The sequence below is a fragment of the Enterococcus thailandicus genome, assembly GCF_001886265.1.
GTDB classification, from domain to species: Bacteria; Bacillota; Bacilli; order Lactobacillales; family Enterococcaceae; genus Enterococcus_B; species Enterococcus_B thailandicus.
The window spans coordinates 57,672-115,342 of the sequence record NZ_JXLE01000002.1; the positions used below are offsets into that span (position 1 = coordinate 57,672).

Below are 57,671 nucleotides of genomic sequence, written 5' to 3' on the forward strand. Positions count from 1 at the left end.
TGATACTAAAACAGAAGAATTACTACAAGAAGGTCTGCAGCAGTTATTGAAAGGGCGCACTTCCTTTATTATTGCTCACCGATTATCGACAATTAAAAATAGTTCTCAAATTTTTTATGTCGCAGGTGGGAAAATTGCAGAAGCAGGGACACACGAAGAATTGATGGAGAAACAAGGTCTTTATCATCATTTGTATCAATCACAATATGATTTACTTCAAACAAATTGATAACGAAAAAACAGCAAGGAGCGTACGAGGCAGTTCGTATCTTCTTGCTGTTTTTCTTGTAAAATGAACGATAGCCCTCTCTGTTAAGAGAAGGCTATCTAACTAATCAATATTTATTATTCTAAAGTTGGTGGTGACTATTACTAACAATTAATTTTTCTCATTTAAACGATGTATTCCCTAACCTCTAATACATCCTTGTAACTCCAAGGTTACGCCAGTGTTGATTAAATTTCATCAAACAAATTAACAATTCGCGATAAAAATATTTTTCGTGTTAAGAACAATAATAGCAGGGAATATCCTTAATAGCAAGAAATCTAATTACAAATTAAAGAAAACTGAAGAAATAGCAGAACCAAAAAAGCACCTACTGTATTCATCCAGTAGGTGCTTTTAATGACTAGAACTGCAATCATTCATATGAGATATCTCTCCTATAGGGATTTTTTCAATTCTTGTACAGCTTGTTCAATCGTGACACCTGTAGCTACGTGGTTTGCATTGTCTTTATCAAAAACGATAAATAGATTCAAATCAGTATTTAAAGTAACACGATATTGTAAGTTTTTGTTATAGAATGTCATAATTCATTCTCCTTTCTTAAATCTTAACGAAAGGCAACTACTACGTTGATAACGAAATTCCACAATTAATATAACATAAAAGAGAAAAAACAGCTAGTAAAGAGTTTCTTAAGATTAATCCGTGAGTATTCTTTTTTCAATCTTTCTTGTGTCAAGGAACCAATAATCATGATAATCGCCAATTAAAGCAGAGAAAGGAATAGGTGTTTTTCCTTGCTCAATTAATTTTTCGATTAAATAATTTTTTAGAATCCAAGGTTCTTCGATTGTAGCTGGTTGTAGTAGCAAAATGGCTTCTATTTTCTCCGGAGAAATTCTTAATTCATCAGCAATTTCTTGAGTCGATGAACCTAGTAAAGCAAAGTTTTCTTGAAATTCATTTAGTGTATTTATTTGTTGCTGTTTTGTTAAAGACATCAGACCATCTCCTTGATTTAATAGTAGAAATAATAGTCCTAATAAATGAAAAATACAAGTAAAACCTGTGATTAAACGTGATTCACTATTGGAAAGCTTAACAATATGCAGTAAAGTAAAATTAGCAAGGAAACGAGGAAGACAAGAACAAAAAAATTAAGAGGTGAAAAATGAAATTAGTATTGGAAAACATAACGAAAAATTTTGATGAAAAAGTGATTTTTGATGATGCTAGCTTTACCTTTGAAAAGGGAAAAATCTACGGTTTGCTTGGACGAAATGGTTCTGGGAAAACAACCTTGTTCAATTGTATTTCAAAAAATCTATTACTTGATAATGGAACGATTGGCCTTGAAAAAAATGGCATTCTCAACACAGACTATGACAATACTGAAATCGGTTTTGTTTATACGATGCCACATTTACCAGCATTTATGACAGCATATGAGTTTGTGAAGTTTTTTATTGATATCAATCAAGATCGGATTGAAGAAATCAAACGGCCAGAAAATTATCTAGATTCAGTAGGGATCGAACGTCAAGACCAACACCGTTTGTTAAAAGATTTTTCTCACGGAATGCAAAACAAAGTACAGCTTTTGGTTTCACTTATGGTCCAACCACCTGTTTTATTATTAGATGAACCATTAACGTCTTTTGATGTTGTTGCCGCCCACGAGATGAAAGAGTTGATTTTAAAGATGAAAACGAACTCGGTTATTATTTTTTCGACTCATATTTTACAATTAGCACAAGATCTTTGTGACGAAATCGTGTTACTACACCACAAAAAATTGATTGGTATTGCATCAGATAAGATTCATGACCAAGATTTCGAAGAGGAAATCATTGATCTGTTGTCTGATAGAGAAGAACGGCCTACTTTTACAAAGGAAGAGGCGTAGTCTATGAATCGGATGTTTGATTATTTGCGCGACTATTGGCAATTAGAACAAGTTTCAGTCACTAAAAAGGTCAATGGACTTGTTTTTTATTCACGAAAAATACCTGTTATTGGAAAATTCATACCTACTCGTTTCTATCAAAGTTATGAATTGAAACAAATTTTAACCGTCATTGGTTTGATAATTGAAAATATCCGCAGTATTCTCGCCAAAGGTTTATGGTTGGCTCTTTACTATGGACTCGCGATACTATTGAGCGGAGCAGATTTATTTTCCGGTAAAGCATTTACTCACCACACTGGCAATCTTGGTTTATTTTTGTGGTTCATGGTAGTGGTTGTTTTGTTTAATTTTTATGATGGGTTCGTTATCTCAGGAGAGAAGAGAATTGTTGACTTTATTGAACATTTCCAACGTCCTAAGCAGAGGATCATCCGTGGATATAAACTAACTGACAGCTTTATACATGGCCTAAGATATCTTCCTGCTGCCATCATTTATGGTTTTGCTATCGGTGAACCGATTAAAGTAACTTGTTTTATTTTTTTAACGTATGTTGGTTCTCGCTGTTTTTATCTTTATTTAGGTAGAATTATTTTCACTTGGCACTTATCAAAGCGCCAACGGGTGATTTTTGGTAGTGTAGTGACTATTGTTGTTATTAGTAGCACGGTGATTCTTGTCTGGGTAAAATTAGCAGTAGCTGTGTTAACATTTTTCCTTTCTTGGGTTGGAATCACGCTATCCATCGTTTTTCTCATCTTCAGTTGGTATGCTTTACTCCACTTTAAAAGGGAACTGGACTATGTCTTTTATTGGAGTGAGATGACTACTTTGTCGAATGTTGCCAGTCAAGAACTTGCTTCTGGTAAAAGTTATCTTAGTGATGGATTAGCCATGCAGAAAAAATTAGTGATGAACCAGGAGGAACGATTCGCTCATTTAGATGGTAACCAATATCTGAATGCTTTATTATTTAGTCGGTATCGTAAAATACTGAACCGTGCTTTTCGATTACGTGTGTATACGATAGTTGCTGCATTAATTGTTGTTGTTATTCTTAGTTTCTTTGATGTTAGAGAAGCTTTGACTGAAAAAGAGATGACAAGAACCTTAAGTCTGCTATTTTTTATCATGTATGTCATGAGTTTTGGAAAGAAAGTCGTTCAAATGGTCTTTGTTAACTGTGATGTAGCGATGCTCTATTATCCATTTTATCGTGAAGCAGGAACAATCATTCATGGATTCAATTACCGTTTCAAGCAGACTTTTTTCTACAATGGTTTATTATCAATCGGAATTTTTAGTGTCTATCTTCTTTTATCGGTGCTTAATGGGTTCTTTTTATCTTGGACATTTTTTGGTGTTTTAGCCTTATTATTACTGGCATTATCTGCCTTATTTTCATTTCATGAATTATTTATCTATTACTTGATTCAACCATTCACTAGTGAGATGGAAGTGGTCAGTCCGCTGTATAAAATCATTGCCATACTTTTTTATTGGATAGCGTATGGGAATCTACAATTAAAAGTATCAGGATTCTTTTATGCAATCATCGTGTCGGTGGCTTGCTTACTCTATGTCGGGATTGGTTTCGTGATTATTTATAAAAAAGCACCTAAAACATTTAGAATCAAAGATTAATTCCAAAGAAAAATAAACTTATTAGCAAAAAGGTTGCTTTCAGCCAGTGCCCATGGTATAGTAAACAAGTAATTTATTTTGAAACGTAATTTGAGCTGTATGGCACATTATACAAAACTCCTTTTGCTTATCAACAATTAATTGCAACAAAAAGCGTACTTGATACGTAATTAGGAGGAACTATAATATGAATAACGGTACAGTAAAATGGTTTAACGCAGACAAAGGTTTTGGATTTATCACTGGTGAAGATGGAAATGACTTATTTGCACATTTCTCAGCTATCCAAGGTGAAGGTTTCAAAACTTTAGAAGAAGGTCAATCTGTGACTTTTGATATCGAAGAAGGTCAACGTGGACCTCAAGCAACTAACATTGTAAAAGCTTAATTATTACATTGACTGTTAACCGTCTCGTCTGAGGCGGTTTTTTTGTGTCTTTATTTGGGTCGAATATTTTTCTATATCTACTAAAAAAAGCAAGACATTACAGTGTATTATTTATGTAATATTTACATTTCTGAACGATCCATAATTAATTGTGCTTTTTTTATAATAACTTGCGTTTTTTTGATATAATAGATATGGCTCAAAATAGTTAGCTATAATCAAAAGAAATGTAAACAAAACGGTTGTAGTTAGGGAAATAGGGGGAGAATATTTTGGGAATACCTAGTTTCATCATTTTGGCTATGATCGTTGGACAGTTAGCAAGTATGTTATTTGTCCTAGGCTATTTCAACGATGAATTAACAAATAAAAAATATCTATTGTTTTGTGTTGGGATCATGATAGTCTATGTGCTAACGTATATGAAATTAGATGTGGTTTCAACCGGAATGTTATGGCTCTACATGTGTGGTATTCTATTGTACTTTCGACGTGGTTATTACTGGTCTTTCTTTTCGTCATCCTTGTCGATTTTATTGTATATCTTTGCTGATAATTTATTCGCTACTGGTTTGTACATGGCGGGACTTGATTATGATAATCAAGTAAATCAAGTTCTTCGTTTAGCAATTAACACACTTATCTACTTTTTGTTCGCTTGGATATTCAAAAAAATTATTATCAAAAAATATTTCGGTAATGACTTAATCTTGAAAGTTAGTACAACCATCGTCACATTGACATTTATGATGTACTTTGCTCTAATCGTAATTGATCGCTATCCCTCACTAAATGAATATTTTGGACACGCAAATGCATTTTTTATTGTTCTATACGGAATGTTATCTGCCTTGATTTGTTTTTCAATCATCTTCGTCAAACAGGCGGAATACGAAGCAAAAGAGCAAAGAAACCGAATGAATTATTTGATTGATTACAGTGAACAAATCGAGAAAAACTATTCAGAACTCAGAAAATTTAAACATGATTATAAAAACATTCTGATTTCTTTAGAAGATTACATCGAAAATGATGATGTAACTGGTCTGAAAAACTATTTTTACTCCAGTATCAAAGGAACTGGGACAATCTTTGATCAAGAAATCTTAAAAATGGCATCCGTTAGTCATTTAGAAATTAGAGAAATCAAAAGTATTATCATCAGTAAACTGTATAGTGCATATGAACAAGGAATTCGCGTTAATATCCATGTGCCAAAAACAATTGACAAAATTTCAGTTCCATCGCTGATTCTAGTTCGGATGCTGGGGATTATTTTAGATAATGCGATTGAAGAATCACAAAATGTTGACAATCCCGAAATCGAATTAACCGTAACCATTCATAATCAGGCGTGTTTGTTTATCATTAGTAATCGCTGTCGGGAGAAAATTCCTAAACTACATGTTTTAAAACAAGCGAATTTTTCAACTAAATCTCAGAATCGTGGAATTGGTTTAACAAACTTAGACGAATTGGTCCAAGCCCAACCAAATGTGTATTTAGAAACAAAAATTGACAACAATCAATTTATTCAAATCATTACGATTTTTGACAAATTGAATTAAGCGAATCAAAAGTGCGCACTTTTTCTTAAAAAAGGCGCACTTTTGATTGTTTAAGGTCTATATCACTTTTCTTATTATAATTTTTATAGAGTAGTAGCAAAACACGCTATTATTTTACTATTGAATTAGGGGTGGAGAAGACATGAAAAAATTTTCAAATGTTAAGATTCAAATGTTAAGCATGGTATCAGCTGTTGCGTTGGTTGCCTATGAACTAGTTTCTACAACTAGTATTTGTTTATTAGCTACTTACGAACCAAAAATGCCAGAAGCGTTAAAAAATGAAATGGAAAAATAATTACCTTTAAGAGCTTTTGCCAATAAGGTGAATGCTTTTAATCGTAGTTGTTTTATCGACATAGCATTGTCAGCCGACAGTGTTATGTCTTTTTTTATGAGCTTTTGATTGGTATTCGGTAAGCCTTTTTTTGTGATGGGTTGCCTTTTTCAGAATAGCGTTTACTATGAAGATAGACCTATTGAATTACTTGAGAAGTATTTCACAAAATAAAACAAAACTATGATACAATAATTTACCCAAGCGCTAAAAGTTTGGGCGTTTCGCTTAATAATAAAGCGGTAAAAATGAGAGATGAAGTGGGGCGATAGCTGTGTTGAAAATCTTTGTTTGTGATGATGAAACAGTTCATAGAAATCGAATTACCAAAATTGTAAAAAACTATCTAATGATGATGGATTATGATATAGAATTTGCCATGGAGACTCCTGATCCTAATGATGTTTTGAACTTTATTCGTAAGGAACGAACAGAAGGACTCTATTTTTTAGACATTGACCTCAATGCCGAAATGAATGGAATCATGTTAGGTGCAAAAATCCGCGAGTATGATCCGACTGCTAAAATTGTCTTTATAACTTCTTATAGTGATATGTCTTATTTAACTTTTGTTTACAAAGTAGAAGCTATGGATTACTTAGTAAAAGACGACTTTGAAGAATTACAGAAAAAAGTGATTAGCTGCATTGACACTGCGATGCAACGTTATATGAACACAGAGCTTCCTAGTCGTGAACAGATTCGAATCAAAAGTGGTGTGCTGGACATTAAATTATTCGTAGACGAGATTTTATTTTTCGAATCGAGCCAAACACCGCATAAGCTGATTATTCATTTGGATAACAGAATGGTCGAATATACTGGAAAAATCAAGGATGTGGAGAAATTCAGTCAGTCGTTTTATCGCTGTCACCAATCTTATGTAGTGAATGTCAACAATATCAGTCGGATTGACAAAAAGGAACGCGTAATCACAATGGTCAATGACGAGGAGTGTCTAGTGTCTACTCGTCACTTGAAAAAACTAGTGGATCGTTTTAATCAAAAATAAACTTAACACTTTTGCTGAAATAACTAACACTTATGAGTTTGCTTTCTCTCACTTTCAACTCCTTATATAATCAAATTTAGGGGAGATGAAAATATGACAAATGAATATGTTTCACTAGAGGAGAAAATAGCAAAGAACTTAAGTCAAAAGCTTGGCTCAAATTTAAACCTTTCTGAACTTGAAACTGCAAAAATCGAGTATGGTCTTTCGACATTACTTGTTGAATTAATTAAACTTGTCTTTATTTATGCTGTTGCAGCATTCTTACAAATTGTTCCAGCTGTGATTGTTACCCACGTGACGTTTTTCGCCATTCGCCGAAATTCTTATGGCTATCACGCTAGCAAGAGTTGGTTATGTACAATCCAAAGTATTTTTTTATTAGTGATTGTGCCATTTGGTGCCATCTTTTTTGATATTACCATTGGTAGACTTGCTTTTTTAGGCGCTGCAGCACTTTTGACAGTGATTATCGGATTCAAAGGACCAGCAATCGATCCTAAGCGTTTAAAAGCAGGAGTTGAGAAAACACGAATGAAAGCAATCGTTGTCAGTATAGTAATTTTATTCATTGGCGTAGCGATTCCTAGTGATTTTTATCGAATGTGCATCCTGTTAGGAATGACAAGTGCAACAATTCTTTTATTCATCAAAGTTAAAGAGTAGTAAGTTAAAAAGTTACCTTTCACAATGGGAGGTAGCTTTTTTCTTTTCTAAAATTCTAGTTGTGTTTAACTTTAAGACAAATAAATTGCAATTTAAATTCATTCCGGCTATTATTATCTCGAATTGGAGATATTTATTTTTAAGTAGATGGAGGTGGGAAAATGGAACAAACAACTCAGGCTTTAAATGTATTCATTGGCTTATTGCGCGTAAGTGGAAAACTGGAAGCTGTGGTGAAAAAAGACGTTAAAAATTATGGTTTGAATATCACCGAATTTTCTGTACTTGAGTTTCTTTACCATAAAGGCAAGCAAACACCTCAAACCATCCAAGAGAGAATTTTGATTGCTAGTAGCAGTACCACCTACGTGATTGATAAGCTGGTAGCAAAAGGTTTAGCCGAGCGCAAAACGAATCAGGCGGATCGTCGTGAAACGTATGTTGCGATTACCGATCCGGGTTGTCAACTAATGGCTGAAATTTTTCCGCAACACGCAGCAACAATTGGTCGATGTTTCGCTGATTTTGAATTAGATGAACTATTGCAACTAGAAAAACTATTAAAAAAAGTAAAAGATAACTGACAATAAATATAACTATGAAGAAACGAGGAAATTGAAATGAATATACAAGATAAACCCTTAGGAATTCACCACGTAACTGCCATGACAAGTGACATTAAGAAAAATTATCAGTTCTTTACAGATATTTTGGGTATGCGTCTGGTGAAAAAAACAGTAAACCAAGATGATATCCAAACATACCACACGTATTATGCTGATGATTATGGTACACCCGGAACAACCATGACATTTTTCGACTTCCCTAATAATCCAAAAGGTGAAAAGGGCACCAATTCAATTTCAAGAATTGGTTTTCGTGTTCCCACTGATGCAGCACTAGAATATTATCTGCGCCGTTTTGATGAATTTGCTGTGAAACATGAAGAAATTTCTGAACTTTTCGGTAAGAAGATTTTACGTTTTTGGGATGAAGATGAGCAAGCTTACCAATTGATTTCCGATGAAACGAACGTAGGTGTTCGTCCAGGTACACCTTGGAAAAATGGACCAGTTCCAACTGAGTTTGCTATTTACGGTTTAGGTCCTGTGGAAATCACAATTTCTTACTTTGATGATTTTCGTGCACTTTTCGAAAATGTTTTAACCTTTAAAGAAATCGCTGTTGACGGTAACCGTCATTTGTTGGAAATCGGTGAAGGTGGAAATGGGGCACAAGTTATTTTAGTAGAAGATACAACTAGTCCTCAGGGGCAACAGGGCTTTGGTGAAGTTCATCATGTTGCATTCCGTTTAGCTGATCGTAGTTCTTTAGAAGTTTGGCAAAAGATTTTTGACGATCTTGGATTACCAAATTCAGGTTATGTCAACCGCTACTATTTTGAATCACTTTATGTTCGATTGGGACATATTTTAGTTGAATTTGCAACGGACGAACCAGGATTTATGGAGGACGAACCTTACGAAACGTTAGGCGAAATCTTATCATTACCACCATTTTTAGAAAATCAACGTGCATCAATCGAAAGCGCGATTAAACCTTTTGATACAAAACGTTAACAAAGGAGAATAGTATGCGTCCATTAAATAAAATTCATCATTTTTCTGCAACCGTTGCTGATTTAGATCAAACACTTCATTTTTATCGTGACATTTTAGGGTTACGCTTAGTGAAACAAACTGTTAATTTTGATGATCCAGATAGTTATCATCTTTATTTTGGGAATCATGATGCAGAGGTCGGTACCATCATCACTTTCTTTTCTTGGAAATATGAAACGAAAGGCAGAGTTGGAAGTGGGCAAGTTGGAACGATGGCTTTTCAAATACCGTTAGGAAGTACGCGTTATTGGCTTAGTCGTTTAGAAGAATTTTCAATTACTACGCAACAAACGGATTTATTTGGAAAACCAACAATTGAATTCGCTGATCCAGATGGATTGACGATTGCTTTAGTTGAAAATCAGAAAACTTCGGAGACCCCGGCGATTCTTAGTTTATTTGGCGGCGTATTACTTTCTGCAGATCCCCAAGCAACGGTTCAGCTATTAACGGAAGGATTGGGTATGACTTTGGTACGTAACTCAGCTTTCGGCTACCATCTTTTTTTCGGTGAGGAAGAGGAGCAACAATTGATTGTTCCTAAAGAAACTTTAACTCCTGGTAGATTCGGGCCAGGAACAGTTCACCATGTCGCATTCTTGGTTGAAGATGATTCGTTACCAGATTGGAAAGCGAGATTACAAGAAGACAAATACGTTGTGACAAAAATCAAAAATCGTAAATATTTCCAATCCATCTATTTGCAAGAACATGGGAATGTTTGGTTGGAATTAGCAACGGGGACGCCTGGATTTACTGTTGACGAACCTTTAGAAACACTTGGTGAGGAATTTATGTTACCAGATAAATTTTTACCACAAAAGTCAGCAATTTTAAAAAGACTTCCCAAATTGAATACGTTATAGAAGGAGAAAAAAATGATCCAAAAATCACCTTCAGATTTAACTGAAAGAGAAAATTATAAATTATTGATTGGCTCAATCGTTCCCAGACCAGTAGCGTTAGTAACTACTCGTTCTGAAAATGGAATTGTGAATATTGCGCCGTTCAGCTATTTTTCGATTGTTAGCTCGAACCCGCCAATCATTTCGCTAGCAATTCAACGTAAAATGCACGAATTGAAAGATACAGCTGCCAATCTTTTAACCACAAAAGAAGCTGTTATCCATATTTTAGATGAAGATAACGTTGCTGATGGAAACCAAACTGCGGCAACATTGCCAAGAGAAGAGAGCGAATTAACACGAACGACTTTTTCGACGGAGGACGCTCAGATAGTTAAAGTACCTGTTCTCAGAGAATCGAAAATTCGTTTTGAAACAGAACTCTACCAACACATTGAAATCAAAGAAAATGAGCAAATTACTGCGGACTTGCTTTTATTAAAAATCAAGCACTATCAAGTGGATGAATCCATCTATGATGACGGGCGCATCTTAATTGAGAAATTAAAGCCTGTCAGCCGTTTAGCTGGCAATAATTATGCTAAAATAGGAGAGATCTTTACCTTGGTTCGCCCTGATTAATGTCGAGTGAGAAAAGAGAAGAATCAATTATACAGATTAGAGGGGTTTATGATGTTAAAAATTACTTACAAAACTGCGGCAGATGCCAATGAAATGACGAAAGAATATGCTGAACCAGCAGCTTTCCTGCATGATCAATATTTAGAGGTCCCACCTTTACAAGATTACTATCATGTTGTGGAAGCAACTCTGGATGGTCAAGCAATCGAGCTAAAGGATCAAACGATTGGTGGATTATTTAATCAATTGAATCAAAAATAAAAAAGCAAAGAGGCTGGGATATTTCATCCTAGCCTCTTTTTTACTGTGTTCCTAAAATGGTCTCTTCACCAATAAGCGAAAGTTGTTCAAAACTTAGAAAGCAATTCCTGGTAATTTCTATTTCTTGAAGTTAAATGCTTCTTTCACAGTCTAGTCACAGTCTAGCTTTTTTAATTTTATAACTCACTAAAATCATGGTTGATTGCCTCTAAAAATTGAAATTCCTTATCTGAATAAGAAAAGACAAGAATACAACAATTTGAAAATTGGACTTTTTTTACTTCAGGGAAAGACAGCCATTTTTGAAGAAACAGATACAAAGAGCCGCCGTGGCTAACGGCTAACACTTCTTGATGGTCAGGTCTTTCCATAATTTCTGTCAATGTATTGACCATTCTCTCCTGTAACTCTTGACTACTTTCTCCACCAAAAGGTACAAAAAAATCACCATATGAAGTTTCTCCCGGTGCATGAGGAGGGTTGAGCGACTCGCTTTCACCTTCAAAGACACCAAAATTCCATTCTTTTAACCCTTTTACTCGCTGATAAGGAAGCGTAGTGACTTGTTCCAACGTATCACAGGCTCTTTCTGAAGTAGAAGCATAAGCGTGATCTAGGGTGATTTGATTGGCAGAAAAATAATTACCAGCTATTTTTGCTTGCGCAATACCTTTTTCTGTTAGTGGTGAATCGCTCCAACCTTGAATTCTTTTTAGTTGGTTGAATAACGTTTCTCCGTGTCGCATAAGGTATAATTTTTTTGTCATTTTCATTCCTTCTTTACGTAAGATTTTGCTATTTGTAGCGTTTACTTTTAGTCTCTAAATAAATCATACAGGCTTGAGTGCACTCTAAGTCAAGCGTTTATTTGAAAATTTCTGACCTTTGCCCCATTTTCCGTTATAATAAATTTAGACAGCTTGAAGAAGTTGGTGGGTGAATGACCCCACTCAGTTGTCAACTTCCTATTTTTAATTGAACATAGACGAAAAGGAGTTAAAAAAATGAAAAAAATTGCTTATTTGAGCATTGCTATCGGCACACTTGGACTATTGGCAGGGTGTCAAAGCAATGAGAAGCAGGATCAAAGCCAAAATCAATCGAACACACAGACGAGCCAAACACAAGCAATGAAAGACAATCACAGTTCAACTACTGCTTCTTCCGTGGCAGGAAAATCAGTTGAAGGTGACTTACGCGTCTCAGTTGAAGAAGCAATCAAAACCTATCAAGCTACTTATCCTGATAGTGATATCACTTCTCTTGAATTAGATACCTCATTTGGTGCTTATTATTACAAGATTGAAGGAGTCAATGACACAACTGAATTTGAAATCAGGGTAGATGGTGTCACGAAAAAGGTGGAGAAAGAGCGAGAAGAACAACTTGATAGAGATGAGCAAAATGGTGTAAAACGAAGAGAAGATAAAATTGACATCCAAAATTTATTGAGTATAGAAAAGGCTGCTGAGATTGCTGTCCAGCAAGTTGGCGGCGGAACAGCAACGGATTGGGATCTAGATAAGGATCTTGGTATTACTTTCTGGGAAGTTACTGTTGAAAACAACCAACAAGAAACAACTGTTAAAATGAATGCTCAGACAGGTGAGATTTTAGAAACCGAAGTTGATGACTAAAATAGCTCTTCGAAAAAAACGCTCTCAAAATAATTGAAATTCTTGTCCATAAGATATAGTATATACCGTGAAGTATATACTATATCTTTTTTTGTAAAAAATCAGCCAAATTTAAAGGAGCTCAGACTATTTTTATGGTGGAAAAAGAAACTAGAAATAAATTTACGCAAGTCGCTTCAAAAATTGAACAGCGAATTGAAGAAGGAACCTATGTCAGTTCGCAAAAATTACCTTCAGAATATGATTTAGCAAAAGAGTTTCAATGCAGTCGTTTAACAATTCGAAAAGCAATTGATCTGTTAATTCAAAAAAACGTGTTAGTAAAACGACCAGGAAAAGGCAGTTATGTGATGTCTCAACAGAAGATTCAAAGTGGGCGCGCAGGTCTCCAAGGGTTTACTGAAGCAGCTAAAGCATATGGTAAGACGAGTAAAACAGAAGTTATTTCTTTTCGAAGATTACTCACAGACAATGAAAAAATTCGTAGCGCACTACAGCTGAATCCGGACACAGCCATTTACGAATTAATTCGAAGACGTTTACTTGATGGTGAGCCAATGACCGTTGAGAAAATCTACTTAGCAGAAAACTTTATTGCAGGTTTTACGATTGAGGATTTTAATGGTTCGTTGTTTGAACTATTGGAAAAACAAGTTGAAATCGCCTATTCTCATCAAGAAGTCGAAGCGATTTTAGTTGAGGAGGAGATGGCAGATTTATTAGATGTTTCCTTAGGCAATCCTTTATTAAGAGTGCAGTCTGTCACGTATGCCATTGATGCAGAACCTATTTTTTATGACATTTCATATTATCGAGCTGACCGTTATACATTTAAAAATACACTAACTCGTTACAGCCAATAGGAGGTCACTATGAACATTCACCAGTTAATCGAAGAGAACAAAGAACAGTTTTATCAAGATTTGAATGAAGTAATAAAGATCAAAAGTGTGAAAGGGACACCCGAAAAAGCAGCGCCATTTGGTCGAGGGCCAAAAGAGGTACTTGAAAAAGCCCTTTCTTTGTCTAAAAGCTATGGATTTGAAACTTCTAGTGTGCAAGATGCAGTTGGGTACGCACAATGGGGAAAAGATTCTGAGTATATTGGAATTGTTGGACATTTGGATGTTGTCCCCGAAGGTACAGACTGGTCATTTCCACCCTATCAGTTAACAAAAAAGGCTGGACGTTTTTATGCACGTGGAATCTTAGATAACAAAGGTCCTATTATGGCGTGTCTGTATGGTATGAAGTTATTAAAAGAAGCTGGATTCGTCCCTAAAAAAACGATTCGAATCCTTTTTGGAACAGATGAAGAAAGTGGTAGTTCTGACATTCCGATGTATTTGAGCCAAGAAAAGCCACCGATATTCGGTTTTACGCCTGATTGCAAATATCCCGTCGTGTACGGAGAGCGTGGAATTGTCAACTATCAAATTTTGACTGCTTTTGATACGCAAGAATTAAATCAACTCAGTAATATTAATGGCGATCAAGCAAAAGATCATGTTCCTGACCAATTAGCTGTCACAGTCAATCAGGAAGAAATCATGGTAACTGGGAAACGAGCCCCCTCTAATGCACCTGAGTTAGGCGAAAATGCCATTACCTTATTAGCTGAAAAAATCAAGACCAACCAATTATTAACGGGAGAATTACAGGACTATTTTTCTTGGATAGTAGATTCGCTCGCGAATCAACACAACGGGGAAGGATTAGCTTTGAATTTTGAAGACGAAGACAGTGGAAAACTGATTTTGACCCCCTATGAATTGTTGAAAACAGAAACCGGTTTGTCCTTATCTATTGCCATCCGTTATCCTGTTTCCGTAACTGAAGAAGAAGTAACCGAAACGCTTCTTAGACAGTTACCAAAAAATAGCGAGATGGAAATTGTTCGTCGAATCAAAAGTAGTTCGTTTCCTAAAGAAAATCCACTTGTCCAAAAGTTGAGTGCAGTTTATGAAGAGGTAACGAAAGAAGATGGTTCACCCGTAACGACTACCGGTGCAACTTATGCTCGGTTTATGCCAAACATTGTCGCATTTGGTCCTTCATTTCCAGGCCAAAAAGGGATCGCACATAATCAAGATGAGTACATGGATGAACGTGACTTACTGCTGAATTTGGAAATTTATATGAGGGCAATCATTGCTTTGACTGAATAAGAACCCAAAAAAGATCTAGGATAAAAATTTTCCCAAATAGATAGACCGCCTAAAATCCGTTTTTAAAAGCGTTGATTTTAGGCGGTTTTAAAATTGAAAACATGCTGAGAGGGACTAGATTTTTCATTTTTTCGAATAAACGGTACTCAAGAAGTAACTTTTCCACATAGCTTTCAGCCATCTCCAAATATAAGCTACGGCTTTGAGCGACAGCTTGCCATCTTGTTTGGAGCTGAACGTTTTACATCGCAACCTCTATCCATGGTGTTCCCAAAGTAGCTTCTTCGGTAATAAGTCCTCTTTTCTTAAAAATATGGGAAGCTATTTTTAAGAAAAGGTTCCTTATTACTTGAAGCTAACCACTTTGTGCCACAACCTTTATCCACGGCGTTCAAGAAGCAACTCCTCCATATAGTTTGCATCCACCTCAAAATATGAAAAGCTATTTTGAGTGTTTGCTCACTATCTTGTCGGAGCTAAGCGTTTTGTGCACAACCTTTTTACAGAAATGAGAGCTTGATTGTTTTTTTATGAGAAAGTCAACTTTTTAATTCTTTCAGTATATACAAAACAGTATATACTAATTATAATATTTTTGTGAAAGCGCATTAATTAAAATGGAATAGAAAGGGTGAATAGAATGCAAGGTGCAATTGCTACTTGGCGAATGGCACATGATGGTGTCGTTGAAGCACTACGACTTTTAGAAAAAAATGAACGAGCTGGAGATGCTGTAGAAGCACTGATTAAAACTGTGGAGGACTATCCGTATTATAAATCAGTGGGTTATGGTGGATTGCCAAATGCTCAAGGCATTTTAGAAATGGATGCCGCTTTTATGGATGGCGACTCTTTTAAAATTGGCGCAGTTGCTGGAATTACGGATGTTAAAAATCCTATTTCAGTGGCTAGAAGTTTAAGTGAAGAAAAATTTAACAGTTTTTTAGTTGGAACTGGTGCAACACAATATTCGATGCTGCATGATTTTGAACGAAAAAATATGTTAACACCTCGTGCCCATAAAATTTGGGAAAAGCGATTAAAAGAAATCCAAGAAAAACAGTTGGATCCTTATGATGGTCATGATACGGTTGGTTCTATCACCTTAGATACCTATGGGTCGATGGCAGCAGGAACTTCCAGCTCAGGTTTGTTTATGAAAAAGCCTGGACGTGTCGGTGATTCACCACTTTCTGGTTCAGGCTTTTATGTCGATAGTACGATTGGTGGAGCAGCTGCAACTGGGCTAGGCGAAGATTTGATGAAGGGCTGTTTATCTTACGAGATTGTTCGACTAATGGGCAGCGGAGCTAGTCCACAAGAAGCTTGTGATCAAGCAGTTTATTCTTTTGAAACAAAACTTAAAGAGCGCTATGGGAAAGCTGGCGCATTCTCACTCATTGCAATGAATAAGGCAGGCGAGTGGGGCGTGGCAACCAATGTTGAATTCACCTTTAGTGTCGGTACACAAACACAAGCACCACAAATTTTTCTTGCTAATCCAGGGAAAAATCAGACAACGTTGATTGAACCAATCACGCAGGAATGGTTAGAAGCCTATGAGAAAAGAATCAAAGCACCAATTGATTAAAAATAAAAAACATTTAAGGAGTGAATTATATGAAGAAAAAAATTTATTTGTTTTGTGATGCAGGTATGTCTACAAGTATTATGGTCAATAAAATGATGGAAGTCGTTCAAGCACACCAGATGCCATTAGAAATTACTGCCTTTCCAGTTGCTAGAGCACAAGAAGTTGTTGAGCAGGAAAAACCGATTGCCATTTTATTGGGGCCTCAAGTGCGCTTCTTGCTCGAAAAAGTTCGGACGCAGTTTTCACCACAAAATATTCCGGTTGCTGCAATCTCTCCAGAAATCTATGGCATGATGGACGGTGAAGGTGCGTTAAAAGAAGCACTTAAATTAATCAAGAAAAATAAACAATAACGTGGAGGTCGACCATGCAAAAATTTTTGAATTGGCTGGAAAAAGTACTAACTCCTTTAGCCAAAGTCATCGGTGAAAATAAATATTTAGTTGCTATTCGTGATGGATTCCTATTGTCAACACCACTATTGATCGTCGGCTCAGTTTTTCTTTTAATTGCTAATTTTCCTCTTCCTCAGTGGAATGAATGGATGTCTGCCTTGCTTGGTGACAACTGGGAGGCAATGATGTCTGTACCTGCTAGTGCGAGTTTCGATGTCATGACCATTTTGGCCGTAGTCGGAATTGCGTACAGTTTAGGGAAACAATTTCATGTTGATGCAATGCAGTCTGGGATTATCGCACTGGTTTCCTTCTTTATTTTAACTCCGTATCAGACATTATTTACACCAGAAGGAAGCACGACTGTTTATGAAGTAACTAGCTTGCCTTTGAAGTGGATGGGGTCTAGTGGGTTGTTTCTTGGAATGATTGTTGCGTTGATCTCTACTCGTTTATTCGTTGCAATGGTACGTAAAGGTTGGACGATCAAGATGCCGGATGGTGTTCCACCTACTGTAGTCAAATCATTTGAAGCACTTATTCCAAGTTTTGTAGTAGTAACAATGATGTTTTTAGTAAATTGGCTTGTTTCCTTGACTTCTTATGGCAATCTGCAAGATGTTATCTTCACCTTCTTACAAACGCCGTTATTAAGCTTAGGAAATACGTTAGGCGCTATGATTATCGCATATCTTTTCTTGCATTTCTTTTGGTTTTTTGGAATCAACGGAAGCAGTGTCGTTGGTGCTGTGTTCAATCCAGTTCTTCGAGCTTTATCCGTCGAAAATCTGCAAGCATTCAAAGACGGACATGAAATTCCGAACATCATTACCGGTCAATTTCAAGATATGTTCGCGACTTTTGGTGGTGCAGGTTCAACCTTGTCGTTAATTGTGGTAATGGTTCTATTCTGTAAAAGTCAACGAATCAAAAAGCTTTCACAATTATCGTTAATTCCGGGTATTTTTGGAATTAACGAACCAGTTATTTTTGGGTTACCGATTGTTTTGAATCCTATTTTGTTGGTTCCTTTTGCTTTAGTTCCAACAATCAATATCATTATTGCGTATTTTTCAATGAATATCGGATTGGTTCCTTACACAAATGGAATTCAGTTACCATGGACAACACCACCAATCATTTCCGGCTTTTTAGTGAGTGGATGGCAAGGTGCTGTGTTACAAGGACTTTTATTTGTTTTGGGGATGGCAATCTATTATCCATTTATCAAAGTAATGGATGTCCAGTATCTTCGTGAAGAGGTTAAGACTAGGGAAGAAGAACTAGATGAAATCAACTTAGATGATTTTGATTTCGATGATATTTAATTTTTTAACTTAAAAGAACCAACAAGACAATGGTGATTCTTGTCTTGTTGGTTTTTATTTATTAGAAAAGACGTAGTACATAAAACAAAAAAATAACAAATTTAAAAAAAATTTAAGATAGCAACCTAGATGATAGTTAGATATAATAGAAGTGTTTTTAACGACCAACGATGGTTGAAGCAAAAATTGGGAGGATACAGATGAAAAGAAGCGAACAGAAAAAAACAAAAAGCTCTGTCCCATATATTTTAGGCGCTGTAGCACTCATTGCAATAGCTGGTGGGGGATTTTTCTATTATCAACATGATCAAGAAAACAAAACTGTCGATGAAGCGAAAACAACGATTAAACAATTTGTAAAGGCACTTGATAAAGGCGATTATCAAAAAGCAACGACCTTTTTAACAACAGCTACAAAAAAATCGAAATGGACGACTCAAGACATTTTGGAGAAGTACCAGAATATCTATGATGCTGTTGATATAAAAGGATATACCGTGTCAGATTTAACTGTCGAAAAAAAGAAAAAAGATACCTATACTTTTTCTTACACAGCTAAAATGAGCACTGCTTTGGGTGAGCTAAAAAATCTGACTTTTGAAGGGACACTGACTCGCGAAAAAACAGGACCCAAAATCAACTGGCAACCTAATTTGGTTTTCCCTACTATGGAAAATGGGGACAAAGTCAGCTTGAACACACAAGAGGCAACGCGTGGTGAAATCCTGGATCGAAACGGGGAAGGATTAGCAACCAATGGCCAGTTGAAGCAACTCGGTGTTGTTCCAGGTAAGTTAGGCGAAGGTGCAGAAAAAGAGGCAAATATCAAAACTCTTGCTGAGAGGACACAACTAACAGAAGATGCAATCACTCAAGCTATCTCACAAAGTTGGGTTCAACCAGATTACTTCGTTCCACTCAAAATCATTGATGGGGAAACACCAGAATTACCTGCGGGTGCAACTATTCAAGAAGTAACTGGACGATATTATCCATTAAGTGAAGCTGCCGCACAATTAATTGGTTATGTAGGTGACATCACTGCCGAAGATATCGAAAAGAATCCAAAATTAAGTAGTGTAGGAAAAATTGGACGCTCTGGTTTGGAAATGGCTTACGATAAAGAATTACGAGGAACCAACGGTGGGAAGTTAGTTATCACAGATGAAAATGGGAATGAAAAAAACGTACTTCAAGAACAAGAAGTGAAGAATGGCAAATCAATTAAATTAACGATTGATGCAAAGGCTCAAAAGACTGCCTACGATGAATTAGGTGGAGAAGCTGGCTCGACTGTAGCTACCACACCAAAAACAGGCGATCTACTCGTTTTAGCAAGTTCACCAAGTTATGATCCGAATAAAATGACCAATGGTATCTCTGAAAAGGACTACCAAGTGTATGCCGATGACAAAAACCAACCATTTATCAGCCGTTTTGCTACTGGTTATGCGCCGGGTTCGACATTTAAAATGATTACTGCCGCAATTGGTTTGGACAATGGCACACTAAATCCTGAAGAGAGCTTAAACATTGATGGATTAAAATGGCAAAAAGATTCTTCTTGGGGGTCGTATGAAGTGACGCGGGTAAGCGATGTGGCACAAGTTAATTTACGAAATGCGTTGGTTTACTCTGATAATATTTATATGGCACAACAAACATTGAAAATGGGAGAAAAAGCTTTCCGATCGGGCTTAGATAAGTTTATTTTTGGTGAAGATTTAGACCTACCAATCAGTATGAATCCTGCACAGATTTCTAATGAAGATAGCTTCAAATCAGAAATTTTATTAGCAGATACTGGTTATGGTCAAGGAGAATTATTGATTACACCTATCCAGCAAGCAACGATGTATTCCGTTTTTGCTAACAATGGAAATCTTATCTATCCTAAATTAGTTTTAGATGCAAAAACGAAAACGAAAGACAGTGTGGTTAGTGACTCCGCTGTTCAAACAATCTTGCCAGACTTGGAAGCTGTTGTGACTGATCCTAATGGGACAGCACATTCACTCGCTAGCTTAGGAATTCCTTTAGCAGCAAAAACAGGTACAGCAGAAATCAAGGAAAAACAAGATGAAAAAGGGCAAGAAAATAGTTTCTTATTTGCTACAAATCCAACTAACCAAGGCTATCTCATGATTAGTATGCTAGAGGATAAAAAAGAAGGGGACTCTGCAACACAACGAGCACCAGAATTAGTAAACTATCTAAATGAAACTTATCAATAAAGGTTGTGGCGCAAAACGTTTAACTCCGAAAAAATAATGAATAACTGACAAAAATAGTTTTTCATATTTTTGGACAGGTATGAGTTATTTCGAGGAGTTGTTTGGGGAACACCGTGGATAAGGTTGTGGCACAAGGTGTTTAGCTTCAAGCAAGAAGAATTTCTTTCTAAAAACAGTTCCTCATGTTTTTATGAAGGAAGGAATTATTGCCGAAGGAGCTGCCTTGGGAACACCGTGGATAAGGTTGTGGCACAAAGCGTTTAACTACGACAAGATAGCAAGAAGTTGCTTGGTGAACACCATCTATCCAGAAAAAGTAGGTATGACAAAAGTCTTGTCATACCTACTTTTTTATTGTTCTAGGGTAGTTAATTGGTACAACTGAAGACATCAAAAGCTCTCAAAAAAATAATTTATAAAAAGTAGTTGACAAATAGTTCGGTGCCGAACTATAATAACTAACGAAATAAAGTTCGGTACCGAACTAAAAGAAAGGAATTTTGAAGATGAGTGAATTATCTGAACGTTTGATGAAGCAACTACGTTTTATTAGTGAAGCAAGCAATGCTTTTATGAGTCAAAAAAAGCAAAAATTTACTGGGCAACAACGAGTTTTGGCAATTTTACGACTAGAGGATGGATTAGTCCAAAGCTACCTTGCTGAAGTTTTAGATTTACGACCAAGCTCGTTAGCAGAACTAATGAAAAAAATGGAAAAAAGTGGGGATGTTACCCGTGAGGAAGATGAAAATGATAAACGAACAAAACGCGTTTATCTAACGGAACAAGGAAGAACAAAAGCGGAAAAGAATGCATCCTTCAAACAAGAAAATCAAAGCGAAATCTTTTTTGCTGGTTTAACTGAAGAGGAGCAGACAACGTTTAGCGACTTATTAGAAAAAATCTCTAGTGGATGGAGCAGTGAATTTCATCGCCAATCAGAAAAGTTTATTGATCCATTAGATCGTTTCCAAGCAATGCAAGAAATGCGGGAAGCTTTATTTGAAGAATACGGTGGAGATTGGCAAAACTTACCACCTGAAGATTTACGAAAAATGCGTCGCGAAATGAAACGAATGATGCGAAAATCGCCATTTGGTGAACGTGGTGGTCGTCCAGACTTTTCACAAGATTTTCCAAATCGATTTGGTCGTGATTTTCGACGTGAGTTTTGGAGAGGCAGTCCAAATGAAAGACAGCATCCATTCAACAAAGATGATTCGCAAAGAAACAATGATGATGAGTGGGAAGATTTTTAACGATTAAAAATTTTAGAACAAGTTTTTAGGTATTAGGAGGAAAAGAACATGGCACGAGGCGGCGACGGACAACCCGCAAGATTTGCTGAAGAACTACCAGCATCTACTGGAACATTTAAATTCAAAGATTTTATGAAATTGATTAACAGTGTAAGCTCCAAGAAAGGTTTGTTTTTATTTGGGATCTTACTCAGTCTAGTCACAAGTGGAGCAAGTTTGGTCGTCCCACAGTTAACAAAGGGGCTGGTTGATACCAGTGAATTATCAAAAATTGACGGGAAAATGGTCGCAGTGCTACTTGTTGCATTTGCCGTTTATCTTGGTTTTGGAACGATTGGTGGTTTTTTACTTCGTTATGTTGGTGAACATTCTGTTAAATCCCTAAGAGAAAAGTTATGGGCACATTTACTTCATTTACCTGTAGGTTATTATGATGAACATAAATCAGGTGAGAGCAGTTCTCGTTTAGTAAATGACACAACGGTGATCAAAGATTTAGTGACGACTCAATTTCCAAACTTTATCACTGGTGCAATCCAACTAGTTGGCTCAGTTATTATTTTGATCATTATGGATTGGAAGATGGCGACGCTGATGTTTGTTGCAATACCAGTCGTCATGATTATCATGATCCCAATTGGTAAGATGATGTCTAAGATTGGTCGTCAACTACAAGGTGCGACAGCTGATTTTAATGCCGATGCTACAGAAAAACTTGCTGAGATTCGTTTGATCAAATCAAGTAATGGCGAGGAAGCAGAAAAAAATAGTGGTCGTACGTTTATCGAAAAGATTTTTGTTTTAGGTGTCAAAGATGCCAAAATAGAAGCTGTTTTACAACCAATCATGATGACAGCAATGCTTGGATTGTTTGTTGGGATCCTTGGCTATGGTGCCGTACGCGTTCAAGCAGGTACGTTAACAAGTGGCGAATTAGTTGCATTCCTTTTGTATCTGTTTAATATCATCACGCCCGTGACAAGCTTTGCGATGTTTTTCTCTCAAGCGCAAAAAGCAATGGGGGCAACGGAACGTATCCAACAAATTTTGGAAACAACGGTTGAAAAGAACGGTGAAGTAGCTGTCGATGTTGCAGGAAAAACGATTCAAGCAGAAAATATTTCTTTCAGCTATGAAGAAAATCATCCAATTCTAAAGGATATTTCGTTCTATGCAAAACCCAATACAGTGGTCGCTTTTGCTGGACCAAGTGGTGGCGGGAAGTCAACGATTTTCTCTTTACTTGAACGATTTTACCAACCAACAGCTGGTAAAATTACAGCTGGCAATCAAGACATTCAATCGTTTAATTTGAGCGAATGGCGTTCACAAATTGGCTACGTGTCACAAGATAGTGCTGTTTTCGCTGGAAGTATTCGAGATAATTTACAATATGGTTTGGGTAGAACTTTGACTGATGACGAACTTTGGCACGGCTTAAGTTTAGCGTATGCCGATCAGTTTGTTCGTGATTTCCCTGAACAATTGGAGACTGAAATCGGGGAACGTGGTGTGAAATTATCAGGTGGCCAAAAACAACGAATTGCGATTGCCCGTGCGTTTTTACGAAACCCACAAATTTTGATGTTAGATGAAGCAACTGCAAGTTTGGATTCACAATCAGAAGAAAAAGTCCAACGTGCATTAGATCATTTGATGAAAGGACGAACAACCTTAGTCATTGCCCATCGTTTATCAACAATTGTTGGTGCGGATCAAATTTACTTCATTGAAAAAGGAACAGTTACTGGACATGGAACTCACAGCGAGTTGATTCATTCCCACAACTTATATGCTGAGTACGTCAATGAACAAATCGTTAATTAAATTTGTTAGTAAATAGGAAAGAAAAAGGTAAAACAAAACGATAGTCCGTTTTGTTTTACCTTTTTTGTTTTGATCTCAATTTGCTTTAACCGTATAAATCTTTCTCGTAAAATGTTTTAAAATCAATGGAGAAACTAAAGTCGTTAGTAAAATGATGATTACTAATGGTGAATAATACCGTGCTTCAATCAACTTACTTTGTTGTCCAATTTGTAAAATAATCAGAGCCATTTCGCCACGTGAAATCATTCCCGCACCAACCATCAAGGAACTATTTCCAGAAAAGCCAGCAACTTTTGCGCCGAAATAACCACCGACCAGTTTCGTCAAGATTGCAACAATCGTAAAGGCAAGAATGAAGAAAAGTTGACTTCCGAAATTGGCGAAATCTACTTCTAGTCCTACACTGACAAAGAAAACAGGAATAAAGACGGAATAACCTAAAGCCTCTACATTTCGATAAACTTCCTGTTTGACTTTTGTCTGACTAACAGCAATTCCTGCAAAAAATGCTCCGATTACTGAACTAAGACCAACTAGATCTGCGACAAAAGACATCCCCAAACAGATGACTAGGGAAACAATGATCACAGCAGAATTTGCATAAATTTTTTCTGCGAAAGACATCAATAGAGGAGCAATCCATTTAACCAACAAGAAAATAAATACGAAATAAATCACTTGTTCCAATAAAATCAGTGGAAGAGATGTTTGGTTAGCTGTGTCACCAGTCAAGAACGAAAGACTCAAACTTAGCACTAAGACAACTAAAATATCATCTACTACAGAAGCTCCAAGGATGGTTGAGCCTTCTTTAGTATTGACCACATTTAATTCCTTCAATACCTCAACTGAAATACTTACTGAAGTTGCTGCAAGGATAATTCCAAAAAACAGTGCTTCATTTAGCGGCACATGAAAAGCTTCACCTGTGAGCCAACCAAATACTACTGGAAATAGAATTCCTAACAAAGCAACGAACATACCGGGCTTAAAATATTTTTTGAGTAAAGATAGATCGCTTTCCAAACCCGCAAGAAACATTAATAAAATCACACCGATTTCAGAAAAATCATGTACTAAAATGTTGGGATGCACCCAATTTAAACCTGCTTGTCCTAAAATCACGCCGACTAACAACTGCCCGATTACAGCGGGAATCCCAATACGACGTGAAAGATGTGAACCAAGCGTTGTCGCAATCAAAATTAGACACAAGGTTCCAATAAATTCCATTTGATCATTTCCTTTCCTTTGAATAAAAAAGAAACAGCACACCTGCTACACAAAAATCAGGCGAACCATTTCTCTTGATACAATTAACACTTAGCTTAGTTGATCGTCATTTTTTTTAATTTGAAAAAGCTGATTGCTTCTGACACGCCCATGACAATGAGCATTCCCCCAAAGATTTGGAATAAAACTAACAAACTAGCAAATGGGTTGAACAACAAAACGATTCCGCCAATCAATAACAGCACACTGTAGATAAGCCATGGTGTCGATTTCATATTCAATCCCATAATCAATTGGAAAATGCCGTTACAAATAATTGCTAAGCCTAACAAAATCGGTAAAATCGAAGCAATTGCTGGTGCAAAAAACAACACGACCAATGCCAAAATCAGAAAGATGATTCCGCTAAACAGACCAAAGCCCCAGCTTCCGACTTGTTTTTTACGTTTATAATCTTCAAATAAATTGAAAATACCTAACAAACAGAAATAAGCAGTAATCAGATAACCAATCAGATTAAAAACAGCTCTTGGATTAATAACGATCAATACGCCTAAAACGATATAAATAATAGCTCTGACTAAAGCATAAGTTTTAAAGTTTCTTTTTAATCCCTCAATCATACGAAAACCTCCTTTTCTTTCATTCTATAACATAAACTGCTAGTTTGCCAAGAAAACCGATTAGCATTCACCACTAAAAATGCAAGATAACTTATTTTAGAAATAACGCAGTAATCAAAAATCCAACAGGTCTAACAATTCACTTTCATTTGAAAATAAAATAGCGTCATTAATCAAGACGCTTGGAACATCAGTCTGTGGGATAGGTTGATTGGTGATAATCAGATCAAATGCGTTTAAATCATAGTCAACGACTTCTTCATCTGTAATAGCTAACATATCTGAACGGATTTTGTGTAAAGAAAGTGTCACATGAACATAATTACCAATGTACTGGCTATGATTGATTCCCATATCACTGACAACTAAAATCTTTTTAGATGCTACAATGCTTTGATTGATGCCTGGATAGCCATTCAACAGCCAAAAAATATAGGAAGAAGAATGGTTTAGTAAATTGGTTTCTAATAGAGCGGAAAAGAAGTGCCGTTCTGCTTGAAGTCTTGCATATAAATGGAGTTGAGTAAAGTGAATATGTCTTGTGAACAAAGTTGCTCGTTGTGTTAATTCCGTTGTATCAAACGGAATTAGTCGAGAGAATAAATAAAGACAAGTCAAGAGATGCACGATAAAATCGACTGCATCTTCTGTGAGTTGCTCAGTTTGTGAAAAAGAATTGAATTTTAGATTGGTACGGATTTTTTCACTGATATCCTTTTTTTCCTCATAAGAATATTGTTGGAAAGGTCCTTTTTGAAAATGGTAGAGTACCTCTTGATACGTTTCAACATCTAAGCCAATCAAATACTGGCTTAAAAAGACATAATCTTCGTGTTTGATTTTCATATTTTCAGGGGACTGTCTCTCGGAATAGAGTGGAAATCCCTGTTGCTCTCGCTCCAAGCTAACCATGAAATACATAATAAAAAAAGTATGCTCGTAACTATTATCACCACTGACAATATTTAATTGACAGTGGTTACGACGCATCAATTGCTTCACTTCCTTTTTGTCTAGTTGGTAAGGTAGTGCGTAGTGACCGTAGTAGATCAAAAAGAAAAAGGTAACGAAAATTCGTAATGATAATTCACCTTCTGTACTTGTTAGTTGATAGCCCTGGTCAACAACAATTTTCAGTGAATATTTCTCCAATACTTGATTACACTGTTTCAATTTTCGAGCAAAGGAGGAGCGGCTGATACAGATCGTGTCACAATAATATTCAATCGTATTGCCTGGATTTTGAATGAATTCGTTCAATAGTTGGGTATTTGTTGAGGTTTGTGCCATATCCGTTAACATTTGTAGATAAACTGAGACGTTGAACCTTTCCAAGCGATAGCCAAGTTTATGGGAAGTTTGAATCGTGAATACTGATCCCCAACGCTGTTTGATTTCTTCAATATAACGAATAAACGTTGACTCAGAGCTTCCAATATATTTTGCAAGTTCTTTTTTAGTCATCCATTTGTCAGAAATGGATAATATTCTAATAATTTCTTCCATTTTCCGATAATTATCTTCCAATAGCCTAATCATATTTTTTCCTCCCCAACCCTTTACTTTAATGAAACAACCATCGAAAGAATGAAGCAATCTCATAAATGAAACCGCTCGGTTTAAAAACTGGTGTGATTTAATTACTGGCTTCTTCGTATAATAATTATTAGATTAGAATAATGAAAAATTGTGCCATTAGCTATTCTAATTGAATTATTGACCCACAAAGGAAAGGAGAGAATAGAAATTAAATTATTGAAGAAACTTGGGGTTATTGGCGCTGTGCTATTACTTGTTTCATCTTATTTAATGCCAATCACTGTGAAAGCAGAAGCTGTTGATACCGTTGATATCACGTCAGCACAGATAACAACAGATGAAAAAGATCAGACCTCTTTAAATGTGGATCTAAATCTTATCAATCAGACAGATGCTGCACTAAAAAAAGAAATCAAGTTGACGAACGCTCGCTTGATTGATACAAAAGAACTTCAAAAAGATGGCTACTCTTATCAAGTAGAAGATCATATTCTCAGTTTAACAATTGCCAGTGGAACAAATCAGCAAGTTCAACTTTCGTTAGCTGTTGATTCTCACTCCTTAGATGTAACCCAAACACCTAAGTTATTGTACGAAAAAAATGAATTTGAAGTATCTTTTATGCCTGACGAAACTACGAGTGAGACGACTCCAAAAGAAACGGAGACTGACAGCACGACAGATAACACTATAGCAGAAGAAAGTGATGTCGAGCCAACGTCAGAAGAAATTGTTCGGCCTTTCGCCGAAGCAAAAATGGCCACAGCAGCCGATCTTTTCCGAAAAGAACATGAGTCGATTAATCCACAGTACACAACCGACAATTCAGGCACTTATCCAACAGCTAGTTGGCAACCAACTGGTAATCAGCAAGTCATCAACCATCAAGGAAATAAACAGGGAAGTAGCACTGAATGGGATGGGCAAACTTCTTGGAATGGTGATCCGCTAAATAAAACGAACTCGTATATCGAATATGGTGGTACTGGCGACCAAGCAGATTATGCAATTCGCAAATACGCAAAAGAAACTTCCACGCCCGGACTATTTGATGTCTACTTAAATGTTCGTGGAAATGTTCAAAAAGAGATCACACCTTTAGATTTAGTCTTAGTCGTTGACTGGTCAGGAAGTATGAACGATAACAACCGAATCGGAGAGGTTCAAAAAGGCGTAAACCGTTTTGTTGATACATTAGCTGATAGCGGAATTGCTGACAGTATCAATATGGGTTACGTAGGTTATTCAAGTGATGGCTACAAAAACGGAACAGTTCCGATGGGCTCATTTGACTCTGTGAAAAACCCAATCAAAAATATTACGCCAAGTAGTACAACTGGTGGTACTTTTACACAAAAAGCATTACGTGATGCCGGTAACATGTTAGCAACACCAAATGGACACAAAAAAGTCATCGTTCTACTAACGGATGGTGTACCAACATTTTCATATCATGTTAGCCGTGTTCAAACCGAAGCTGACGGTAGTTATTACGGTACGCAGTTTACTACGAGTCAAGACAAACCCGGAAATACTTCCTACATTTCAAACAGTTACAATGCGCAGGACCAGAACAATACGAATCGTCGAATCAACAGTACCTTTATCGCAACGATTGGTGAAGCCCTAGCGCTAAAACAACGCGGAATTGAGATTCACGGATTAGGTATTCAATTACAAAGTGATTCAACTGCTGGTTTATCAAAACAAGAAGTTGAAAATAAAATGCGGCAAATGGTTTCTGAAGACGAAAATGGCGATTTATATTATGAATCTGCTGACTATGCACCAGACATCTCGGATTATTTGGCAAAGAAAGCCGTGCAAATTGCCGGAACCGTTGTGAACGGAAATGTCACTGATCCAATTGCTGAACCTTTTATTTATGAACCAGATACTTTAAGTATTAAAAGTGTTGGCTCAGTTCAAGTCCCATCTATGCCAAGCATTACAATGGACGGAACAACGGTAAAAAGTAATGGTATTTATTTAGGAAAACAGCAAGAAATCCAAATTCATTATCAAATTAGACTTCAAACGGAATCAGACTCATTCAAACCAGATTTTTGGTATCAAATGAATGGACGAACAACTTTTCAACCAATGGCAACGTCAAGTGAACTTGCAGATTTTGGTGTTCCTTCTGGTAAAGCTCCTGGGGTCAAATTGAATTTCAAAAAGATTTGGGAAGAATTTGATCAAGATACAAGTAGCCGACCAGAAAGTGTTACCTATGAAGTCACACGTCAACAAGTGACAAATTCAGCAAATTGGCAGACTGGTTACATCAAGATTTCTAAACCTGAAAATGACACTAGTAACACATGGGAAAGAACCGATATCACACAGTTATCAAAAACAGCTGATGATTCTTATGATGAAACCCTTAGTCTTCCTCAATACAACAATCAAGGGAAAAATTTCAGCTATCAGATGACTAATGAAGTGGCAGTCCCGGGTTATGACCAAGAAAAAGTAGATGAAACAACTTGGAAAAACACGAAACAGTTTAAACCATTAGACTTGAAAGTGATTAAGAATTCTTCAACTGGTGAAAAAAATCTCGAAGGAGCAATTTTTGAGTTAACTGGTGATGGCGTCAAAACAACGCTAATTGACAACCAAGATGGCAGTTACTCATTGCCTAAAGAGGTTCGCTTACAAAAAGGGAAAAAATATACACTGACAGAGCTTCAAGCTCCGGCAGGCCATGAACTAGGCGAAAAAACAACTTGGAACATCGAAGTTACGAATCAAGGGACAGTCAAGATTGATGGAAAAGAAGTAACTACGAGCAATCAAGTAATTACGCTAGAAATTGAAAATCAGTTTTCCGAATTACCAATCAATATCAGAAAGTACACGTTGCAAAACGGTAAACAAGTTAATTTAGCAGACGCAACATTTGAATTGCAAAGAAAAGACGAACAAGGGACTTATCAAAAAGTGGGTACCGAAAAAACAAATCAATCTGGAATTGCCCATTTTGTAATCAATCAGTCTGGGACTTATCGCTTGGTCGAAATAACTGGCCCACTCGGCTACGATACGCTTGCTGGAAATTATGAATTCAAAGTCGATAAATATGGCCAGATTCATTACGATGGTAAGAACATCGATCAGGATGCAACGGAGTGGACAGTGACGCACGAGAATCATCTAAAAGCTTTTGATTTGACGGTGCACAAGAAAGCAGATAATCAGACAGCGTTAAAAGGTGCAAAATTCCGCTTAACTGGTCCAGATACAGATATTGAATTACCAAAAGATGGCGAAGAAACAGATACCTTCCTCTTTGAAAACTTACAGCCTGGTGAATATACTTTGACAGAAACATTTACACCTGAAGGATATCAAGGACTCAAAGAACCCATTAAACTTGTGATTAACGAAGATGGGACAGTAACTATTGACGGAAAAGAAATCGACGATGTGCTCGTCACTGGTGAACAAAACAATCAAATCAGTTTAGATGTAACGAACCAAGCAAAAATTCCTCTACCAGAAACTGGTGGAATTGGTCGTGTTTGGCTCTACTTGATCGCTGCAATTAGTTTAGCAACGGTCGGTGGTTATCTATTCATCAAGCAACGAACAGAAGGAGAGGTGTAACGAATGAAAAACGCGCGATTATTAAAACTGTGTGTGTTTGTGCTTGTATTTTTCGGCTTTTCACAACAAGCATTGGCAGAAAATACGCAAGCAAACGTTCAGATTACTTTACACAAATTACTATTTCCTGAAGGTCAGTTGCCTACAGAACAAGAAAATTCTGGTGAAGAAGGTACCTTATTACAAAATTATCGTGGGCTCAATGATGTGGACTATCAAGTATTTGACGTAACCGATTCCTTTTATCAGTTACGCAGTGGGGGAGATTCTGTTCAATCGGCTCAAACTAAATTAGCACAAACAGGCGCTTCAGCGGGAAAGCTGGTCGCTGAAGGAACAACAAGTCATGTAAACGGTGAAGATGGGATCTTATCTTTTACTTTGCCAACTAAAGACGAAAAGCAACGTGATAAAGCTTATTTATTCATTGAAGTTCATGCACCAGAAGTCGTCAAAGAAAAAGCAAGTAATCTGGTCGTGATTTTACCAGTACAAGATAGTAATGGCGCGGATTTGTCGACAATCCACCTTTACCCTAAAAACGAAGAAAATGCGTATGACTTACCACCACTAGAAAAAACGGTGTTAGAGGGAGAAAATGGATTTACTGTGGGTGATGCTGTTCACTACCAATTGAAGACAACTATTCCGGCAAACATCTTAGATTATCACCAGTTTCGTATTTCAGATACTGCTGATCCAGTACTGACGCTTTTACCGAACACATTGAAGGTATCTGTGGATGGACAAGAGTTAACCAGCGGCTATACGACGAAGACGCACGCCCATGGATTTACGTTAGATTTTTCAATTCAAGAACTCCAAAAATTTGCGAAGAAACAACTAGTGATTTCTTACCAGATGACATTAGAAAAAGATGCAAAACCTGATACAGCTATTCTCAATGAAGGTCGTTTAGACAGTGATAAACACTCCATCACAAAGAAAACTGCTGTACGAACAGGTGGTAAACGATTTGTTAAAGTCTCAAGCGAAAATCAAACAGAAAAACTGGCTGGAGCAGTCTTTATCGTAAAAGACAAAACAGGTAACTACTTACATGAATCAGCTAGTGGCTACACTTGGAACAAAGATAAACAAGCAGCAAAACAGTTTCTATCTGATCGTTCTGGAAATTTTGTAGTCAAAGGCTTAAGAGATGGACACTATTTCTTAGAAGAAATCAAAGCACCTGATAACTATGTCTTAAGTCAAGAATCAGTTCCATTTACGATTACAGAACATTCTTATGTATCAAATGGGCAAGCGACAGAGCCTTTAAAAGTCGTCAATAAAAAGATAAAACATTCAGGGCTATTACCAAAAACAAATGACCAACAAACCATTTGGTGGGGACTACTTGGAACATTATTAATTGGCTTAGTCATTGGTTGGATAATTTATCAAAAACGAGGAGCAAAAAAATGAAACAGTTTAAGAAAGTTTGGTATTTATTAAGCACATTGTTACTGACCTTACCACTTTTTACAGGCCTAGTAGGTACAGTTCCAGCTTTTGCAGCAGAAAATGATGACACAGCAAAAGTAATCTTGCACAAAAAGAAGATGACTGATTTTCCTGACCCATTGATTCAAAATAGCGGGAAAGAAATGAGTGAGTTTGACCAGTACCAAGGATTGGCTGGTGTAACGTTTAGTATCTATGATGTAACAGCAGAATTCTATGCTCAACGTGAAGCAGGCGCAACAGTCGATGCTGCTAAGCAAGCAGTTCAAGGCTTAACAACTGGCACACCTATTGCACAAGGAACAACCGATGCGAACGGAAACGTTAGCTTGGATTTGCCAAAGAAACAACAAAGTAAAGATGCAGTTTATACCATCAAAGAAGAAGCAAAAGATGGCGTAACTGCTGCAGCCAATATGGTCGTTGCTTTTCCTGTTTATGAACTAATCAAACAAGCAGATGGTTCTTACAAATACGGAACAGAAGAATTAACAACCATTCATTTATATCCAAAAAATATCGTAGCCAACGATGGTGCATTACACGTCAAAAAAGTTGGTACTGCTGAAAATGAATCTTTAAATGGGGCAGAATTTGTTATCTCAAAAACAGAAGGAACTCCGAGCGTCGTAAAATATATCCAAGGTGTGAAAGATGGTCTTTACACTTGGACAACCGATAAAAGCCAAGCGAAACACTTCATCACCGGAAAAAATTATGCAATTGGCGAAAACGATTTTACAGAAACTGATGCTGCGACTGGTGAATTAACAATCAAAAATCTTGAAGTCGGTTCTTATGTATTAGAAGAAGTTAAAGGACCAGATAATGCGGAATTGATTGAAAGCCAAACGAAAACAGATTTTACAATTGAAGCTGATAATCAAACAGCTGTAGAAAAAACAATTAAAAATGACACATCAAAAGTAGAAAAAACAACACCTAACTTAGATGGAAAAGACGTTGCAATCGGTGAAAAAATCCAATACGAAATTTCTGTCAATATTCCTTTAGGTATTGCAGATAAAGAAGGCGATGCAAACAAATATGTTAAATTCAATCTAATTGATACACATGACGAAGCTTTAACGTTTGATAACATTGCTTCAGGTGACAATGCCTACGCACTTTATGATGGTGATACAGTAATTGCACCCGCAAATTATCAAGTGACAGAACAAGAAAATGGGTTCACTGTAGCAGTTGATCCTGCATTTATTCCTTCATTAACACCAGGTGGTACTTTGAAATTTGTTTACTACATGCACTTAAATGAAAAAGCAGATCCAACCAAAGGATTTAAAAACGAAGCCAACGTAGACAATGGACACACAGATGATAAAACACCACCAACTGTTGAAGTTGTTACTGGTGGGAAAAGATTTATCAAAGTAGATGGTGATGTTTCATCAACACAAGCTTTAGAAGGCGCTTCATTTGTCGTACGTGACGAAGACAGCGATACAGCTAATTACTTGAAAATTGATGAGGCAACAAAAGCTGTTACTTGGGTGAAAAACAAAGAAGATGCAACTACTTTCACAACATCAGCAGATGGATTAGTAGACGTAACAGGGTTAGACTATGGAACGTATTACTTGGAAGAAACAGTTGCTCCTAACGACTACGTTCTATTAACAAATCGGATTGAATTTGAAGTTGATGAACACTCATACGGAACAACTGAAAACTTAGTTGCTCCAGAAAAAGTTCCAAACAAACACAAAGGAACTTTACCTTCAACTGGTGGTAAAGGAATCTACTTGTACATCTGTACAGGTGCTTTATTACTTGTTGTTGTAGGGCTATACTTTGCTAAACGTCGCAAAGAAAATGTATAGAAGCTGAACTTCCGCTAAAAAGTGAAGCAAGCCTTTCGATTAACAAAATAATCAAAGGATTCTATCTACCAAAACAATAAAAGAGCCTGAGACATTGTGTTGTCCTAGGCTCTTTTATTTATTGATCTTCATCCAAGGAGGAATCCATGAAACGAAAAAACAGACGACGAGTGATTGATAGCATAATGATTCTTTTATTGTTCATTGGCATAGGTGCTTTGGCTTATCCTTTTGTCAGTGATGCCTTGAACAACTATCTCGATCAGCAAATCATTTCTCATTATCAAACAAAAGCCAATCAAGAAAATGCAGATGCCATGGCGAAGTTACAAGCAAAAATGGAAAAGAAAAATCAGCAACTGGCTAAAGAAGGGGGAAATCCCGGACTAGATCCTTTTTCTGAACCAAAAAAGGCGGAGAAAAAACCCGACAAAACTTATTTCGAAAGTCATACGATTGGTGTTTTGACGATTCCAAAAATCAATGTTCGTCTACCTATTTTTGATAAGACGAATTCATTATTACTAGAAAAGGGGAGTTCCTTACTAGAAGGTACATCTTATCCTACTGGTGGGGCTAGCACCCATGCAGTAATCTCTGGACATCGAGGCTTGCCACAAGCAAAGCTATTCACCGACTTGCCTGAATTAACTGAAGGGGATGAATTTTATTTAGAAGTAAACGGTAAGACTCTTGCTTACCAAGTAGATCAAATCAAAACGGTCGAACCCACCGATACGCAATATCTGCATATTGAAGAAGGAAAAGACTTGGTGACGTTATTAACTTGTACACCTTACATGATTAATAGTCATCGCTTATTAGTAAGAGGTCATCGTGTGCCTTACACACCAGAAGAAGTTTCAAAAGGAATCAAAAAAGTAACTCAGCGACACCAATTTTTATTATGGGGTATTCTGTTAAGTGCATTACTTCTGATTAGTTTGTTTTTGATTCTCTTTTACAGACGGCACCAACGAAAAAAAGCCCGTAAGTAATAAAATTAGCTAACGAAATTACGCCAAAACAAGCTCGCGCTAAATAAAATCATTTATGCGTGAGCTTGTTTATTCTTTCAGCTATTAGTTGACGATAATACATTGATTCATTAGAATGTAAACTGAAAAGATTCCCAAAACAAAAGCAAGGAAACTTGCAAAATTAGGAGGAAATCCATGATTGTCAACCAGGAACGTCCAAAAAAAGCCACTGCAGCCACACATGGAAACAAGCCACTCTTTCTAGATAACGCTGATCAATCTGCCTTTTTCGACCGTCACTTTACCAATTCTGATGATGTCCGTTTTTCAGTAATCGAAAACAAAAGCCATTTAGATTCAACGGTCTTTAAAAAATATAAAAAAACTTTTTTTGACGACTGGATTGCATCTGAATAAACACAGAAAGCGACTAATTAAAGAATTGACTTGAGTCTTTTAAAAAATAAAAAAACAGAGCGGAGGATTTCATGAAAAAATTTTATTATTGGCTAGATGAGTGGGGACGTAATGATAAAATGCGTTATATTTTTCTGATTTCATTTCTTTCTGGATACTCAGTCAATAAAATTGATTCCTTTTTTCAATTCCCTGAATTTTTTCATTTTTTATTTATTTGCGGAGCCTTTTTGTTAGGTGCAAGCATCCGTGCAACTTTTTATTACAAAAAACATCCACATAAAAATTTCCAGCGAAAGAATTGAGTATTTATCCTTCATCAGTCAACTGAAACCATTTACTGGTTTCAGTTTTTTTATTCTTCACTGTAATAAATGGTTGTTCGGATATTTTGTTCATGATTGCCAAAGGTATCTCCAAATAAAGTAACGCCTCCTTGATTGACTGCCCCTTCGTCTACAGCAATTTTAAACCGATAAAATGATTGATCTTCGATACCCAGATCAGCTAGCCGAACCTCAGAAATTTTGACTCCATCAATTCCAGTATCAGAATTAGTGATGCGTAAGTGCTTTAAAAGGCCGTATTGGCTAAAATGATTCTTCCACCAATCAGGCGTTAATTTTCCCCTGACATCTGAAAAATTTCCAGGACAAGTCCAAGTACCTAGCTTGATTCCATTAATATAAAAGCTGATATCACTTGGCCAATTATTATTTGATTCTGGAAATTCTGAAGAGATTTCAAATGAGAGTTCCAATAACTGCACCGTTGAACCAACTGGTGCTTTATTAGGAATGATATATTCTACATACCCACGAGAAAACCATAAAAGGGCAGCTTCTGATCGGTGTTCGTCAACAAAGGACTGTGGCTCATCTAACAGACCAATAATCGTTTCCGTATCCGCGAGTCCACAAGTCGGCACGACCAAAAAATCAGAGAATAAGCCTAGCCGAGTTTCAACGCTTGCTTTTTTAAAAGGTAAAAAAACTTTTTGCGGAAAGACGATTTCCACTCGATCAAGTGCCAACGAAAACAAGCGCTTGTGTTGTTCGTCATCATTGAACCAAGAATCATTCAGTCGAATCAGGCGACAATCTTCTAATAGACGAACATGTCTTGAGATGATTGCCTTACTTAAATTGAGTTCCTTCGCAAGTTCGGTAACAGTCAAACCTCTTTCTGCTAGCAATTGCAAAATCGCTAACCGTGTTTCTGATGCTAATGCTTTATAAGTTGGTAAAGAATGTTGGTCTAAATATAATTCCATCTTAATGGTTCCTTTCATAAATAATTTAGTTATGTATGTAAGTAAACTATATCTCCGCTAGAGAATACAATTGCCTAATCGAATTGTTAACTATTGGGTTAACAGAGCCTATAGAAAATAAAATACACTCGTTAACTTCTCAGTTGAAAGTGGCTCGAACCTTGCTAAACTTATTGACGATACCCATGGTTCAAGCTAACATTTCTACTTGTAAGCGCTTAATACTATCGATAGGAAACCAACTCAAAAGGAGAGTGTCCAAAGTGTACTATAAAAAAATCATCAAATTTGCGGGGATCGCCATTTTAAGTTTTAGCTTGGCCGCCTGTGGCAAAAGCTCGGAAAGTTCAGCCAAAACCGAAGAAATTCGAATCAGCTGGTGGGGTGGTGATGCGCGGAATAAAGTCATGCAAGAAGCCATCACAGCTTTTGAAAAAGAAAATCCCACAATCAAAGTCAAGGCAGAGTTTAGTGGGTACGGAGGTTATCAAGAAAAAATGACAACACAACTATCTGGTGGCACAGCACCAGACGTCATTCGTTTGGATTCAATGTGGCTAAATCAATACAAAAACCAACTTGTTGATTTAGAGACTCTCTCAAAAGAGTTAGCAATTTCTACCAACTTTTCTGAAGAGTCCTTGATTTCACTAAAATATGATGACCATTTGTTAGGATTACCATTATCAACCAACTATCGTCCTTTGTTATACAACAAAACAGTTACAGATCAGTTCAATATCGAGGCACCCCAGTCTTGGGAAGATTTAATCGCTATGCGGGAAAAATTACCTGATGACTATTATCCAGCCGCAAATTTCTTTGGCGCTAAGTATGGTTCTCCAATTGTCTTCTTTCAAATTGTTGCGCAACAAACTGGATTACCAATTTCAGATGAGAATGGCAAGTTGAACTACACAGAAAAAGATTTCCTCACACTTGTCAATTTTTATCATCAACTCGTTGAGCAAAGAATCATTCCTTCTAAAAAAGATGTAGACAATGCAGGAACAATTGACGGCGCACCAGCACCAGCGTTACTTGAAGGAAAGTGGGTAACACTCTTTGAATTTATTGCCAACGTAAATACCATTAAGAGTCAATTGGAAGAACAAGGATTTGAATTAGCGTTAGCAGGCTATCCTTCAATGAGTAATGAAAAATCAACAGGAGTCTGGACGAAGCCATCGATGGTTTATTCTATTCCAACCTCTAGCAAGCACCAAAAAGCTGCTGCAAAGCTAATCAATTATTTAATGAATGATTCAGAAGCAAATAAAATTCAAAAATTAGAAAACGGCGTACCTGATAGTGAGAGCGGTAAACAAGCTTTAGAAGAAAGTGAACTGATTACGCCATTAGCGACAGAAATTTTAGTGGAAGGTGAGAAGAAGGTCGATACGAATCTATCCACTATGTATCGTTGGGACACAGCTAAGCTAAATGATGCAACTTTAGATATCATTACTCGATTAGATTATGGAAAAATCGACACTAAGCAGGCTGCAAAAGAATTTTACCAAGCATTCAAGGAAGAGGAAGACTCCGTGAATTAAGCCAGCTATGCTTTAACGCATAGCAAATCATGGCATCTGATTTCTTAACTTTTATAGGAGGAAAAAAATGATCAAAAAAAAATACATTGGTCTTTTATATTTAACACCTTGGATGATTGGGATTCTCTTTTTTGTTGTTTATCCCTTTGCCATGTCACTCTTTTACAGCTTCACAGACTATTCGATGCTAACCGAGCCGAAGTTTATTGGCTTTGACAATTACATCAAAATGTTTACTGATGATCCCATTTTTTGGTCGTCAGTCAAAGCAACCATCAAATTCGTTTTCCTAACTGTTCCTTTTAAGCTGATTTTTGCACTTTTCGTAGCCTATGTAATGAATGCTAAGCTAAAGGGAATTGGCTTTTTCAGAACAGCTTATTATATCCCTTCGATTTTAGGTGCAAATGTCGCGATTGCTGTGTTGTGGCAGTTCCTATTTAAAAATGATGGATTAGTCAACATGGTGTTAAACAGTATCGGGCTTGCTAATGTTGCTTGGTTTTCTAGTGGGACAGGTGCCATGTTGACCATTGTGTTGCTACGTGTTTGGCAGTTTGGTTCAGCTATGGTGATTTTCTTAAATGCGTTGACTGAGATGCCTCAAGATTTGTATGAAGCTGCAGCAATCGATGGTGCATCAAAATTTCGACAATTTTTCTCTGTTACTTTGCCACAATTGACACCGATTATTTTTTTTAATTTAATTTTACAATTGGTTCAAGCGTTCCAAGAATTTGATGGCCCATTTTTAATCACGGGTGGGGGACCAATGCGTAGCACGTACTTATTACCTATGTATATTTATGACAATGCCTTCAAGATTTTTAACATGGGCTATTCAAGTGCGTTGTCGTGGGTATTATTTGTGATGATTATGATCTTTACCGCAATTTTATTTAAGACTTCTAAAAATTGGGTCTTTTATGCCGATGGGAGGGGCTAACCATGCAGCAAACATTGCAGCATAAAACTGAAACAGAAAAAATGAATCGACAAGTAAAACGAAAAAAACGATTAGTTTTGTTGATCAAATATCTTATTTTGATTGCAGGCGCGCTCATCATGTTGTACCCAATTCTATGGTTATTTGGTGCTTCCTTTAAGACAAATAGTGAAATTTTTCAATCCATTTGGTTTATGCCAAAAACGTTTGATTTTACGCCTTACATTGAAGGTTGGCAAACATCGAGTCAGTACACGTTTGCTACTTATTTCTTGAATTCTTTTCTGATTGTTATCCCTAAAGTTTTCTTGACTTTGATTTCCTGTACCTTAGCAGCTTATGGCTTTGCTCGCTTTGATTTTCCTTTCAAGAAAATTTTATTTCCAATAATGATTGCTACTTTATTTTTGCCTGGAATCGTTACTCGAATTCCAATGTATATTTTTTGGCGAAATGTAAATTTGCTTGATACGTATCTACCTTTGATTACGAATTCAGCTTTTGCCTGCGATACGTTTTTCGTTTACATGCTGGTTCAATTTTTCCGCACAGTACCAAAAGAACTAGACGAAGCTGCAACGATTGATGGCTGTAATTCTTTCACAATTTTAACAAGAATCCTTGTACCCATTCTCAAACCATCATTGATTACTGCTGCTTTGTTTCAATTTATCTGGACCTTTACCGACTTTCAAGGCCCATTGATTTACATCTCTTCTGTAGAAAAATACCCAGTATCGATTGCCTTAAGGATGGCGATGGACACTACTTCAGCAGATTTCAGCTGGAATCGAACAATTGCCATGTCGATCATTGGTTTGATTCCTTCATTAGTTGTTTATTTCTCTGCTCAAAAACACTTCATCGGTGGTTCAACTGCTGGTGGTGTGAAAGGTTAAAAAAGAAAGGAAGACAAAAATGACCGTGACAATTAGCGCATTTGCAGATGAAATTAATCCCAGTATGCAACAACAAATTGCTGGGTTAATCGAACAAAAAATCAAACACATCGAGTTACGAACACTTGATGGAAAAAATGTCAGTGAGTTAACCTTTGAAGAGGCTCACCGCTATAAACAACAATTAGATACAGCAGGAATCACCGTATCCAGTATTGGTTCGCCTATTGGGAAAATAAATATCAATGACCCGTTTTCTGAACACTTAGAACTTTTTAAACATGTGCTACACCTAGCCAACATTTTTCAGAGTCCGTATGTCCGCATGTTCAGTTTCTTTATTGATCCTGCAGAAAATCCAGATGATTATCAAGAAGAAGTTGTTACTCGGTGGAAAGCCTTTATAGCCATTGCGAAAGCATATCCTGAAATCACATTGCTTCATGAGAATGAAAAAGAAATCTTTGGTGATACCCCCGAACGATGTGCCTATTTGCTCAATGAGTTAAATAATCCGCAAGTCAAGGCTGTCTTTGACCCAGCAAATTTTGTTCAATGCGACGTTGAAGCTTTTCCCGATGCATACGAATTACTGAAGCCCTCAATCGCTTACCTCCACATTAAGGACGCTCGGTTCAGTGACCACGAAGTCAGGCCAGCTGGTTTTGGAGACGGAAAACTTGAAGAAATTCTAAACGATTTAACTTCCAATGGCTACAACGGTTTTGTTTCGCTTGAACCACACCTGACTTTCTTTGAGGGTTTTGAACGTTTAGAACCAACCAATCAACAATTAACAAAAAAAGCTGACAACGCAAGAATGTTCATTCTTGCGTCAGAGTCATTAAAAAAACTACTAACAAAACTTGATGTGAGGTGGCAATGATGAAACCAATTCGAATTGCGATTATTGGTGTGGGAAATATTGGAACTGCACATGTAAATAATTTATTAGCTAATGAGCTAAAAAATGTCGTATTAACTGGTCTTTGCGATAACCAGCCAGAGAAGTTAGCTAAAATTCGTGAAAAACTTGGGGAAAGTTATCTATACTTTACACATGCTACCAATGTATTTTCATCTTCTGAAATTGATGCAGTGATTATTGCTACGCCGCATTATGACCATCCAATTTTAGCCATTGAAGCCCTAAAAGCGGGTAAACATGTCTTAATTGAAAAGCCTGTGGGTGTCTATACAAAAAAAGTACAAGAAATGTTAACAGAAGCCAAAAAACATCCAGAACTAACACTCGCACTGATGTACAATCAACGAATGAATCCACTTTATCAAAAAGCGAAAGAGCTCGTTGATTCAGGTGAAATCGGTGAGCTTCGCCGGACAAATTGGATTATCACTGATTGGTATCGTTCGCAAAGCTATTACGACTCTAGCAATTGGCGTGCTACTTGGAAAGGAGAAGGTGGTGGTGTTTTACTGAATCAAGACCCACATCAGCTTGATTTATGGCAGTGGATTTGCGGTATGCCTCAGCGGATTTGCGCATTTACTTATAATGGAAAACGCCGAAATGTCGAAGTCGAAACAGAAGTTACCGCCTATGTGGAGTATCAAAATGGAGCTACTGGTGTTTTTGTTACAACGACGACTGAAACTCCCGGAACAAATCGTTTTGAAATCGTGGGTTCCAAAGGAAAAATTGTCATTGAAGATCAGCAATTAAAATTTTGGCAAACTCGAATTGATGAAACCACTTGGAATCAAACCTATGCAGGAGGCTTTGGTGAACCAGAAGTTTGGTCTATTAAGATTCCTGTCACTTTTGATAATGAATCTGGTCATAAAAAAATCACTCAAAATTTCATCAATCACATCTTATTTCAGGAAGAACTGGTTTCTCCTGCGGAAGAGGGAATCAAAGGCCTTAGTATTTCAAACGCCATCCATCTTTCTTCATGGCTTCAAGAATGGGTTCCATTACCAATCAACGAACATTTATTTTTAGAAGAATTAACTAAAAAAATTGAGACATCAACTGAAAAACAACGAGCAGAAGTAATTTTAGACACAAAAAAAACGTATTAGAAAGAAGGAAAAACAAAATGGTTGGTGTCGGAATAATAGGCTGTGGTGCAATTGCCCAAACACATGCTAAAGTAGTTCAAACATTGGAGGACGCCCAGCTAATCGCTTGCTGTGATATAAATCAGACAATTGGTCTCACTTTTGCAGAACAATTCTCTTGTATTTTTCATCAAGATTTCAATCGACTACTAGCAATGACAGAGGTCGAATTGGTAATCATTTGTACCCCTCATGATTTACATCAGGCAATGAGTATCGCTGCACTGAACGCACAAAAACATGTTCTTTGTGAAAAGCCAATGGCAACAACACTCCAAGCAACTGAAGAATTGATTTCTATCATAGAAAAACAATCCACACTTTACCATGTTTGCTATCAAAATCGACTGAATCCAACTTATTTACTACTCAAAAAACAGCTAGCAGACAACAAATACGGTAAAGTTACTGGTATCAAATGCGAACTGGCTTGGGAAAGAACTCCGAGCTACTATCAATCAGATTGGAAAGGAACGTGGCAACGAGAAGGGGGAGGTGTGCTGATCAATCAAGCGATCCACATGATTGATGCTGTTACTTGGTTAGTTGGCACACCCGAGAAAATCAAAGGGAAAATCATGACTGCTTGTTTAGAGCAAATAATCGAAGTTGAAGATACAGCGATGGCGATTGCCCTATACCATGACGGCACACCATTCGTGATCCAAGCAACGAATAATTATACAGGTAACCCATCACCAAAACTTACCTTTGAATGTGAAAAAGGACAGATTGAACTAACAACAGAACAATTGAAGTTTAACCAACAAGTAATCTTAGAAGATCTGCCACAACATTTAACTTATGCTTCAAAAAGGTATTGGGGGCGTGGACATCAGGCAGTTATTGCTGCCTTTATCAAGGAAATCAATGGACAAACGGACGACCATATAGCAAGTCTCGCCGGAATTGATGCACTTCAATCACTAAAAATTGTTTTAGGTATTTATACTTCTAGTCGGAGGAACAAATGGATTTCGCTAAATAATTAATTTAAAAGCCCCCAAGTTGTAAAAGCTCAATACAACTTGGGGGCTTTAACTCCTATCTTTATTTTCCAGACTCACTTCTCAAAATCTTTTCCATTTTTTTACCTTTAGCTAATTCATCGACCAACTTATCGAGATAGCGAATTTCTTTCATTAAGGAATCTTCCATTTCTTCCACGCGAATGCCACAAATCATGCCAGTAATCAGTGAACGTTTGGGATTCAATAATGGTGCTTCTTCAAAAAAAGTTTCAAAAGTTGCTTCTTTAGCCAATTGGTTCTCTAATTCATCTTGTGTGTAACCTGTTAACCATAAGATAATTTGATCCACTTCTGCTTTTGTTCGCTGTTTCTTCGTCGCTTTTGTGACGTAGTGGGGGTAGACACTGGCAAAACTAGTTGTGTAAATTCGATGTTTAGGCATCTTTTTCCCTCCTGATTGAGATTAATAAAAAGATATTAATTTAAGTAATTGACAACGGTCGACTTAAAGATTGGATAGCTAAAAAAATAGAACAAGCTGATTCAATAAAAATTCAAGCAAAATATTCTGGATATCTTTCCACAACTGACTCTTGCTCGTTCAACATCATATGCAAATGTAAAATCGTTAAAAAGCGAACTTCTTCAGGATTTTTAGCAACTAGTGCGTCAAATAATTGCTGATGCTGGTTTGTGATGGTTTCCCAAGGTAACCCAGAAATCGTCACCCGTAGCCAACGAAATCGTTCTAAATGCGTATTATGGTTATCTAACCAATTCCAAACTTCTTTGCGCTCAGCAATGTCAAAACACGTTTCATGAAATAAATTATCCGCATGAAAAAATCCACGTGCATCTTGTTTTTCAATTGTTTTTTGTTGTAAGTTTAATATTTCTTGTAATCGTTGTTGTGTTTCAGGAGTTAATTTTGTACAACACTCAACCATGATTTGCTGTTCAAGTTGCTCACGTACAAAGCGTGCATTTTGCGCAGAAGCCAAATCAATTTTTGAAATATAGGTACCACTTTGAGGAATCGTATAAACAAGTTCTTGTTGACGCAATTGTATCAAAGATTCACGAATAGGGGTGCGGCCAATGTTAAGTAAGTCTTCTAAACTTTTTTCAGATATTTTGCGTCCTGGTTCTAAATCTGAAAAAATAATTCGTTTTCTAATTTCCTGGTATGCTTGATTTTGCAAGCTATCAATCATGTTCATTCCTCCAACTCCACCATCAATATCTGTTTTATTATAGCAGAAAACCACTTAAAAGTATGTTATGCAACTAGTAGCTCGTTAGTCTATTTTATAAAAAAAGCATGTAACATGTTACGCAAAATGTAACATGTTCTTTTTGTTTTCTATTCCTTTCTTAAACTAGAAAAGCCCTTACAACTTATTAAAAAAACAAGTATGCTCAAAGTGTCAAAAGGATTACTCGAGTATAAACGACAAAAAATAGATAATTGAAGGAGAATGTAAAATGCAAAAACGTGATTTTATCGATACAAATGATTTTTCAAAAGAAGAAGTAGATTACTTGATTGAATTGGGATTGAAATTGAAAGAATCAATTACTAATGGCTACTATCCTCCTTTGTTGAAAAACAAAACGTTAGGAATGATTTTTGAGCAATCTTCTACACGTACCCGTGTATCTTTTGAAACAGCTATGACGCAACTAGGTGGGCACGCACAATACCTAGCGCCTGGACAAATCCAATTAGGTGGACACGAAAGTCTGGGCGATACTTCCCGCGTCTTATCTCGCTTAGTAGATATTTTGATGGCTCGGGTAGAACGTCATGACTCAGTAGTTGAATTAGCTAAAACAGCAACGATTCCTGTAATAAACGGAATGAGCGACTATAATCACCCGACTCAAGAACTAGGTGACATCATCACCATGACAGAACATCTACCAGCCGGCAAAAAATTAAGTGACTGTAAAGTCGTTTTTGTCGGTGATGCGACACAAGTTTGCGTTTCGTTAATGTTTATTGCTACAAAAATGGGGATGGACTTTGTTCAATTTGGACCAAAAGGATTCCAAATCAAACCAGAAACATTGGCTATTGGTGAAGCAAATGCACAAATATCTGGCGGAAGCGTGTTAATTACTGAAGACGCTGATCTTGCTATGAAAGATGCAGACTTTGTTTATACAGATGTTTGGTATGGTTTGTATGAAGCGGAACTATCTGAAGAAGAACGGATGAACGTATTTTATCCAAAATATCAAGTCAATGCAGACTTAATGAAAAAAGCGGCCTCACATGCTAAATTTATGCATTGTCTACCCGCTACCCGTGGAGAAGAAGTAACTGATGAAGTATTAGATGCACCTTACTCAGTGGTACTGGACGAAGCCGAAAACAGATTAACAGCGATGCGCGCTTTGCTAGTTTACTTCTTAAATCCTTACTTAAACTATGCGAGTGAAGCAGTAGTCACAACATACAATAGTGAATTTGAACGTTTATTACGTCAAACAAAACAATACGAACGCAAAAACTAAGGCTAGAAAGGAGCAAGGATAATGGAAAAAAAGAAGTTCCGATTATTTGACGCTGTATTAATGGCAGTTGTGGTTATCCTGGTAGTAGAATCTGCTGCCCCCGCCGCAGCAATTGGCTCCTCACAATTTTTTTGGTGGGGGTTACTACTGATTTTATTCTTCTTACCTTATGGATTAATTTCTGCAGAGTTAGGTACAACTTATGAAGGCGACGGCGGAATTTATGATTGGGTAAAGAAAGCTTTTGGTCGACGTTGGGGTGGAAGAGTTGCCTGGTTTTATTGGATCAACTTTCCTATTTGGATGGCAAGCTTAGCCGTTTTGTTCCAAGAAGTCCTATCACAAATTTTTCAAATTCAGCTTCATTTATTTGTAACTATTGGAATCCAGTTGCTCTTCATTTGGGTCGTTACTTTTATTAGTTGTTATCCTGTGAGTGACAGTAAATGGATTTTGAATCTTGCCGCTTTTGCGAAAGTTGCCATCATGATTTGTTTAGGTGTTCTGGGTATCTATCATGCGGTAACGAAAGGTGTAGCAAACGATTTTTCAGGAGCAGCTTTACTTCCAAAAATGGATATTAAGAGCCTTAGCTTTCTTTCAGTTATTCTATTTAACTTTTTGGGATTCGAAGTGGTAACTACTATGGCAAGCGACATGGATAATCCGAAAAAGCAAATTCCGCAATCAATTATCTATGGTGGAATACTTATTGCATTCTTTTATCTATTTGCGGCATTTGGTATGGGCGCAGCGGTTCCTGCCGATGAATTATCTGCATCAGGCGGCTTAATCGACAGCTTTATCTTATTAGTCGGTGGCTTGAATCCGTTTGTAGTGATTATTGGCTTATTATTTATGTATACTTTAGCTGCCAATTTGATTTCATGGTCTTTAGGTGTGAATTATGTTGCTTTATACGCAGCAAAGAATAACGATATGCCTGCGATTTTTGCACGTGTAAATTCCAAAAATGAAATGCCCGTTGGTGCTTCTTTACTTAACGGAATCATTGCAACATTGCTTGTTGTCGCCGCACCAATGATCCCCAACGAAAATATTTTTTGGGCATTCTTTTCATTAAATGTCGTTGCATTATTGTTATCATATATCATGATGTTCCCAGCATTTTTAAAACTACGCAAAACAGATCCCGATACACCTCGACCATTCAAAGTTCCTGGACCAACATGGTTTCTTCGAATTCTGACTTATGTTCCATTTACTTTACTGGTCTTAACTTTAATTTTCTCAGTCGTACCACTTGATAATAGTCCAGAAGAAATTTCCGGAAAAATTCCGGTATTGATAGGTACAATTCTTGTAGCATTGATTGGTGAAATAATGATAAAACACGCAGGAAAAACGTTAGAAAAAGGAGTTCATTCCCATGAAAACAATTGATAGTACCCCAAAACAAGATGGCTTTTGGATGCCTGGCGAATTTGAAAACCATGAGGGCGTTTATATTTTATGGCCCCAACGATCAGATAATTGGCGCAATGGTGGAAAGCCAGCACAACAAACATTTGTCGAAGTAGCCAAAGCAATTGCTGCCTTCGAACCAGTAACCGTGGGAGCAAATCCTGACCAATATAATAATGCATGTCATTTACTACCGGAAGAAATCAGAGTAGTTGAAATCGCTAATGATGATGCATGGGTACGTGACTGTGGCCCAACATTTGTTAAAAGTAGTAGTGGTGAAGTCCGCGGTGTCGATTGGTCATTCAATGCCTGGGGCGGATTGGAAGATGGTCTTTATTTCCCATGGGATAAAGACGATCAAGTCGCTCAAAAAATTTGTGAAATCGAACGTAAAGATCGTTATCGGTTAGATAGTTTTGTTTTAGAAGGCGGCTCAATCCACGTCGATGGAGAGGGTACCTTATTAACAACGGAAGAGTGTCTACTTTCAAACGGACGGAATCCTCAATTATCTAAGGAACAAATTGAACATGTTTTAAAAGAACAGTTAGCCGTTGAAAAAATTATTTGGCTGAAACGTGGAATCTATCTAGATGAAACGAATGGTCACGTTGACAATATTGCTAATTTTGTTAAGCCAGGTGAAGTGGTTCTTGCTTGGACAGACGACATAGCTGATCCGCAGTATGAAATTTCTCAAGAATGCTTGAATATTTTAGAAAACGAAACAGATGCCAAAGGGCGGAAGTTGGTCGTTCATAAAATGTATGTACCAAATCCTGTTACGATTACTAAAGAAGAAAGCTTAGGTGTAGACGCTGTAGGAGGTACCTTGCCAAGAGAAGAGGGCGACCGTTTAGCTGCTAGTTATGTTAATTATTATACGGCTAATGGCGGAATCGTCTTTCCATTATTTGGTGACCCTATGGATCATGAGGCAGAAAAACTTTTAGCAAAATTATATCCAGATCGTGTAATTAGCGGGGTTCCTGCACGAGAAATCCTTTTAGGCGGAGGAAATATTCACTGTATCACTCAACAGATACCTAGTAGCCACTAAAAGATACAATGAAATGATTTAACAAGTTAAAAGGAGAGGACGGAGGATTCGCAAACAGGTTTGTTTCGAATCCTCGTTTTTTGCTATACTAATAGGAGAAGAGGAGTTGTCCAAATGAAAATCGAACACAGTACCCCGAAGCAAGATGGCTTTCGCTTGCCGGCAGAAACAGTTCCTCATGAGGAATGTTTTATGATTTGGCCGGAGAGAACTGATAATTGGCGAAATGGTGCAAAGCCAGCTCAACTTACTTATGCAGAAGTTGCACAAACTATTGCGAAATTCGAACCAGTTACAATGCTTGTATCAAAAAGACAATACAAAAATGCTCGTCATTTACTTAACGAAAACATCCGTGTTTTAGAAATGAGTTCAGATGATGCATGGATCAAGGATACAGGTCCAGTCTACGTCATGGACACGTCAGAAAATCTTCGTGCTGTAGACTTTCGATTCAATGCGTGGGGCGGATTGTTAGACGGGTTGTTTTTTCCTTGGGATCAAGATGATTTATTGGCAGAAAAAATTTGTAATTGGCAACGATTAGACTATTATTCCTTGGCAAATTTCGTACTAGAAGGTTGCTCCATTCACAGTGATGGGGAAGGAACAATTTTTACTACGGAAGAATGTCTCCTATCTGAAGGAAGGAATCCGCAATTTACTAAAACACAAATCGAAGAAATCCTTTTGGAGTATTGCGGAGCTCAAAAAATCATCTGGCTTCCACATGGCTTCTTTTTAGATGAAACAAATGGTGATATTGATAATTTGTTGAATATCGTTCGCCCCGGTGAACTCGTCCTTAATTGGTGCGATGATCCAGAAGACCCAATGTATGAAATTGTACGAGAAGCTTATATGTACTTATCAAAAGTAACAGATGCCCAGGGACGGGGACTACAAATTCATAAAATGCCTTTACCGCAAGCAATGTACATTACTGAAGAAGAAAGTCAAGGAGTAGACCCAGTAAATGGTATGCTTCCACGCTTTCCTGGAGATCGATTAACAGCTAGTTATGTTAGTTATTATACGGCAAATCAAGGCGTAATCTATCCTGTATTTGACGACCCTAATGACCAAAAAGCACATAAAATACTGAAAGACTTGTATCCTGGATATGAGGTCATCGGAGTTCCTGCACGAGAAATTCTTTTAGGTGGAGGAAATATCCACTGTATTGCTCAGGCACTACCAAAACATAGAAAGTAGGATGATTATGGATTTCTATGAAATTGTTAATTCCCATCTAGCAGAACTGACAAGAAATGAACGGGTTTTGTTTGATTATGTTATCTCAAACTTGAATGTCATCAAAAATAAAAGTATTAGAGAAGTTTCTGAAGAATGCTTTGTTTCAACCACGACTTTTTTGCGTTTCGTTAGAAAAATAGGTTTTAGTGGTTATAGTGAATTTTCAACAGTTATCAAATACACTTTATTAACAAAAAATGATGTTCCTCAACAAAGTCCATTTGTGGTTTCTCAAAGAGATTATCGGGAAGAATACTTAAAAAATTTAATTGAGTCCGTTCGTGTAATGGATAGTGATAAAATCAAAAAAATTGTTTTGGCCATGCAGGAAAAACCAAAAATCTTTTTATTCGCCAAAGGAATGAGCAAAGAAATTATGGGCTATATCAAATATCTCTATACTACAGCTGGATTTTTTGTCATCTTTCCAGAAGATCAACAAACAAGAACAATTGCTTTACAACAAGCTGAATCAAAGGATTTGGTTTTCGTTTTTAGTTATCGTGGTGAGGACAATGAGTTAATTACCTTGATTCGAAAGTTAAAAGAGCAGTCACATCCCTTGATTGTATCAATCACCGGTGCCGACAATAACCTGATGCAAAACACAAGCGATATCAATCTCTACTTATTTACAGATGAATTGTACCTTAATCAACTAAATCTTACTTCGCATATCTCGATGATTGCCTTGATGGAGCTGTTGCTTTATCAATATATCGAAGGCTGTGATCCCCAGGACTATCATCTGGTATTTCGTTGAATCAACTACCTTTAGAGCTTAGAACAACATGTTCTTCGTGTCTATAGGTAGTTTCTTTTTTGGTAAAAAGTTTCAGTTTTTTGCGATAAACAGGCTTTTTTCTGGTACAAACTGTCAATTTTCAGTCGTTCTCTTATCAAAGAATCATTTTCATGGTTCAATGAGATCACAACAATCTATGGAAATGAAATTTCAATTAAAAGGGTGAACAATATGAAGTTAGCGATAATTGGCTCTGGCAAAATTGTACAAGACTTTTTAACAATTACAAAAGACTTACCTCAAATCGAATTAGAAGCAATCGTCGGAACAAAAAGAAGTAAAGAGACATTAGAAGAACTACAAAAAAAATATGGAATCAAAAACTGTTTTACTGACTATGAACAATGTTTAAGGGAAGATACGTTTGATACTGTTTATGTTGCTGTCCCCAATCACTTACATTTTTCTTTTACAAAAAAAGCATTGTTAGCTGGGAAAAATGTCATTTGTGAAAAACCATTTACTACTGATTATCAACAATTTTTAGAATTAAAACACTTAGCAGAAAGCAAACAAAAAATCTTGCTTGAAGCAATTACAAACCAATACTTAGAAAATTATTTAGAAATCAAGAGACAACTGTCTTCCTTAGGAGAGATAAAGCTAATTGAATGCAACTATTCTCAATATTCTTCACGATATGATGCGTTTAAAAACGGAGAGATTGCGCCTGCTTTCGATGCTCAAAAAGGTGGAGGAGCATTGATGGATCTTAACATTTACAATGTCCACTTTGTTGTAGGACTATTAGGAAAACCATTAGAAGTCTATTATTTTCCACATATGGAAAAAGAGGTTGATACTTCTGGCATTTTAGTGTTGCAATATAAGGAATATCAAGCAGTTTGTATCGCGGCTAAGAATTCTGATGCACCAGTTCGCTCAGTTATTCAAGGTGAAAATAGGTCGATTGTAGTTGACAGTCCTGCCAATGTTCTAACTTCCTTTGATATCTATCAACAAAATCAACTCTTAGAAACTATTTCTGCGAATAGTCACGCACATAGAATGTATCAAGAATTTGCAATGTTTGATCAGATGATTCAAAGTAAAGATTTTTTTGCCATGCAAAAACAATTAAAGCATAGTGAAACTGTCATGTGGGTGATTGACCAGGCAAAATTATCAACGAAATCAAGAAATTAATTCCTCACATCAAATTTTTAAAAAAACTGCAAACAAAACTATCTGTCTCTAAAACAGTTTTACATTTCTACTTGTTTCAAAGACAGATAGCTTTCTGCTTAGTCCAGCTGCTTAATATTACATTTCTGGTGCTAGATTGTTTAAATACATATCCCACAACCAATTAAACAACTCACTTAAATAATTTGATTCATCTGTTAATTCGACGATAAAGCATGGTTTCGTCGTACTCGGCAAAATTTCTGAAAAGCTAGTGATAAACAAATCGATTTCTGAATGGTCAGTTACTGATAGTTCATAGTCAACAAATTGCAATTGTGATAAAAACAAAACAATATTCTGTAATATTTTTTGATTAATCATAGGAATGATTGCAACTTTCACTCGTCTATCTTTGATTTTTTTCTGGAAGTAAGGATAGAGGATAAAACTTAAATCTTCAAGTAATTCTTTTTTACGATCTTTAAAAATAAAAAAGGACGTTTTTTGAAAATATTGCTCAAAATAATGACCTAAAATCTCTATTAACTTTTGATACCCCGGTGTTTCTGAATGACTAGAAACGCCATCAAACCCATAGAATTTGGGTAGTTTTCCCCCATTAGTATAGTGAGAAAATAGCGTAGAAAATAGATTTGCACGGATAAGCAGTTCTTCTTCTTCAGTCAGATTTTCAGGTAAGATTTTTTTTGAATAAAATGAATTAAATTCTATCAAAAACCTGTGAAATTGCTGTTCTCTCTTTTCTAAATTTTGATAAAAATCAACTAAAATAGTTAAGCGAGAATCAACCGGTGATGCATAGTAGAACGAAAAAACAAATACATATTTCAAAAAATTAATGTGATAAATAATCTGATAGGGATCCTTAATAAACTGAGAAAAATATTGTTGTAAAACGGGATTAGCGTCAAAATAAATCAATTCATTTCCTTCAAATTCATCCAATTCATACCCTTGTAAACTTCGAATTTTCATAATCGTTAACATTAATCGGATTGCTTTTGGATGAACATGAGAAAAGTTAAAAAAATCAAAGTCTTTTAAAAGTTCTTTTTCATTATAATATGGTAAATCAAGTTCTTCGTTTGTGAGCACATCATCTCCAGTGGAGCCTAACCAAATCACATAAAAAAAAAGCAGTTGAATGTTGCTTTCTTCTCCAAAAATTTTCATTTTAGAAAAGTTAAGTTTTACATTCAAATCATCTAAGCACACTTTAGTCGTTTGTAATGCTCTGATTGCAGTCGAGCGACTGATATAGTTTTCTTCTAAAAAATCTTCAATCGTTTGTTCTGGTCTTGTCAATATAGAAAGTAAAAATTGATAGGGTAGAGAACACTTAATCAAAAACTGTAAATATATATTGTAATTATAGCCTTTAGTGTGCCAATTAACTCGTCCGCTCTCATCCCAAACACTCTTATCAAAGAGCGTAATCATGTCACGATCAAATGACTGGATCAACGATTGAGTGGCTGGAAAAGATAGTTTGAATTCTTTAGCTAAATAGGAAATGGAACAAGAAGCATTCTGTGAATTAAGGATCTGAAAAACTGCTAACTTTCGCCTGTCATAATCATTAAGAACCACAAATTCAAACATAATGAACTCTCTCCTTCTTTATTTTTGACCAGATTTCTTACATAATCCATCAACTTTCTGACAAAAAAATTAAACTATATCGTTTTTTATAACAAAAAACATTTTAAATATTAATTATATTTTAATACAAATAAAGGATTTACAGAAATATTACGCACTTTTAATCCATAAATTTTTACCTTATCAAAATATAACTCATACTAACTATGTGTTATGCGATCATCATTACATCACACCATTATCATAGTTTGTGAATATTTTATAAATCAAAAAACAAAATGTGTTACATTTTTGAAAAAATAACATATAAAAAACGACCATCCCCTTTAAACCGCATATTGTTAACTTTTGCTATAACATAATTCCGTTGCTAAACTTCAAATTGTAGAGGGAACATTTTTCATGTTTGTGAATTTGGAGGGAGGGGAGTCGGAATGAATCGTAAAGTAAAACTAGTTAGCTTCTTATGGATTGGTGTTTTGTTGCTAAGTATTTTTAGTCAGTTGTTAGGGATTTCTAGTTTAATTCATGCAGAAGAGACCACCGAATTTCGAGAAATTGCAACCAGTCAACAGTTGAAACTTGAAGGGAAAGATTCAATTGCCACAGAAGATGGCTCAGAAGGTATCAAGAACTGGACCCTGAGATATCATAAACAAGTAAGTGAAGAAACGCAAACAACTTTACAACTAAAAGTTACCGCTGAAGATCAGCCAATTAAACAAGTAACGCAAACAGATTTTATAGAAATTGAAAATGGCTGGATTGAGGAAGTTCATGATGCCGAAATGAATACAATCGAATTTCAAACAGCTATTGAACAATCAGCTATCCAAATTCAAATAAAATTATTAGATGAGCAAGGAAAAATTTTAGAAGAAACAGCTCAAGCAATTGAGTTCCAATCAAGCATTGATCCCTCTATAAATGGTCAACAAACGAATGAATCTACTGATGAACAGGAAGAAATTAAGAAAGAAAATGATACAACTGTTCAAGAAAATACGTTAGGCACGGATGGCTCAGAACAAGCGAAGGAATCTGAGGAAGATAAAACTTCAGAAAAAGAGCAAACAGCAGATACTGAAGCTGCTCAACCTTCTGATGAAAAGGCACTTCCATTGATTACTGCAGCACCATTTGCTATGACACCTTTAGCAGGAAGTCCGGTCAATGTCGATCCATTTAATTACGTTAATGATGCGTTAGGAACGTATCCAGAACACTCGACAAATAATTACACGACCAATGACTCTTCCACATTTATCAAGAACTATGATTTTAGTACAGAGAAAACAGAGGGGACTTCATCAATAAATAATATCATTGATAGCAATCCGCTGAACTTTACTAATGGTTATCATGATTATGGTGATGGAGCAATTAAAAAAATTGTTATTCCAACTAGTAACCCAAATCAATTTAAAGTCCAATTAGATGTAATTGGGGATGCACTGGAAACAAATCAACCGATTGATATCTCTTTAGTATTAGATAAGTCGAGCTCAATGGTTCAAGAAACTGTTCCTGAAGGGATGACTCGTTGGGTCGCCTTACAAGACGCAGTGACTACATTTGCAAATGATTTGCTTGGACCCGGCAATGATGGAAATATTCGTTTAGGACTAGCAGCATTTGGTTCTACACGTATGCAAATCAACAATAATTCAGTCGATGTTCCATATGGAGAAATTGGGAAATTTGGTTCTAGTGGTTTCACAACAAGTCCATCAGCAATTACCAGTCACACAATCTATACTGCGACACCTGATACTTCTGGTACACCAACTTACCTTGGTCTTGATGCAGGTTATGCCATGCTAACAAATCCAAGTTATGGAACTAGGAGTGAAGCAGCAAAAGTCCTAATCGTTTTAACTGATGGTGAACCTACTTTTTCACCAAATCAAAATTATTTGAATCTGACAAATAACCTACTCAGTTTGAATCAAACAAATCTAGGCAATTCTGAACGCTACTATGCACGAATGAACAATACGAATTACTACAACGGAAACGGAACATCGTCAACTGGACATGTTACACCAACAGTTGATTATGTTAATCAAAGAGCTACGCATCCAGCAAATCAAAATATCATAAAATACTCAATTGGTTTTGCTACAGGTGAGACTGCTGAAAGTGTCTTAACAGCCATTGGGAAAAATGGTTATTTCACCGCAAATAATCGTGAACAGCTGATTCAGGTTTTAAAAACATTGAGTACTACTTTCTCAGCTACGCTCCAACAAGCAACGGTTACAGATCCAATGAGTGACTATGTCAATTTGATTGGTGATGTAAGTTCTTTTGCCTTGAAAGTTGATAATGGGTTGACTGTTATTCCATCTACAAGTGGTAGTTATCCATCATTTGCACAACAAGTCCAAGTTGCCATCAATGGAAGTACGATCAACTTATCAAATATGAATCTAGGAAAGACAGAGACTGGACGAGAAGGTTATCGAATCGAATACCTGGTTGAAGTAAAAGAAGCCTATCGCGATGGCCTGTTTTATCCGGCGAATAAGACAACCTATGTAACAAATAATCGAACAACAACGCCAGATTATCTTCATTTCGCAATTCCATCTGTAAAAGTTCCAGTAACCACATTTGATATCCAGGCGAAAAAAATCTGGGAAGATGAATCTAATCAATGGAATTTACGTGAAGACATCACCTTACAATTACAAGAAAAAAATCAAGATGGTAACTGGGTAGATGTCCCAAACCAACACTTATCGGTACCAAAAGGAGCTACGTCGACAGAAGGAATATTCACTGATGTGGTCGCACTTAGAAATGGTCAACTTATCGAATACCGTATCATCGAAAAAGTCGGCGAAGCAAATCACGTCACTGGGTACAGCGCACCGACATACGCACCAGCATCAACTACAAAAGAAACAAATCAGACATTAACCGTTACAAATACTTTGCTGAAAAAAGGAATCAGTTTTATCAAAGTCGGTGAGGATCATGAAACACCACTTGCGGGGGCAAAATTTGGTATTTATCAGAAGTCTGCGCCAACTGTTCTTCTTGCTGAGGCAACTTCTAATGATTCCGGGTTAGTTCAATTTCCAGCATATCCGATTGGTGAGTATATCATTCGTGAATTAGCTGCACCTGAGGGATATCAAGAAATTGAAGAATTTACGATTTTGGTAAAACAAGAATCTGATTTAAGTTTAAGCGTCACTGGATTCCCTGAAAACAATCAAATCAGTAACCAACTCGTTCCATTTTTACTTGAATTTAAGAAAACAAATGAAACTGGAACACCACTTTTAGGTGCAACTTTCACATTGGAAGGTGAAAATCTATTAGAACCAATTGAAGCAACTTCAGATTTACATGGAGTTGTCCAATTTAGCCAAGGGTTACAACCAGGTGAGTATCTCTTGAAAGAAACGAATGTACCACTTGGATATGAAAACAATCAGGGACCTTGGAAAGTAGTTATTGGTTCAGATAAAGTGATTCAAATTTTTGATAAGGATGAAACACTTCTCTACTCAGAACCCGCTACTTTTGATGAAACTCAAAACCGCTTTATTATTACCGGTTTGACACTGACTAACCGCTTAAAAGACTTTACTTTAGAACTAGAGAAAAAAGATCAAGATGGTCGATTGCTAAATGGTGCAGAGTTCACGCTTACTGGACCAGATAACTATAGTGAAACGATTAAACAAACAGATAGTTCCACATTTATCTTTACTGGCTTACGACCAGGAGAATACAGCCTAGAAGAAACCTTTACCCCAAGTGGTTTTATCGGCTTAACTCAACCAGTTGTGATTGTTATTAGTGATACAGGAAAAGTGACTATTGATGGAGAAGAACAGACAGACGTTCTCACTGTATCAGGTAATATCATCCAATTAGAAGTGACAAACCATGCAAAACAGCCACTTCCAGAAACTGGTGGAATGACAATTATTCCGTATTTAGCACTCGGTAGCACGTTGATGTTGAGTTTTTACATTTATTTAAGAAGAAGAGGGGGTAGAGCATGATGAAACAACTACTTTCCCGATTAAGCATTGTCCTAGTTTCACTTCTCTCTGTCTTCATGATGGCGCAAATTAATTCAACCGAAGTTCATGCAGAAACTGAGGCTTCTTCAACAATCACGTTACACATTCACAAACTGTTGTTTGACCATGAAGCAGATATTGACGAACAACACAATGATGGTGAAACAAATCCTTTTGAAGAACCGATTGGACTCCAGAACTTTGAAGGTTTAAATGATGTTGAATTTACTGTTTATGAAGTAACAGATATGTATTATGAACAATTAGCAGCCTCAGATTTTGAAAATCAATCAATTGAAGAATTTCGAGCAGCATTTCTTAAACACATGCAAACGGCGGATGTTGAAGCATTGACCAAATACGTTGGTGTTACCCAAACACAGGGAAATGAAAAGGGGATTGCTTCCTTTGAACTTCCTGCTAAAAAAGGGGATAAGGATAGTGTTTTCTTCATCAAAGAAACGAATCATCCACCAACTGTCAATTCTATCACTCGCCCCATGTTAGTTGTTTTACCAGTATTTGATAATAATGGGAATGAATTACAAACCATTCGAATTTTCCCAAAAAGTCGAGCAACCAGAACAATTCCACCAACACTAACGAAAAAAATCAATGGTGAGAAAATCGACTTTGAATTTGGTGAACCAATCGACTATCAGTCAACACTGACCGTTCCATCAGATATTGCTAATTACGAAAGTTTTGTTGTGACTGATATACCGGATGACTCTTTGATGCTAATTCAAAAAGCAACTGCCGAAGAAACAGTCTCAATTTCGCTTAGTCAA

General features: G+C 36.6%; 52 protein-coding genes (2 of these 52 cut by a window edge). 42 read left to right on the forward strand and 10 right to left on the reverse strand.

The window, feature by feature from the left end:
- Positions 1–229, forward strand: the end of a protein-coding gene (locus RV17_RS01800; protein WP_071868342.1) for an ABC transporter ATP-binding protein. The gene continues 1,553 nt to the left of window position 1, outside the view; 229 of the gene's 1,782 nt are visible here — the last part of the coding sequence; its start codon lies off the left edge, out of view; it ends in the stop codon at positions 227–229.
- Positions 230–666: 437 nt separating this feature from the next.
- On the opposite strand, the gene RV17_RS13370 is transcribed toward RV17_RS01800, so the two are convergent.
- Together RV17_RS13370 and RV17_RS01805 are read right to left on the reverse strand one after the other, a co-directional pair.
- Entirely contained in the window at positions 667–816 is a 150-nt protein-coding gene (locus tag RV17_RS13370) for a hypothetical protein (protein ID WP_169819312.1), read from the reverse strand.
- A gap of 114 nt (positions 817–930) precedes the next feature.
- Positions 931–1,233, reverse strand: a complete 303-nt coding sequence (locus RV17_RS01805) for a DUF2316 family protein (RefSeq protein WP_071868343.1) — start codon at positions 1,231–1,233, stop codon at positions 931–933.
- A 170-nt stretch (positions 1,234–1,403) separates the two neighbouring features.
- Between RV17_RS01805 and RV17_RS01810 the strand changes: the two genes are divergently transcribed.
- The 12 genes from RV17_RS01810 to RV17_RS01865 all read left to right on the forward strand — a co-directional run bounded on the left by RV17_RS01810 (position 1,404) and on the right by RV17_RS01865 (position 11,126).
- Complete coding sequence (locus RV17_RS01810) at positions 1,404–2,138, forward strand: ABC transporter ATP-binding protein (RefSeq protein WP_067481941.1); 735 nt, start codon at positions 1,404–1,406, stop codon at positions 2,136–2,138.
- Between the two features lie 3 nt (positions 2,139–2,141).
- Positions 2,142–3,785 (forward strand): hypothetical protein, encoded by a 1,644-nt coding sequence (locus RV17_RS01815; protein ID WP_071868344.1) that lies wholly within the window; start codon positions 2,142–2,144, stop codon positions 3,783–3,785.
- Positions 3,786–3,972: 187 nt separating this feature from the next.
- Positions 3,973–4,173 (forward strand): cold-shock protein, encoded by a 201-nt coding sequence (locus RV17_RS01820; protein ID WP_067481945.1) that lies wholly within the window; start codon positions 3,973–3,975, stop codon positions 4,171–4,173.
- A gap of 272 nt (positions 4,174–4,445) precedes the next feature.
- A complete protein-coding gene (locus RV17_RS13205; RefSeq protein ID WP_140444158.1) occupies positions 4,446–5,741 on the forward strand; it encodes a sensor histidine kinase in 1,296 nt (431 codons plus the stop codon).
- A gap of 142 nt (positions 5,742–5,883) precedes the next feature.
- On the forward strand, positions 5,884–6,039 hold the full coding sequence (locus tag RV17_RS01830; protein ID WP_082294043.1) for an AgrD family cyclic lactone autoinducer peptide: 156 nt from the start codon (positions 5,884–5,886) through the stop codon (positions 6,037–6,039).
- Positions 6,040–6,352: 313 nt separating this feature from the next.
- Positions 6,353–7,090, forward strand: coding sequence for a LytR/AlgR family response regulator transcription factor (locus RV17_RS01835; protein WP_071868345.1), 738 nt, complete (start codon positions 6,353–6,355; stop codon positions 7,088–7,090).
- 93 nt (positions 7,091–7,183) lie between these two features.
- Entirely contained in the window at positions 7,184–7,756 is a 573-nt protein-coding gene (locus RV17_RS01840; RefSeq protein ID WP_071868346.1) for an accessory gene regulator B family protein, read from the forward strand.
- A 161-nt stretch (positions 7,757–7,917) separates the two neighbouring features.
- Positions 7,918–8,340, forward strand: coding sequence for a MarR family winged helix-turn-helix transcriptional regulator (locus tag RV17_RS01845; protein WP_071868347.1), 423 nt, complete (start codon positions 7,918–7,920; stop codon positions 8,338–8,340).
- A gap of 36 nt (positions 8,341–8,376) precedes the next feature.
- Positions 8,377–9,336 (forward strand): ring-cleaving dioxygenase, encoded by a 960-nt coding sequence (locus RV17_RS01850; RefSeq protein WP_067481953.1) that lies wholly within the window; start codon positions 8,377–8,379, stop codon positions 9,334–9,336.
- A gap of 14 nt (positions 9,337–9,350) precedes the next feature.
- Complete coding sequence (locus RV17_RS01855; RefSeq protein ID WP_071868348.1) at positions 9,351–10,244, forward strand: VOC family protein; 894 nt, start codon at positions 9,351–9,353, stop codon at positions 10,242–10,244.
- Positions 10,245–10,256: 12 nt separating this feature from the next.
- Positions 10,257–10,865: a flavin reductase family protein gene (locus RV17_RS01860; protein WP_071868349.1), complete on the forward strand. Its 609-nt coding sequence runs from the start codon at positions 10,257–10,259 to the stop codon at positions 10,863–10,865.
- 51 nt (positions 10,866–10,916) lie between these two features.
- Positions 10,917–11,126 carry a hypothetical protein gene (locus tag RV17_RS01865; protein ID WP_067481959.1) on the forward strand — a complete coding sequence of 70 codons (210 nt, stop codon included), beginning with the start codon at positions 10,917–10,919 and terminating at the stop codon, positions 11,124–11,126.
- 176 nt (positions 11,127–11,302) lie between these two features.
- On the opposite strand, the gene RV17_RS01870 is transcribed toward RV17_RS01865, so the two are convergent.
- Positions 11,303–11,893: a histidine phosphatase family protein gene (locus RV17_RS01870; RefSeq protein ID WP_067481961.1), complete on the reverse strand. Its 591-nt coding sequence runs from the start codon at positions 11,891–11,893 to the stop codon at positions 11,303–11,305.
- Positions 11,894–12,130: 237 nt separating this feature from the next.
- On the opposite strand from RV17_RS01870, the gene RV17_RS01875 reads away from it, so the two are divergent.
- From RV17_RS01875 to RV17_RS01915, 9 genes are all read left to right on the forward strand, one after another.
- The gene (locus RV17_RS01875; RefSeq protein ID WP_067481963.1) at positions 12,131–12,763 is read left to right on the forward strand and encodes a PepSY domain-containing protein; all 633 of its coding nucleotides are present in this window, start codon (positions 12,131–12,133) and stop codon (positions 12,761–12,763) included.
- Between the two features lie 134 nt (positions 12,764–12,897).
- A complete protein-coding gene (locus RV17_RS01880; protein WP_067481965.1) occupies positions 12,898–13,626 on the forward strand; it encodes a GntR family transcriptional regulator, LSA1692 subfamily in 729 nt (242 codons plus the stop codon).
- 9 nt (positions 13,627–13,635) lie between these two features.
- The gene (locus tag RV17_RS01885; protein ID WP_071868350.1) at positions 13,636–14,931 is read left to right on the forward strand and encodes a M20 family metallopeptidase; all 1,296 of its coding nucleotides are present in this window, start codon (positions 13,636–13,638) and stop codon (positions 14,929–14,931) included.
- A gap of 640 nt (positions 14,932–15,571) precedes the next feature.
- Positions 15,572–16,522, forward strand: a complete 951-nt coding sequence (locus RV17_RS01890) for a glycosylasparaginase (protein WP_071868351.1) — start codon at positions 15,572–15,574, stop codon at positions 16,520–16,522.
- A 29-nt stretch (positions 16,523–16,551) separates the two neighbouring features.
- On the forward strand, positions 16,552–16,878 hold the full coding sequence (locus tag RV17_RS01895; RefSeq protein WP_067481971.1) for a PTS sugar transporter subunit IIB: 327 nt from the start codon (positions 16,552–16,554) through the stop codon (positions 16,876–16,878).
- Between the two features lie 14 nt (positions 16,879–16,892).
- The gene (celB, locus tag RV17_RS01900; RefSeq protein WP_067481973.1) at positions 16,893–18,248 is read left to right on the forward strand and encodes a PTS cellobiose transporter subunit IIC; all 1,356 of its coding nucleotides are present in this window, start codon (positions 16,893–16,895) and stop codon (positions 18,246–18,248) included.
- Positions 18,249–18,448: 200 nt separating this feature from the next.
- A complete protein-coding gene (gene pbp4 / locus RV17_RS01905) occupies positions 18,449–20,482 on the forward strand; it encodes a penicillin-binding protein PBP4(5) (RefSeq protein ID WP_071868352.1) in 2,034 nt (677 codons plus the stop codon).
- A 506-nt stretch (positions 20,483–20,988) separates the two neighbouring features.
- The gene (locus tag RV17_RS01910; RefSeq protein ID WP_071868353.1) at positions 20,989–21,741 is read left to right on the forward strand and encodes a MarR family winged helix-turn-helix transcriptional regulator; all 753 of its coding nucleotides are present in this window, start codon (positions 20,989–20,991) and stop codon (positions 21,739–21,741) included.
- A 132-nt stretch (positions 21,742–21,873) separates the two neighbouring features.
- Positions 21,874–23,568 carry an ABC transporter ATP-binding protein gene (locus tag RV17_RS01915; RefSeq protein ID WP_249024339.1) on the forward strand — a complete coding sequence of 565 codons (1,695 nt, stop codon included), beginning with the start codon at positions 21,874–21,876 and terminating at the stop codon, positions 23,566–23,568.
- Between the two features lie 75 nt (positions 23,569–23,643).
- On the opposite strand, the gene RV17_RS01920 is transcribed toward RV17_RS01915, so the two are convergent.
- From RV17_RS01920 to RV17_RS01930, 3 genes are all read right to left on the reverse strand, one after another.
- Positions 23,644–24,804, reverse strand: a complete 1,161-nt coding sequence (locus RV17_RS01920; RefSeq protein WP_071868355.1) for a cation:proton antiporter — start codon at positions 24,802–24,804, stop codon at positions 23,644–23,646.
- A 95-nt stretch (positions 24,805–24,899) separates the two neighbouring features.
- On the reverse strand, positions 24,900–25,427 hold the full coding sequence (locus RV17_RS01925; RefSeq protein WP_071868356.1) for an HdeD family acid-resistance protein: 528 nt from the start codon (positions 25,425–25,427) through the stop codon (positions 24,900–24,902).
- 114 nt (positions 25,428–25,541) lie between these two features.
- The gene (locus RV17_RS01930) at positions 25,542–26,966 is read right to left on the reverse strand and encodes an AcpB/EbpR/MafR family transcriptional regulator (protein WP_071868357.1); all 1,425 of its coding nucleotides are present in this window, start codon (positions 26,964–26,966) and stop codon (positions 25,542–25,544) included.
- Between the two features lie 270 nt (positions 26,967–27,236).
- Between RV17_RS01930 and RV17_RS01935 the strand changes: the two genes are divergently transcribed.
- The 6 genes from RV17_RS01935 to RV17_RS01960 all read left to right on the forward strand — a co-directional run bounded on the left by RV17_RS01935 (position 27,237) and on the right by RV17_RS01960 (position 35,588).
- Positions 27,237–30,578, forward strand: coding sequence for a vWA domain-containing protein (locus RV17_RS01935; RefSeq protein ID WP_143139916.1), 3,342 nt, complete (start codon positions 27,237–27,239; stop codon positions 30,576–30,578).
- A 3-nt stretch (positions 30,579–30,581) separates the two neighbouring features.
- Positions 30,582–32,006, forward strand: a complete 1,425-nt coding sequence (locus tag RV17_RS01940; protein ID WP_071868358.1) for a SpaH/EbpB family LPXTG-anchored major pilin — start codon at positions 30,582–30,584, stop codon at positions 32,004–32,006.
- Positions 32,003–33,886 (forward strand): SpaH/EbpB family LPXTG-anchored major pilin, encoded by a 1,884-nt coding sequence (locus RV17_RS01945; RefSeq protein ID WP_071868359.1) that lies wholly within the window; start codon positions 32,003–32,005, stop codon positions 33,884–33,886. The genes RV17_RS01940 and RV17_RS01945 overlap by 4 nt, the downstream gene beginning before the upstream one ends.
- A gap of 146 nt (positions 33,887–34,032) precedes the next feature.
- Complete coding sequence (locus RV17_RS01950) at positions 34,033–34,884, forward strand: class C sortase (protein ID WP_071868360.1); 852 nt, start codon at positions 34,033–34,035, stop codon at positions 34,882–34,884.
- A 177-nt stretch (positions 34,885–35,061) separates the two neighbouring features.
- A complete protein-coding gene (locus tag RV17_RS01955) occupies positions 35,062–35,283 on the forward strand; it encodes a hypothetical protein (protein WP_067481993.1) in 222 nt (73 codons plus the stop codon).
- Positions 35,284–35,354: 71 nt separating this feature from the next.
- Positions 35,355–35,588: a hypothetical protein gene (locus tag RV17_RS01960; RefSeq protein WP_071868361.1), complete on the forward strand. Its 234-nt coding sequence runs from the start codon at positions 35,355–35,357 to the stop codon at positions 35,586–35,588.
- Between the two features lie 50 nt (positions 35,589–35,638).
- Here RV17_RS01960 and RV17_RS01965 read toward each other — a convergent pair whose 3' ends face one another.
- The gene (locus RV17_RS01965) at positions 35,639–36,556 is read right to left on the reverse strand and encodes an ArsR/SmtB family transcription factor (RefSeq protein WP_071868362.1); all 918 of its coding nucleotides are present in this window, start codon (positions 36,554–36,556) and stop codon (positions 35,639–35,641) included.
- A 263-nt stretch (positions 36,557–36,819) separates the two neighbouring features.
- On the opposite strand from RV17_RS01965, the gene RV17_RS01970 reads away from it, so the two are divergent.
- From RV17_RS01970 to RV17_RS01995, 6 genes are all read left to right on the forward strand, one after another.
- Entirely contained in the window at positions 36,820–38,112 is a 1,293-nt protein-coding gene (locus RV17_RS01970; protein ID WP_071868363.1) for an ABC transporter substrate-binding protein, read from the forward strand.
- A gap of 70 nt (positions 38,113–38,182) precedes the next feature.
- Positions 38,183–39,058: a carbohydrate ABC transporter permease gene (locus tag RV17_RS01975; protein WP_071868431.1), complete on the forward strand. Its 876-nt coding sequence runs from the start codon at positions 38,183–38,185 to the stop codon at positions 39,056–39,058.
- A gap of 2 nt (positions 39,059–39,060) precedes the next feature.
- A complete protein-coding gene (locus tag RV17_RS01980) occupies positions 39,061–39,957 on the forward strand; it encodes a carbohydrate ABC transporter permease (RefSeq protein ID WP_071868364.1) in 897 nt (298 codons plus the stop codon).
- A 19-nt stretch (positions 39,958–39,976) separates the two neighbouring features.
- Positions 39,977–40,843 (forward strand): sugar phosphate isomerase/epimerase family protein, encoded by an 867-nt coding sequence (locus RV17_RS01985; protein ID WP_071868365.1) that lies wholly within the window; start codon positions 39,977–39,979, stop codon positions 40,841–40,843.
- Positions 40,843–42,003, forward strand: a complete 1,161-nt coding sequence (locus RV17_RS01990) for a Gfo/Idh/MocA family protein (protein WP_071868366.1) — start codon at positions 40,843–40,845, stop codon at positions 42,001–42,003. Before RV17_RS01985 ends, RV17_RS01990 begins: the two co-directional genes overlap by 1 nt.
- Before the next feature lie 17 nt (positions 42,004–42,020).
- A complete protein-coding gene (locus tag RV17_RS01995; protein ID WP_071868367.1) occupies positions 42,021–43,034 on the forward strand; it encodes a Gfo/Idh/MocA family protein in 1,014 nt (337 codons plus the stop codon).
- 58 nt (positions 43,035–43,092) lie between these two features.
- Here RV17_RS01995 and RV17_RS02000 read toward each other — a convergent pair whose 3' ends face one another.
- On the reverse strand, positions 43,093–43,455 hold the full coding sequence (locus RV17_RS02000; RefSeq protein WP_067482008.1) for a DUF2200 domain-containing protein: 363 nt from the start codon (positions 43,453–43,455) through the stop codon (positions 43,093–43,095).
- 112 nt (positions 43,456–43,567) lie between these two features.
- The gene (locus RV17_RS02005) at positions 43,568–44,227 is read right to left on the reverse strand and encodes a GntR family transcriptional regulator (RefSeq protein ID WP_067482010.1); all 660 of its coding nucleotides are present in this window, start codon (positions 44,225–44,227) and stop codon (positions 43,568–43,570) included.
- Between the two features lie 271 nt (positions 44,228–44,498).
- Here RV17_RS02005 and ptcA point away from each other — a divergent pair, with 271 nt between their 5' ends.
- From ptcA to RV17_RS02035, 6 genes are all read left to right on the forward strand, one after another.
- Positions 44,499–45,533 carry a putrescine carbamoyltransferase gene (gene ptcA, locus RV17_RS02010; RefSeq protein ID WP_071868368.1) on the forward strand — a complete coding sequence of 345 codons (1,035 nt, stop codon included), beginning with the start codon at positions 44,499–44,501 and terminating at the stop codon, positions 45,531–45,533.
- Positions 45,534–45,551: 18 nt separating this feature from the next.
- Positions 45,552–46,937 carry an APC family permease gene (locus RV17_RS02015; protein ID WP_071868369.1) on the forward strand — a complete coding sequence of 462 codons (1,386 nt, stop codon included), beginning with the start codon at positions 45,552–45,554 and terminating at the stop codon, positions 46,935–46,937.
- Positions 46,924–48,021 carry an agmatine deiminase gene (gene aguA, locus RV17_RS02020; RefSeq protein WP_071868370.1) on the forward strand — a complete coding sequence of 366 codons (1,098 nt, stop codon included), beginning with the start codon at positions 46,924–46,926 and terminating at the stop codon, positions 48,019–48,021. Before RV17_RS02015 ends, aguA (RV17_RS02020) begins: the two co-directional genes overlap by 14 nt.
- Before the next feature lie 114 nt (positions 48,022–48,135).
- Complete coding sequence (gene aguA / locus RV17_RS02025) at positions 48,136–49,236, forward strand: agmatine deiminase (protein ID WP_071868371.1); 1,101 nt, start codon at positions 48,136–48,138, stop codon at positions 49,234–49,236.
- A 7-nt stretch (positions 49,237–49,243) separates the two neighbouring features.
- Positions 49,244–50,041: a MurR/RpiR family transcriptional regulator gene (locus tag RV17_RS02030; RefSeq protein ID WP_071868372.1), complete on the forward strand. Its 798-nt coding sequence runs from the start codon at positions 49,244–49,246 to the stop codon at positions 50,039–50,041.
- Between the two features lie 213 nt (positions 50,042–50,254).
- Positions 50,255–51,229 (forward strand): Gfo/Idh/MocA family protein, encoded by a 975-nt coding sequence (locus RV17_RS02035; RefSeq protein WP_071868373.1) that lies wholly within the window; start codon positions 50,255–50,257, stop codon positions 51,227–51,229.
- 117 nt (positions 51,230–51,346) lie between these two features.
- On the opposite strand, the gene RV17_RS02040 is transcribed toward RV17_RS02035, so the two are convergent.
- Positions 51,347–52,834 carry a helix-turn-helix domain-containing protein gene (locus tag RV17_RS02040; protein ID WP_071868374.1) on the reverse strand — a complete coding sequence of 496 codons (1,488 nt, stop codon included), beginning with the start codon at positions 52,832–52,834 and terminating at the stop codon, positions 51,347–51,349.
- Between the two features lie 434 nt (positions 52,835–53,268).
- Here RV17_RS02040 and RV17_RS02045 point away from each other — a divergent pair, with 434 nt between their 5' ends.
- Positions 53,269–56,859 carry a SpaA isopeptide-forming pilin-related protein gene (locus tag RV17_RS02045; protein WP_071868375.1) on the forward strand — a complete coding sequence of 1,197 codons (3,591 nt, stop codon included), beginning with the start codon at positions 53,269–53,271 and terminating at the stop codon, positions 56,857–56,859.
- Positions 56,856–57,671 carry the 5' portion of a SpaH/EbpB family LPXTG-anchored major pilin gene (locus tag RV17_RS02050; RefSeq protein WP_071868376.1) on the forward strand. 789 nt of this gene lie beyond the right edge of the window, so only the first 816 of its 1,605 coding nucleotides appear in the window; its start codon is at positions 56,856–56,858; its stop codon lies beyond the right edge, outside the window. Before RV17_RS02045 ends, RV17_RS02050 begins: the two co-directional genes overlap by 4 nt.

Excerpts from the sequence above, each read along its gene's own strand:
- RV17_RS01955 (WP_067481993.1), top strand. The coding sequence starts at position 35,062 with ATGATTGTCAACCAGGAACGTCCAAAAAAAGCCACTGCAGCCACACAT.
- RV17_RS01875 (WP_067481963.1), top strand. The coding sequence starts at position 12,131 with ATGAAAAAAATTGCTTATTTGAGCATTGCTATCGGCACACTTGGACTA.
- RV17_RS01925 (WP_071868356.1), bottom strand. The coding sequence starts at position 25,427 with ATGATTGAGGGATTAAAAAGAAACTTTAAAACTTATGCTTTAGTCAGA.
- RV17_RS01895 (WP_067481971.1), top strand. The coding sequence starts at position 16,552 with ATGAAGAAAAAAATTTATTTGTTTTGTGATGCAGGTATGTCTACAAGT.
- aguA (WP_071868370.1), top strand. The coding sequence starts at position 46,924 with ATGAAAACAATTGATAGTACCCCAAAACAAGATGGCTTTTGGATGCCT.
- RV17_RS02005 (WP_067482010.1), bottom strand. The coding sequence starts at position 44,227 with ATGATTGATAGCTTGCAAAATCAAGCATACCAGGAAATTAGAAAACGA.
- RV17_RS02040 (WP_071868374.1), bottom strand. The coding sequence starts at position 52,834 with ATGTTTGAATTTGTGGTTCTTAATGATTATGACAGGCGAAAGTTAGCA.
- RV17_RS01960 (WP_071868361.1), top strand. The coding sequence starts at position 35,355 with ATGAAAAAATTTTATTATTGGCTAGATGAGTGGGGACGTAATGATAAA.
- RV17_RS01930 (WP_071868357.1), bottom strand. The coding sequence starts at position 26,966 with ATGATTAGGCTATTGGAAGATAATTATCGGAAAATGGAAGAAATTATT.
- RV17_RS01985 (WP_071868365.1), top strand. The coding sequence starts at position 39,977 with ATGACCGTGACAATTAGCGCATTTGCAGATGAAATTAATCCCAGTATG.
- RV17_RS01885 (WP_071868350.1), top strand. The coding sequence starts at position 13,636 with ATGAACATTCACCAGTTAATCGAAGAGAACAAAGAACAGTTTTATCAA.
- RV17_RS01845 (WP_071868347.1), top strand. The coding sequence starts at position 7,918 with ATGGAACAAACAACTCAGGCTTTAAATGTATTCATTGGCTTATTGCGC.
- RV17_RS01810 (WP_067481941.1), top strand. The coding sequence starts at position 1,404 with ATGAAATTAGTATTGGAAAACATAACGAAAAATTTTGATGAAAAAGTG.
- RV17_RS01990 (WP_071868366.1), top strand. The coding sequence starts at position 40,843 with ATGAAACCAATTCGAATTGCGATTATTGGTGTGGGAAATATTGGAACT.
- RV17_RS01980 (WP_071868364.1), top strand. The coding sequence starts at position 39,061 with ATGCAGCAAACATTGCAGCATAAAACTGAAACAGAAAAAATGAATCGA.
- celB (WP_067481973.1), top strand. The coding sequence starts at position 16,893 with ATGCAAAAATTTTTGAATTGGCTGGAAAAAGTACTAACTCCTTTAGCC.
- RV17_RS01920 (WP_071868355.1), bottom strand. The coding sequence starts at position 24,804 with ATGGAATTTATTGGAACCTTGTGTCTAATTTTGATTGCGACAACGCTT.
- RV17_RS02030 (WP_071868372.1), top strand. The coding sequence starts at position 49,244 with ATGGATTTCTATGAAATTGTTAATTCCCATCTAGCAGAACTGACAAGA.
- RV17_RS01860 (WP_071868349.1), top strand. The coding sequence starts at position 10,257 with ATGATCCAAAAATCACCTTCAGATTTAACTGAAAGAGAAAATTATAAA.
- RV17_RS02045 (WP_071868375.1), top strand. The coding sequence starts at position 53,269 with ATGAATCGTAAAGTAAAACTAGTTAGCTTCTTATGGATTGGTGTTTTG.
- RV17_RS01830 (WP_082294043.1), top strand. The coding sequence starts at position 5,884 with ATGAAAAAATTTTCAAATGTTAAGATTCAAATGTTAAGCATGGTATCA.
- RV17_RS01880 (WP_067481965.1), top strand. The coding sequence starts at position 12,898 with ATGGTGGAAAAAGAAACTAGAAATAAATTTACGCAAGTCGCTTCAAAA.
- RV17_RS01870 (WP_067481961.1), bottom strand. The coding sequence starts at position 11,893 with ATGACAAAAAAATTATACCTTATGCGACACGGAGAAACGTTATTCAAC.
- RV17_RS01965 (WP_071868362.1), bottom strand. The coding sequence starts at position 36,556 with ATGGAATTATATTTAGACCAACATTCTTTACCAACTTATAAAGCATTA.
- RV17_RS01840 (WP_071868346.1), top strand. The coding sequence starts at position 7,184 with ATGACAAATGAATATGTTTCACTAGAGGAGAAAATAGCAAAGAACTTA.
- RV17_RS01935 (WP_143139916.1), top strand. The coding sequence starts at position 27,237 with ATGCCAATCACTGTGAAAGCAGAAGCTGTTGATACCGTTGATATCACG.
- RV17_RS02035 (WP_071868373.1), top strand. The coding sequence starts at position 50,255 with ATGAAGTTAGCGATAATTGGCTCTGGCAAAATTGTACAAGACTTTTTA.
- pbp4 (WP_071868352.1), top strand. The coding sequence starts at position 18,449 with ATGAAAAGAAGCGAACAGAAAAAAACAAAAAGCTCTGTCCCATATATT.
- RV17_RS01945 (WP_071868359.1), top strand. The coding sequence starts at position 32,003 with ATGAAACAGTTTAAGAAAGTTTGGTATTTATTAAGCACATTGTTACTG.
- RV17_RS01805 (WP_071868343.1), bottom strand. The coding sequence starts at position 1,233 with ATGTCTTTAACAAAACAGCAACAAATAAATACACTAAATGAATTTCAA.
- RV17_RS01995 (WP_071868367.1), top strand. The coding sequence starts at position 42,021 with ATGGTTGGTGTCGGAATAATAGGCTGTGGTGCAATTGCCCAAACACAT.
- RV17_RS13370 (WP_169819312.1), bottom strand. The coding sequence starts at position 816 with ATGACATTCTATAACAAAAACTTACAATATCGTGTTACTTTAAATACT.
- RV17_RS01915 (WP_249024339.1), top strand. The coding sequence starts at position 21,874 with ATGAAATTGATTAACAGTGTAAGCTCCAAGAAAGGTTTGTTTTTATTT.
- RV17_RS01865 (WP_067481959.1), top strand. The coding sequence starts at position 10,917 with ATGTTAAAAATTACTTACAAAACTGCGGCAGATGCCAATGAAATGACG.
- RV17_RS01890 (WP_071868351.1), top strand. The coding sequence starts at position 15,572 with ATGCAAGGTGCAATTGCTACTTGGCGAATGGCACATGATGGTGTCGTT.
- RV17_RS01815 (WP_071868344.1), top strand. The coding sequence starts at position 2,142 with ATGAATCGGATGTTTGATTATTTGCGCGACTATTGGCAATTAGAACAA.
- aguA (WP_071868371.1), top strand. The coding sequence starts at position 48,136 with ATGAAAATCGAACACAGTACCCCGAAGCAAGATGGCTTTCGCTTGCCG.
- RV17_RS01855 (WP_071868348.1), top strand. The coding sequence starts at position 9,351 with ATGCGTCCATTAAATAAAATTCATCATTTTTCTGCAACCGTTGCTGAT.
- RV17_RS02000 (WP_067482008.1), bottom strand. The coding sequence starts at position 43,455 with ATGCCTAAACATCGAATTTACACAACTAGTTTTGCCAGTGTCTACCCC.
- ptcA (WP_071868368.1), top strand. The coding sequence starts at position 44,499 with ATGCAAAAACGTGATTTTATCGATACAAATGATTTTTCAAAAGAAGAA.
- RV17_RS01950 (WP_071868360.1), top strand. The coding sequence starts at position 34,033 with ATGAAACGAAAAAACAGACGACGAGTGATTGATAGCATAATGATTCTT.
- RV17_RS01820 (WP_067481945.1), top strand. The coding sequence starts at position 3,973 with ATGAATAACGGTACAGTAAAATGGTTTAACGCAGACAAAGGTTTTGGA.
- RV17_RS01850 (WP_067481953.1), top strand. The coding sequence starts at position 8,377 with ATGAATATACAAGATAAACCCTTAGGAATTCACCACGTAACTGCCATG.
- RV17_RS01910 (WP_071868353.1), top strand. The coding sequence starts at position 20,989 with ATGAGTGAATTATCTGAACGTTTGATGAAGCAACTACGTTTTATTAGT.
- RV17_RS01940 (WP_071868358.1), top strand. The coding sequence starts at position 30,582 with ATGAAAAACGCGCGATTATTAAAACTGTGTGTGTTTGTGCTTGTATTT.